Source organism: Ruegeria sp. A4 (assembly GCF_056543025.1).
Genome location: NZ_JBQGAW010000005.1, coordinates 113282 through 170952 on the forward strand (window position 1 = coordinate 113282; position 57671 = coordinate 170952).

General features: G+C 56.7%; 52 protein-coding genes (2 of these 52 running past the window's edge). 29 read left to right on the top strand and 23 right to left on the bottom strand.

Features of this window, described 5'->3' with window-relative positions:
- Positions 1–772: the 5' portion of an L-aspartate--glyoxylate aminotransferase BhcA gene (gene bhcA, locus ACR0E2_RS14965; protein WP_480446950.1), read on the bottom strand. The gene continues 419 nt to the left of window position 1, outside the view; the window shows 772 of its 1191 coding nt (coding positions 1–772); it begins with the start codon at positions 770–772; its stop codon lies beyond the left edge, outside the window.
- Between the two features lie 169 nt (positions 773–941).
- Between bhcA and bhcR the strand changes: the two genes are divergently transcribed.
- On the top strand, positions 942–1790 hold the full coding sequence (gene bhcR / locus ACR0E2_RS14970) for an HTH-type transcriptional regulator BhcR (RefSeq protein ID WP_480446951.1): 849 nt from the start codon (positions 942–944) through the stop codon (positions 1788–1790).
- On the opposite strand, the gene ACR0E2_RS14975 is transcribed toward bhcR, so the two are convergent.
- From ACR0E2_RS14975 to ACR0E2_RS14995, 5 genes are all read right to left on the bottom strand, one after another.
- Positions 1768–2640, bottom strand: coding sequence for a bifunctional allantoicase/(S)-ureidoglycine aminohydrolase (locus ACR0E2_RS14975; protein ID WP_171229411.1), 873 nt, complete (start codon positions 2638–2640; stop codon positions 1768–1770). The two genes, bhcR and ACR0E2_RS14975, sit on opposite strands and share 23 nt — an antisense overlap.
- Before the next feature lie 183 nt (positions 2641–2823).
- Positions 2824–3957, bottom strand: coding sequence for an N-acetylglucosamine-6-phosphate deacetylase (gene nagA, locus ACR0E2_RS14980; protein ID WP_480446952.1), 1134 nt, complete (start codon positions 3955–3957; stop codon positions 2824–2826).
- On the bottom strand, positions 3954–4982 hold the full coding sequence (locus ACR0E2_RS14985) for an SIS domain-containing protein (protein ID WP_480446953.1): 1029 nt from the start codon (positions 4980–4982) through the stop codon (positions 3954–3956). Before ACR0E2_RS14985 ends, nagA begins: the two co-directional genes overlap by 4 nt.
- A gap of 12 nt (positions 4983–4994) precedes the next feature.
- Positions 4995–5750, bottom strand: a complete 756-nt coding sequence (locus ACR0E2_RS14990; protein ID WP_171118052.1) for a GntR family transcriptional regulator — start codon at positions 5748–5750, stop codon at positions 4995–4997.
- On the bottom strand, positions 5737–6624 hold the full coding sequence (locus ACR0E2_RS14995; protein WP_480446954.1) for a glucosamine kinase nucleotide-binding domain-containing protein: 888 nt from the start codon (positions 6622–6624) through the stop codon (positions 5737–5739). The genes ACR0E2_RS14990 and ACR0E2_RS14995 overlap by 14 nt, the downstream gene beginning before the upstream one ends.
- Positions 6625–6782: 158 nt before the next feature.
- Between ACR0E2_RS14995 and ACR0E2_RS15000 the strand changes: the two genes are divergently transcribed.
- From ACR0E2_RS15000 to ACR0E2_RS15025, 6 genes are all read left to right on the top strand, one after another.
- Positions 6783–7706 (top strand): N-acetylmuramic acid 6-phosphate etherase, encoded by a 924-nt coding sequence (locus ACR0E2_RS15000; RefSeq protein ID WP_480446955.1) that lies wholly within the window; start codon positions 6783–6785, stop codon positions 7704–7706.
- Positions 7703–8953 carry an ABC transporter substrate-binding protein gene (locus ACR0E2_RS15005; RefSeq protein WP_480446956.1) on the top strand — a complete coding sequence of 417 codons (1251 nt, stop codon included), beginning with the start codon at positions 7703–7705 and terminating at the stop codon, positions 8951–8953. The genes ACR0E2_RS15000 and ACR0E2_RS15005 overlap by 4 nt, the downstream gene beginning before the upstream one ends.
- A 63-nt stretch (positions 8954–9016) precedes the next feature.
- Positions 9017–9931, top strand: coding sequence for a carbohydrate ABC transporter permease (locus ACR0E2_RS15010; protein WP_171118044.1), 915 nt, complete (start codon positions 9017–9019; stop codon positions 9929–9931).
- Between the two features lie 10 nt (positions 9932–9941).
- Complete coding sequence (locus ACR0E2_RS15015; protein ID WP_480446957.1) at positions 9942–10781, top strand: carbohydrate ABC transporter permease; 840 nt, start codon at positions 9942–9944, stop codon at positions 10779–10781.
- Complete coding sequence (locus tag ACR0E2_RS15020) at positions 10778–11812, top strand: Gfo/Idh/MocA family protein (protein ID WP_480446958.1); 1035 nt, start codon at positions 10778–10780, stop codon at positions 11810–11812. Before ACR0E2_RS15015 ends, ACR0E2_RS15020 begins: the two co-directional genes overlap by 4 nt.
- Positions 11809–12804 carry an ABC transporter ATP-binding protein gene (locus tag ACR0E2_RS15025; protein ID WP_480446959.1) on the top strand — a complete coding sequence of 332 codons (996 nt, stop codon included), beginning with the start codon at positions 11809–11811 and terminating at the stop codon, positions 12802–12804. The genes ACR0E2_RS15020 and ACR0E2_RS15025 overlap by 4 nt, the downstream gene beginning before the upstream one ends.
- 59 nt (positions 12805–12863) lie before the next feature.
- On the opposite strand, the gene ACR0E2_RS15030 is transcribed toward ACR0E2_RS15025, so the two are convergent.
- Both ACR0E2_RS15030 and ACR0E2_RS15035 read right to left on the bottom strand, forming a co-directional pair.
- A complete protein-coding gene (locus ACR0E2_RS15030) occupies positions 12864–15095 on the bottom strand; it encodes a CHASE2 domain-containing protein (protein WP_480446960.1) in 2232 nt (743 codons plus the stop codon).
- A gap of 57 nt (positions 15096–15152) precedes the next feature.
- Positions 15153–15980 (bottom strand): FecR family protein, encoded by an 828-nt coding sequence (locus tag ACR0E2_RS15035; protein WP_480446962.1) that lies wholly within the window; start codon positions 15978–15980, stop codon positions 15153–15155.
- A gap of 653 nt (positions 15981–16633) precedes the next feature.
- On the opposite strand from ACR0E2_RS15035, the gene ACR0E2_RS15040 reads away from it, so the two are divergent.
- The 8 genes from ACR0E2_RS15040 (at position 16634) to ACR0E2_RS15075 (ending at position 23705) form a co-directional block, all read left to right on the top strand.
- Complete coding sequence (locus tag ACR0E2_RS15040; protein ID WP_480446963.1) at positions 16634–17062, top strand: hypothetical protein; 429 nt, start codon at positions 16634–16636, stop codon at positions 17060–17062.
- Positions 17059–17724, top strand: a complete 666-nt coding sequence (locus tag ACR0E2_RS15045) for a MotA/TolQ/ExbB proton channel family protein (protein ID WP_480446964.1) — start codon at positions 17059–17061, stop codon at positions 17722–17724. Before ACR0E2_RS15040 ends, ACR0E2_RS15045 begins: the two co-directional genes overlap by 4 nt.
- Positions 17717–18082 carry an ExbD/TolR family protein gene (locus tag ACR0E2_RS15050; RefSeq protein ID WP_480446965.1) on the top strand — a complete coding sequence of 122 codons (366 nt, stop codon included), beginning with the start codon at positions 17717–17719 and terminating at the stop codon, positions 18080–18082. The genes ACR0E2_RS15045 and ACR0E2_RS15050 overlap by 8 nt, the downstream gene beginning before the upstream one ends.
- A 4-nt stretch (positions 18083–18086) precedes the next feature.
- Positions 18087–18464: an ExbD/TolR family protein gene (locus ACR0E2_RS15055; RefSeq protein ID WP_152460515.1), complete on the top strand. Its 378-nt coding sequence runs from the start codon at positions 18087–18089 to the stop codon at positions 18462–18464.
- A complete protein-coding gene (locus ACR0E2_RS15060; protein WP_480446966.1) occupies positions 18461–19609 on the top strand; it encodes an energy transducer TonB family protein in 1149 nt (382 codons plus the stop codon). Before ACR0E2_RS15055 ends, ACR0E2_RS15060 begins: the two co-directional genes overlap by 4 nt.
- 235 nt (positions 19610–19844) lie before the next feature.
- Positions 19845–21731 (top strand): DUF3604 domain-containing protein, encoded by a 1887-nt coding sequence (locus ACR0E2_RS15065; protein ID WP_480446967.1) that lies wholly within the window; start codon positions 19845–19847, stop codon positions 21729–21731.
- A 289-nt stretch (positions 21732–22020) separates the two neighbouring features.
- Positions 22021–22719, top strand: a complete 699-nt coding sequence (locus ACR0E2_RS15070) for a peptidyl-prolyl cis-trans isomerase (protein ID WP_480446968.1) — start codon at positions 22021–22023, stop codon at positions 22717–22719.
- Positions 22716–23705 carry a HupE/UreJ family protein gene (locus tag ACR0E2_RS15075; RefSeq protein WP_171229426.1) on the top strand — a complete coding sequence of 330 codons (990 nt, stop codon included), beginning with the start codon at positions 22716–22718 and terminating at the stop codon, positions 23703–23705. Before ACR0E2_RS15070 ends, ACR0E2_RS15075 begins: the two co-directional genes overlap by 4 nt.
- Before the next feature lie 162 nt (positions 23706–23867).
- On the opposite strand, the gene ACR0E2_RS15080 is transcribed toward ACR0E2_RS15075, so the two are convergent.
- On the bottom strand, positions 23868–24782 hold the full coding sequence (locus tag ACR0E2_RS15080) for an AraC family transcriptional regulator (protein WP_480446969.1): 915 nt from the start codon (positions 24780–24782) through the stop codon (positions 23868–23870).
- A 90-nt stretch (positions 24783–24872) separates the two neighbouring features.
- On the opposite strand from ACR0E2_RS15080, the gene ACR0E2_RS15085 reads away from it, so the two are divergent.
- The 4 genes from ACR0E2_RS15085 (at position 24873) to ACR0E2_RS15100 (ending at position 28780) form a co-directional block, all read left to right on the top strand.
- A complete protein-coding gene (locus ACR0E2_RS15085) occupies positions 24873–25094 on the top strand; it encodes a hypothetical protein (protein WP_152460509.1) in 222 nt (73 codons plus the stop codon).
- A gap of 4 nt (positions 25095–25098) precedes the next feature.
- Positions 25099–26763, top strand: coding sequence for a sulfatase-like hydrolase/transferase (locus ACR0E2_RS15090; RefSeq protein WP_480446970.1), 1665 nt, complete (start codon positions 25099–25101; stop codon positions 26761–26763).
- Positions 26764–26906: 143 nt separating this feature from the next.
- Positions 26907–28016, top strand: a complete 1110-nt coding sequence (locus ACR0E2_RS15095; protein WP_152460507.1) for an HlyD family secretion protein — start codon at positions 26907–26909, stop codon at positions 28014–28016.
- Positions 28017–28033: 17 nt separating this feature from the next.
- Entirely contained in the window at positions 28034–28780 is a 747-nt protein-coding gene (locus ACR0E2_RS15100) for an outer membrane protein (RefSeq protein ID WP_480446971.1), read from the top strand.
- Positions 28781–29037: 257 nt separating this feature from the next.
- Here ACR0E2_RS15100 and ACR0E2_RS15105 read toward each other — a convergent pair whose 3' ends face one another.
- From ACR0E2_RS15105 to ACR0E2_RS15120, 4 genes are all read right to left on the bottom strand, one after another.
- Positions 29038–30108, bottom strand: a complete 1071-nt coding sequence (locus ACR0E2_RS15105) for a DUF2793 domain-containing protein (RefSeq protein ID WP_480446972.1) — start codon at positions 30106–30108, stop codon at positions 29038–29040.
- 168 nt (positions 30109–30276) lie between these two features.
- Positions 30277–31716: a mannose-1-phosphate guanylyltransferase/mannose-6-phosphate isomerase gene (locus ACR0E2_RS15110; RefSeq protein ID WP_152460505.1), complete on the bottom strand. Its 1440-nt coding sequence runs from the start codon at positions 31714–31716 to the stop codon at positions 30277–30279.
- A gap of 69 nt (positions 31717–31785) precedes the next feature.
- A complete protein-coding gene (galU, locus tag ACR0E2_RS15115) occupies positions 31786–32679 on the bottom strand; it encodes a UTP--glucose-1-phosphate uridylyltransferase GalU (RefSeq protein WP_480446973.1) in 894 nt (297 codons plus the stop codon).
- A 660-nt stretch (positions 32680–33339) separates the two neighbouring features.
- Positions 33340–34575: a lytic murein transglycosylase gene (locus tag ACR0E2_RS15120; RefSeq protein WP_480446974.1), complete on the bottom strand. Its 1236-nt coding sequence runs from the start codon at positions 34573–34575 to the stop codon at positions 33340–33342.
- A gap of 199 nt (positions 34576–34774) precedes the next feature.
- On the opposite strand from ACR0E2_RS15120, the gene ACR0E2_RS15125 reads away from it, so the two are divergent.
- The 6 genes from ACR0E2_RS15125 to ACR0E2_RS15150 are packed head-to-tail and all read left to right on the top strand — an operon-like array spanning position 34775 to position 41292.
- Positions 34775–35719: a cytochrome ubiquinol oxidase subunit II family protein gene (locus ACR0E2_RS15125; RefSeq protein ID WP_480446975.1), complete on the top strand. Its 945-nt coding sequence runs from the start codon at positions 34775–34777 to the stop codon at positions 35717–35719.
- The gene (locus ACR0E2_RS15130) at positions 35716–37806 is read left to right on the top strand and encodes a cbb3-type cytochrome c oxidase subunit I (RefSeq protein ID WP_480446976.1); all 2091 of its coding nucleotides are present in this window, start codon (positions 35716–35718) and stop codon (positions 37804–37806) included. Before ACR0E2_RS15125 ends, ACR0E2_RS15130 begins: the two co-directional genes overlap by 4 nt.
- Positions 37803–38435, top strand: coding sequence for a cytochrome c oxidase subunit 3 (locus ACR0E2_RS15135; RefSeq protein ID WP_171636380.1), 633 nt, complete (start codon positions 37803–37805; stop codon positions 38433–38435). Before ACR0E2_RS15130 ends, ACR0E2_RS15135 begins: the two co-directional genes overlap by 4 nt.
- Positions 38428–38754 (top strand): cytochrome o ubiquinol oxidase subunit IV, encoded by a 327-nt coding sequence (locus ACR0E2_RS15140; RefSeq protein ID WP_224856200.1) that lies wholly within the window; start codon positions 38428–38430, stop codon positions 38752–38754. The genes ACR0E2_RS15135 and ACR0E2_RS15140 overlap by 8 nt, the downstream gene beginning before the upstream one ends.
- 34 nt (positions 38755–38788) lie before the next feature.
- On the top strand, positions 38789–39772 hold the full coding sequence (locus tag ACR0E2_RS15145) for an HlyD family secretion protein (RefSeq protein ID WP_480446977.1): 984 nt from the start codon (positions 38789–38791) through the stop codon (positions 39770–39772).
- Positions 39769–41292: a DHA2 family efflux MFS transporter permease subunit gene (locus tag ACR0E2_RS15150; protein WP_480446978.1), complete on the top strand. Its 1524-nt coding sequence runs from the start codon at positions 39769–39771 to the stop codon at positions 41290–41292. Before ACR0E2_RS15145 ends, ACR0E2_RS15150 begins: the two co-directional genes overlap by 4 nt.
- Here the strand turns inward: ACR0E2_RS15150 and crcB are convergent.
- Both crcB and ACR0E2_RS15160 read right to left on the bottom strand, forming a co-directional pair.
- Positions 41289–41651, bottom strand: a complete 363-nt coding sequence (gene crcB, locus ACR0E2_RS15155; protein WP_152460498.1) for a fluoride efflux transporter CrcB — start codon at positions 41649–41651, stop codon at positions 41289–41291. The two genes, ACR0E2_RS15150 and crcB, sit on opposite strands and share 4 nt — an antisense overlap.
- On the bottom strand, positions 41648–42016 hold the full coding sequence (locus ACR0E2_RS15160; RefSeq protein WP_480446979.1) for a fluoride efflux transporter FluC: 369 nt from the start codon (positions 42014–42016) through the stop codon (positions 41648–41650). Before ACR0E2_RS15160 ends, crcB begins: the two co-directional genes overlap by 4 nt.
- 249 nt (positions 42017–42265) lie before the next feature.
- Between ACR0E2_RS15160 and ACR0E2_RS15165 the strand changes: the two genes are divergently transcribed.
- Positions 42266–43846 carry an FMN-binding glutamate synthase family protein gene (locus ACR0E2_RS15165; RefSeq protein ID WP_480446980.1) on the top strand — a complete coding sequence of 527 codons (1581 nt, stop codon included), beginning with the start codon at positions 42266–42268 and terminating at the stop codon, positions 43844–43846.
- An 86-nt stretch (positions 43847–43932) separates the two neighbouring features.
- On the opposite strand, the gene ACR0E2_RS15170 is transcribed toward ACR0E2_RS15165, so the two are convergent.
- From ACR0E2_RS15170 to ACR0E2_RS15185, 4 genes are read right to left on the bottom strand one after another with little or no spacing between them, the layout of a single operon-like run.
- A complete protein-coding gene (locus ACR0E2_RS15170) occupies positions 43933–44589 on the bottom strand; it encodes an ABC-type transport auxiliary lipoprotein family protein (RefSeq protein WP_152460495.1) in 657 nt (218 codons plus the stop codon).
- Positions 44586–45902 (bottom strand): MlaD family protein, encoded by a 1317-nt coding sequence (locus ACR0E2_RS15175; protein ID WP_480446981.1) that lies wholly within the window; start codon positions 45900–45902, stop codon positions 44586–44588. The genes ACR0E2_RS15170 and ACR0E2_RS15175 overlap by 4 nt, the downstream gene beginning before the upstream one ends.
- Before the next feature lie 5 nt (positions 45903–45907).
- Positions 45908–46723 carry an ABC transporter ATP-binding protein gene (locus ACR0E2_RS15180; protein ID WP_480446982.1) on the bottom strand — a complete coding sequence of 272 codons (816 nt, stop codon included), beginning with the start codon at positions 46721–46723 and terminating at the stop codon, positions 45908–45910.
- Position 46724: 1 nt separating this feature from the next.
- The gene (locus ACR0E2_RS15185; protein ID WP_171229444.1) at positions 46725–47849 is read right to left on the bottom strand and encodes an ABC transporter permease; all 1125 of its coding nucleotides are present in this window, start codon (positions 47847–47849) and stop codon (positions 46725–46727) included.
- Positions 47850–48110: 261 nt separating this feature from the next.
- Between ACR0E2_RS15185 and ACR0E2_RS15190 the strand changes: the two genes are divergently transcribed.
- The 3 genes from ACR0E2_RS15190 (at position 48111) to ACR0E2_RS15200 (ending at position 52368) form a co-directional block, all read left to right on the top strand.
- Entirely contained in the window at positions 48111–49643 is a 1533-nt protein-coding gene (locus tag ACR0E2_RS15190; RefSeq protein WP_480447018.1) for an alkaline phosphatase family protein, read from the top strand.
- A gap of 158 nt (positions 49644–49801) precedes the next feature.
- Entirely contained in the window at positions 49802–51667 is a 1866-nt protein-coding gene (locus tag ACR0E2_RS15195; protein WP_480447019.1) for a PAS-domain containing protein, read from the top strand.
- Positions 51667–52368, top strand: a complete 702-nt coding sequence (locus tag ACR0E2_RS15200) for a response regulator transcription factor (protein WP_152460491.1) — start codon at positions 51667–51669, stop codon at positions 52366–52368. Before ACR0E2_RS15195 ends, ACR0E2_RS15200 begins: the two co-directional genes overlap by 1 nt.
- Positions 52369–52510: 142 nt before the next feature.
- Here ACR0E2_RS15200 and ACR0E2_RS15205 read toward each other — a convergent pair whose 3' ends face one another.
- From ACR0E2_RS15205 to ACR0E2_RS15220, 4 genes are all read right to left on the bottom strand, one after another.
- On the bottom strand, positions 52511–53821 hold the full coding sequence (locus ACR0E2_RS15205; protein WP_171233236.1) for an HlyD family type I secretion periplasmic adaptor subunit: 1311 nt from the start codon (positions 53819–53821) through the stop codon (positions 52511–52513).
- On the bottom strand, positions 53805–55952 hold the full coding sequence (locus tag ACR0E2_RS15210) for a type I secretion system permease/ATPase (RefSeq protein ID WP_480446983.1): 2148 nt from the start codon (positions 55950–55952) through the stop codon (positions 53805–53807). Before ACR0E2_RS15210 ends, ACR0E2_RS15205 begins: the two co-directional genes overlap by 17 nt.
- Positions 55949–57112 (bottom strand): TolC family protein, encoded by a 1164-nt coding sequence (locus ACR0E2_RS15215; RefSeq protein WP_480446984.1) that lies wholly within the window; start codon positions 57110–57112, stop codon positions 55949–55951. The genes ACR0E2_RS15210 and ACR0E2_RS15215 overlap by 4 nt, the downstream gene beginning before the upstream one ends.
- Before the next feature lie 166 nt (positions 57113–57278).
- Positions 57279–57671, bottom strand: partial view of a SapC family protein gene (locus ACR0E2_RS15220; protein ID WP_480446985.1) — the end only. 441 nt of this gene lie beyond the right edge of the window; only the last 393 of its 834 coding nucleotides appear in the window; its start codon lies beyond the right edge, outside the window — the gene reads right to left on this strand; its stop codon occupies positions 57279–57281.

Consider the following 57671-nt stretch of genomic DNA (forward strand, 5'->3'; position numbering starts at 1 on the left):
CACAGGCCTGATTGAGGCCATTCATCAAGCCAACCGCAGGTGTGTAGGGGTATGCGCTGTTGGCATAGCCTTTCGCCATGTCGTGCACGTCAAAGAAGGTGCGGGGCAGGGTCCCTGTGCTGGTCGCGTCCATTGCCCGCTGGCTGAACCCGACGATGGCAAGGCCCGCAGGCAGCATGAACCCTTTCTGCGAACCCGTGACGGCCACATCAACGCCCCATTCGTCAAAACGGAAATCCATGGATCCGATCGATGAAACACCATCGACGAACAGCATTGCGGGGTGCTCGGCAGCATTCAGAGCCTTGCGTACAGCGGCAATATCCGATTTCACACCGGTCGCCGTTTCGTTATGCGTGGCAAGAACAGCCTTGATTTCGTGGCTTGTGTCGGCGGTCAGGATCTCTTCGTAACGATCGGCTGGTAGCCCTTCGCCCCAAGGGGTTTCGACGATCTCGACATTCAGACGGTGGCGCTGGCACATATCGATCCAGCGATGGCTGAACATGCCGTTGCGCGCCGCCAGAACCTTGTCACCGGCCGACAGGGTGTTGGTCAGCGCGGTCTCCCAGCCTCCTGTTCCGGTCGACGGGAAGATGAAGACTTCGGCGCTGTTGCTTTTCAGAACTTTCTGAACACCCGCGCGTGCTGGGTGCAGAATTTGCCCGAACAGCGGCGAGCGGTGATCGATCGTGGGCATGTCGCAAGCCTTGCGCAGGCTTTCGGGGATATTGGTCGGGCCCGGAATGAAAACGGGATTTTGAAAGCTCATGGGTGGTCTCCTTCCGTCGTTGACCACACAATAAGTTCCAGCCGCTCTGCCCGATATATTTTTGAAAAAGACTTTCAAAACACCGCGTCTTGAATTTAATTTATAATTGTCAGTGCCTTATATTTTTCATATGATGAATTAGTCTTTCACGAATGATCAAAGGGTTTTTATGGATTCTCAAGACAATACTCGCGAAGTCCGCAGAAAAGCCCGTGGAAGACCACGGGGATGGGACGACAAGACCGCGCAAAACACGATCAAATCTCTGGACCGTGCGATGGAAGTTTTTGAGTATTTGAGTGAAGCGCAGGGCAAGGCGTTGACCGCGCTGTCCGACGAAATGGGCCAGTCGCCCGCCACAGTTTACCGAATTCTCGTTACGCTTGAGGGCAGGGGACTTGTCGAGTTCGATCATGACGAGCAGGTCTGGCACATCGGTCCTCGTGCGTTCGTAATCGGCTCGCGCTTCCTGCGTCGCACCAGCCTTGTGGACCGGGCCCGACCCGTGATGCGAAAGCTGATGGAGGCCACTGGCGAGACCGCAAACCTGGGGGTCGAAAAAGAAGGAATGGTGCTGTTCCTGAGCCAAGTGGAAACCCATGCCAGCATCCGGGCGTTTTTCCCTCCGGGCACGCTGTCTCCGATGCATGCATCGGGCATCGGGAAAGCTCTGTTGGCATATATGGATGAAGATCGGCTGGATCGGCTGTTGGCTAAGACGGAACTGCGGGCCTTTACGGACCGGTCGATTACCAGCCCGGCCGCGCTGAAAGAAGATCTTGCCAAGGTCAGGGCACAGGGCTTCTCGATAGACAACGAAGAAAAAAACGCGGGTATGCGATGTATCGCTGCGCCGGTTTTCGACATCAACCGAGAGGCCGTAGCCGGGATCTCGGTATCCGGACCGACAAGCCGCGTCAGCGAAGCCGAAATCGCGCGCCTAAGCCGCCCGGTCATCAAGGCGGCGCGTCAGTTAACTCTGGCCATCGGCGGGACTATTTCTGCGCCGCTGTCCTGAGGCGCCGGTGCTGCGGATAAGCCGCTGGCCCCGGCCGCAATGCCATATGACGGTTCACGTCTTTGTACAGCAGGTAACGGAACTTACCCGGCCCGCCTGCATAGCAGGCCTGCGGGCAGAACGCTCGCAACCACATGTAATCGCCGGCCTCGACCTCTACCCAATCATTGTTCAGCCTGTAGACGGCCTTTCCCTCGAGAACATACAGACCATGTTCCATCACATGTGTTTCAAGGAAAGGAATGACGGCGCCGGGCTCGAAAGTCACAAGGGTCACGTGCATATCGTGCCGCAGGTCACTTGGATCGACAAAGCGCGTCGTGGCCCATTTGCCGTCGGTTCCGGGCATCGGCGTCGGCGTGATCTCATTTTCGTTGAGAACCAGAACGTCCGGGCGGTCAAGCCCTTCCACCGCTTCATAAGCCTTTCGAATCCAATGGAAGCGCAGGGTCTCACCACCTCGGTTTCGTAAGGTCCAGTTGCATTCAGCGGGCAGGTAGGCATAGCCGCCGGGAGTCAGCTCGTAGGTCGTGCCGTCGGCCGTCAAGGTCGCTGTGCCTTCGACCACGAACAAAACGCCTTCGGCTTCGGGATCGGTCTCGGGCCGGTCAGAGCCACCGCCGGGCTGAACCTCCATGATGTATTGCGAAAAGGTTTCAGCAAAGCCGCTTAGCGGGCGTGATATCACCCATAAGCGGGTGTCGTCCCAAAACGGCAGAAAACTGGTCACGATATCCCGCATCGTTCCCTTTGGGATCACTGCATAAGCGTCAGTAAATACGGCGCGGTCAGTCAGCAATTGCTCCTGACCAGGATGCCCACCGTGTGGCGAATAATACTTGGCGGTCATGCATGCTCCTGAAAAATGTCATATGCCTGAAATATGCGCCGAAGGATCGGGGCGGACCACCCGCAAAAAGTTGACAGCTCTATTCGTGAAGATTTGAAAAATCAGAAATTGGCCGTCAGTAAGCGCGCGCAGCATCGGCATCATGCGCGCGCTGGGCAGCCGGTCGGATCAACGAGGATTGGGTCAGGGTTGCACCGGTCTGACCCCGGACAGATCCGGGGCAATCCGTATCATGTGCGACAGGTCAGGTATCAGCCCTTTGCTTTTAGCGGAAATCATCCCAAGCGGAACGCTTGTTGCTGCGGCGAGTGCATCCTGAACGGGGATCTCTGCTTGTTCCGTCAGAACCCGCACCGCTTTTGTCAGGCACAAGTCGGCCCCGGCCAGAGTGCCGTCCTCCAAAGTCAGCCTGCCGTTCTCCCGCCGGATGCGGCGTCCCTCCAACCGAAACTCGGTCAGTGACGTTCCGGCGACCGCCATCGCATCGCTGACAAGGAAAATCCGCCCTGGTCCGCGCTTGGCGGCCCAGGCAATCCGCATCGTATCGGGATGTACATGGATGCCATCCGCGATCAAGCCCGCCGATAACGACCCGCAGGATAGCGCCGCGCCGACCAATCCCGGTTCACGACTGCCAAGCTGGCTCATCGCATTGAACAGATGCGTTGCGCACTGCGCCCCGGCCCTTGAAAACGCCAGGCAGGTCTCAAAGGGGGCGTCCGTATGCCCCAGAGAAACGATGGCCCCCGCGCGCTTCAATGCTTCAACCTGTTGCAGAGTTGTGCTTTCGGGCGCCAGCGTGACCATCAATGCAGGCAGGTGTTTTGCAGCGTCGATCAGAATCTCCAGATCGGTTTGCTGCATCGGGCGGATCAGGGCGGCATCATGTGCACCCTTGCGTCGCACAGACAGGTGCGGACCTTCCAGATGCAGGCCCGCAATGCCCGAAACACCCGTCTGAACGGCCTTGATGGCGGCATCAATCGCGGCCCGGGTTTTCTCGGCCGTGTCCGTGATCAGGGTTGGCAGGATGCGAGTGGCACCCAGCGCGCGATGAGCGCTGGCGATTTGGGTCAGCGTGTGAACCGATGGATCGTCGTTGAACATCACGCCCCCGCCGCCGTTCACCTGCAAGTCCGCATAGCCGGGGCTGAGGATGTCGCCATGCAGATCCTCGATCTGGTCATCCTGTGCGATCTGGGCCGCAGGCAGCAACGCATCCAGCACACCGTTTCTGAACCGTGCGGCGTATCCTTCACGCAATTCAGTGCCATCGAAGATTGGGCCGCCCGTAAAGGTAACAGTAGAGCTGGTCATACCGTTTCCGTCACTTTTTTCAGATGGCGTGGTGTGTCCGGGTCGATCCCGCGTTGTGTGGCCACCTTCTCCACCATTCCGTAAAACGCAGCGATTGTCGGTATCGGGTCCGTCATCCAATGCGACGTCCGGACATGGGGCAGTTCTGTGGCGTGTTTCACGCGGCCGGTTGTGGCGAAAACCACAGCGCCTTTGGACGCAAGTGCGTCCGCAACTTCGGCCAGATTGTCCTCTGCTGCATCCCCGGACGACAGGGCAAGCACGGGAAAGCCCTGATCCACGATGGAAACCGGGCCGTGCAGAACCTCGGCCGCCGAATAGCTTTCTGCGTGGATCTGGCAGGTTTCCTTGAATTTCAACGCGGCTTCGTTGGAGATTGCCAAAGACAGGCCCCGGCCCAAGGTAAACAAAGAACGCCCATCCACCGCGTTCGCCACGGCGCTCCAGTCGCAGGCGATTGCGGTCGACAAACTGTCCGGCAGCCCATGGATTGCGCGCAACAGGTGATCATCGCGCTTCACCTGCGCAATCAGCCACAGCCCGGCGACCAGCGACGTCACGAATGTCTTTGTCGCCGCTACGCTCAGTTCGGGGCCCGCGTGAATGGGCAGCGTTGCCGCAGCCGCCTCGGCCAGGGCAGAGGCAGGGTTGTTCGTGATCGCGACCGAGTAAGCCCCGCCGGATGTGAGCGACTGCGTGAGCTGCACGATATCCGGGCTCTGACCGGATTGTGAGACTGAGATGCAGACTGCATCCTCGCACCGCATGTCGACCCCGTAGATGGACTTTACCGACGGTCCGACCGAAGCCATCGGCAATCCAAGCAACAGTTCCGAGGCGTATTTCAGAAAGCTGCACGCATGATCCGAGGATCCGCGCGCCACCGAGATCAGGAACCGCGGGTCGCTGGCCCGGATCTCGTTGGCGGTTTGCGCGATCAAATCTGCACCTTCGGTCAGAAGGCGGTCTACGGCGTCGGGAATCTCATCGATCTCGCGCCGCATCTGAGTGGTTGTGTCAGGCATTTTCCCAGGCTTTCAATTTGACAGGCGCAGCTCGGCCACAAAGTCATAGGCGTCACCGCGGTAGATCGAGCGGGTCAATTCAGCGACCCGTCCGCTTTGCAGATATGAGGTGCGTTGAATCCGAAGCCCGGCCGTACCTTCCGCAACATCCAGAAGCTCTGCCTCGGGCGGTTCGAGGTTGATGGCCGAGATTTTCTGGATCGCGCGCACCGGTCGCAGACCAGATTGTTCAAGAACAGAGTAAAGCGACCCCGTCACTTCGGTGGGGTTCGGCAGGATATCGAGCGGAAGGGCCGCTTTTTCCAACGCCATCGGGCGTCCTCCTGCCTCTCGCAGGCGGTAGATACGCGCGACTTGTTCATTTGCCGACAAGCCCAATGCCATCATTTCTTCCGGGGATGGCAGGAAAACCCCACGTTCCAGCCATGTCGAGGTCGTCTTGAGCCCGCGCCGCTCCATGTCTTCGGTGAACGATGTCAGATGGGACAGCGATTGTTCAACCTTCGCTACGGGTTCGCGAACAAAGGACCCAGACCCCTGACGTTGTTCGATTGCACCTTTGCGCACCAGTTCATGAATGGCCTTGCGCACGGTCACACGGGACAGGTCGGTGATCTCGGCGATTTCTCTTTCAGGGGGCAGCGAACTGTTGGGAGGCAGAATGCCGTCCTTGATCCCTTGTTCAAGGCGTTGACGGAGCTGTACATAGCGCGGGCCCGAGCTGTGCCCCAACCATCCTTCGGGCCGCAGGAAATCAGCTATGTTCATGTTCGATTTCCTCCAGATACGCCTGTGCCAATGCAAGTGCGCCGGACAGTGGATCGCCCGCGGGCTGGACCAGAGCAGATTGCATTTCCGCAGGCAGGTACGGCGCGTAAAGGGGGCCGATTCCGCCGGTCAGACAAACGGGCAGGCCAACGTTCCAGCCCATTTTCTTCATCACGTCGATCAGATAGCCCGCACCATCCCGCAGGATGGATCCGGCCAAATCGTCCCCGCGATTGGAAAGCTCGGTCACAAGCGGGGCGAGGGCACCAAAGTCAGATGGCGTCATGTCAGCGGCGGCCCGTACAATTCCCGCGGCATCGCCAAATCGAGACAGCAGATCCTGCGCCAATGCCGAAGGGCCGGTCGTGCCGTCCGTGTGCTCCAGCGTCTTCGCCAGCGCCCGTTTGCCAACCCATTGCGCGGAAGCCTGATCGCCCAGAACAGAGCCCCATCCGCCGGCAAACTTCATCGTGCCACCCCTTTGCATGGCGACAAAAGAACCGGTACCGCAATGTGCGACAAACCCGTCCTTGGCCCCCAATGCGCCGCGCAAAGCTGCTGCGCGATCATCTTCGATCCGGACGTGCCGAAATGGCAATGCCGTCGCAAGTTTCCGGGCAATCGCGTCACCTGTTATCCCGGCCAGGCCCAGATAGGCGGGCGCTTGCGCAAGCTCCTCGGGCGAACGGCCCGTCTGAACGGCCAGAGCTTCCAGGCCGCGCCGCAGTTCGATGCAGGCGGCCTTGAAATCCGTGGACACGTTTGCCGCGCCGACTTCGACTCTGTGTGTTTTGCCATCGACAAAAGCGGCGACGCGGCAGCGCGTTCCGCCCCCGTCGGCGGCCAGGAACATGGGTTTTGATGACTTTACCATATACAGACCTTTATAATACCTTTTGCGCGTTTTGAAGTCCTAATTGCGACCAAAGTGGCGAATATCATGCTATATCAGCCAAAAATATCGAAAAAAATAAATGGTAGACTAATGGTATTTAAAAGGTATGATATCGAGAGTTCTTGGGGGAGAATCACTTGTTTACGCCGGCGACAGAACAATTGCATCAGGATGCGCATGGGCTTGATACCCGTCCGCTGGCCGAAGTGGCCGGCCTGCTGGCGCGGTCGCAGGTGTCAGCGGCGACGGCAGTGCTTGACGCGCTTGGCCCGATTTGCAGCGGGGCGACCGCCATGGCCCAGACGATCCGGTCGGGCGGCACGCTTCGGTATCTTGCGGCGGGGTCTTCCGGCCTCATGGCGGCCTCGGACGCGCTGGAGCTTGGCGGAACCTTTTCCATCCCGTCGCAGCAGATCCGCATTCATATGGCGGGTGGAATGCCGACCACGGCAGACATGCCGGGGGATGTAGAGGACGCTGTTGATGGGCTGGCGCAAGAGGTGTCGGATATGGTTGCCAATGATACGCTCATCGCGGTCTCGGCCAGCGGCACCACGCCTTATACCGTCGCCGCCGCAAAACTGGCGCGCGACCGGGGGACGCCCGTGATCGGGATTGCAAACAACGCGGGCTCGCAATTGTTGCAACTGGCGGACCATGCGGTTCTGCTTGCGACCCCTCCGGAATTGATCTCGGGCTCAACCCGGATGGGGGCCGGCACTGCGCAGAAAATAGCCCTCAACACGTTGTCGACGCTGATGGCCATCGAGCTTGGGCATATTCAGGACGGCATGATGATCAATCTGCGGGCGGACAATGACAAGCTGCGCGCACGCGCCAACGGAATCGTTTGCCAACTGACCGGCGTATCACCTGAACGTGCTGATGATGCCCTGAGGGCCGCGGATGGGAACCTGAAATGCGCGGCACTTGTCGCCGCAGGTGCCGTATCGGCCGAGGATGCACAAAAGCGACTGGCAGAAACGAATGGCCGTCTGCGTCATGCGATGAACCGGCTGAATGAAGATAACGAACATAGCAACCTGGGAGAAACCAAATGAAACGCAAAGTTCTGAGCCTGGCTCTGATGAGCACGGCGCTGGTCACAAGCGCCTATGCGCAAGACGCCACGCTGACAATCGAAAGCTGGCGCAACGATGATCTCGCCCTGTGGCAGGAAAAGATCATCCCTGCATTCGAGGCGGCCAATCCAGGTATCAAAGTTGTTTTCTCGCCTTCAGCCCCGGCGGAGTACAACGCAGTTCTGAACTCCAAACTGGAAGCCGGATCCGCCGGTGATCTGATCACCTGCCGCCCGTTCGATGCTTCGCTGGCGCTGTACGAAGCGGGCCATCTGACCGACCTGTCCGATCTGGATGCGATGGACAATTTCTCGGACGTAGCCAAATCGGCGTGGCAGACAGACGATGGGTCAGCCAGCTTTTGTGTTCCGATGGCATCGGTGATCCACGGTTTCATCTACAACAAGGATGCGTTCAACGAACTGGGTCTGGAGGTTCCGACCACCGAGGCAGAATTCTTTGAAGTGTTGGACAAGATCAAGGAAGACGGCACCTATATTCCGATGGCAATGGGCACCAATGACCAGTGGGAAGCCGCAACGATGGGCTATAACAATATCGGCCCGAACTACTGGAAAGGTGAAGAAGGCCGCCTGGCTCTGATCAAAGGCGAACAGAAACTGACCGACCCTCAGTGGGTCGCGCCTTTTGCCACTTTGGCGAAATGGGCCGATTATCTGGGTGACGGATATGAGGCGCAGACCTATCCCGACAGCCAGAACCTGTTCACTTTGGGCCGCGCTGCAATTTACCCGGCAGGCAGCTGGGAGATTGCAGGTTTCAACACGCAGGCAGATTTTGAGATGGGCGCCTTCAAGCCGCCGGTCCAAAATGCCGGTGACACCTGCTATATTTCGGACCATACCGATATCGGCATTGGCCTGAACGCTGCCAGTGAAAATCAGGAGGCTGCCCGCACGTTCCTGGCCTGGGTCGCAAGCCCGGAATTCGCCAGTATCTTCGGCAATGCGGTTCCCGGTTTCTTCCCTCTGTCCAATACTCCGGTTGAACTGGAAGATCCGCTTGCCAAGGAAATCGTCGGGTGGCGGGATGAGTGTGAAAGCACCATCCGTTCGACCTATCAGATCCTGTCACGTGGCACGCCCAACCTCGAAAACGAGACCTGGGGTGCATCCGTTGCAGCCATCAAGGGCACCGAAAGCCCCGAGGCTTTGGGCAAGAAACTGCAAGACGGGCTGGCCAGCTGGTACGCACCGCATCAGTAAGACCTGAACCACTCTCACCGGACGCGGCCCGTCGCGTCCGGCACCTTTTCCCCGGAGATCCCCATGCAGACCCGCCGCATACGCTGGCACATCGCCGTTTTCCTTGCACCTGCGGTGCTGGTCTACACGGCGGTGATGATCCTGCCCTTGTTCAACACGCTCCGCCTTGCGCTGTTTACCGAAGTCGATCAGGCGCGTGTGTATGTGGGGTTGGAGAATTTCCGAACCTTGTTCCTTGATCCGCTCTGGTCCGAGCAATTCTGGAATGCGCTGGGCAACAACTTCTGGTTCTTCCTGATCCACATGCTGGTGCAGAATCCCATCGGAATCGCCCTGGCCGCGATCCTGTCACACCCGAGGCTGCGCTTTGCCGCACTCTACCGGTCGGCCATTTTCATTCCGACGATCCTGAGCTTCGTGATTGTGGGTTTTGCCTGGAAACTGATCCTGTCTCCGCTTTGGGGGATTGCGCCCTCGATGCTGGACGCTGTTGGCCTGAAATCCCTGTTTGCTCCGTGGCTGGGCAAGGAAGAATACGCGCTGACAACTCTGGCGCTTGTCTCGGTCTGGCAATTTGTCGGCATCCCGATGATGCTGATCTATGCGGCCCTTCTGTCGATCCCCGAAGAAATTCTTGAAGCCGGAGAGATCGACGGGATCACCGGAGCTTCGGCTTTCTGGAAAATAAAACTGCCGCTGATCCTGCCTTCGATCGGGATCATCTCGATCCTCACATTCGTGGGCAATTTCAACGCGTTTGACCTGATCTATGTCTCTCAGGGCGCGCTGGCGGGGCCGGATTTTTCCACCGACATCCTGGGTACTTTCATGTACCGCACGTTCTTTGGCTTCCAGCTGCAACTGGGTGATCCGTATATGGGGTCAGCCATTGCCGGCGCCATGTTCGCCATCATCCTTGTGGGTGTCTGCATTTACCTTTTCGGCATCCAGACCCGGATGCGCCGGTATCAGCTGTGAGGGCTCTGCAATGAACAAGGCACGCTCGAGTCCACTAAACACCGCCGCAATGCATGGTGCGCTGATCCTTTACACGTTGATCGCGCTGTTCCCGGTTTTCGTGATCATCATCAACAGCTTCAAAACGCGCCGTGCCATCTTTCGCGAGCCGCTTGCCTTGCCTGATGCCGAAAGCTTTTCCCTGATCGGCTACCAGACGGTGATGAAGCAGGGGGATTTCTTTCTCTACTTTCAGAACTCGCTGATCGTCACCGTGGTTTCACTGGCCTTTATCCTTCTGTTCGGCGCCATGGCCGCCTTTGCCCTCAGCGAATACCGGTTCAAGGGCAACATGTTGATGGGGCTCTATCTGGCGCTTGGGATCATGATTCCGATCCGCATCGGCACCGTGGCGATCCTGGAGATGATGGTCGCCACAGGGCTTGTGAACACGCTCTGGGCCCTGATCTTCGTCTATACGGCACAGGGTTTGCCGCTGGCGGTGTTCATCCTGTCCGAGTTCATGCGCCAAGTCAGTGATGACCTGAAGAATGCAGGGCGCATCGATGGGCTTTCGGAATACACGATCTTTTTCCGGTTGGTGCTGCCTCTGGTCCGGCCTGCCATGGCAACCGTCGCCGTGTTCAACATGATCCCGATCTGGAACGATCTCTGGTTCCCCTTGATCCTGGCACCCGCTGAAGAGACCAAAACCCTGACGTTGGGCAGCCAGGTCTTCATTGGCCAGTTCGTCACCGACTGGAACGCGGTTCTGTCCGCGCTCAGCATGGCGATCCTGCCGGTTCTGGTGCTCTACGTCATCTTCTCGCGCCAGCTGATCCGCGGTATCACTTCAGGAGCTGTCAAATGACCCGGGTTCTGATCGCTGGTCTTGGCAACATGGGCCTGAGCCATGCCTTGGCCCATCATCGCCACCCCGACGCACGGATCGTGGGGCTGGTCAACCGCACAGGTCAAGTAGACCATCCAGACCTGTCAGGCTATCTGGCCTATTCGGATTTTCAGGCGGCACTGGCCGAGACAAACCCCGATCTGGTCGTCGTCGCAACCTATTCCGACAGCCACGCAGATTTTGCCTGCGCCGCAATGGAAGCAGGTGCGCATGTCTTTGTTGAAAAACCACTGGCCACGACGGTTGCGGACGCCAGACGCGTGGTCGCAAAAGCAGTGGAAACCGGCCGGAAACTGGTGATCGGATATATTCTGCGGCACCACCCTTCATGGATGCGACTGATCTCGGAGGCGCGCGATCTTGGCGGGCCGTATGTCTTCCGTCTGAACTTGAACCAGCAAAGCAGCGGGGCCGAATGGGAAACCCACAAGGCCTTGATGCAGACGACATCGCCTATCGTCGATTGCGGCGTGCATTACGTCGATGTGATGTGCCAGATCACCGATTCCGATCCCGTCCGCGTGCATGGCATGGGCCTGCGCCTGAGCGATGAGATTGCCGAAGACATGTATAACTACGGCCAGTTCCAAGTGATTTTCCAAGACGGCTCGGTCGGCTGGTACGAGGCCGGCTGGGGCCCGATGATGTCCGAGACCGCCTTTTTCGTGAAAGATATCGTGTCACCCAACGGATCGGTTTCAATCACGGATGGCAACAAGGGCGCATCCGCGGATATCGACGGCCACACCAAGGTTGGCGGCCTTCTGGTCCACCGCCCTGACGGCGACCGGACAATCGAAATGCCGGATGAGCCCGGCCATCAGCAACTCTGCGATGCCGAGCAAGCCTATATGCTGCGCGCCATCGCCGAAGATATCGATCTGACCCGCCACATGAACGATGCCGTGCAATCGCTGGCCATCTGTCTGGCCGCTGATGAAAGCATCCGTACCGGCCAACCCATATCGCTGAAAGAGACACGCACATGACCGCCCTGACGCTGCAAAACGTGAATAAATCCTTCGGCACCGTCGAGGTCCTAAAGGATATCAACATCGACGTTGACGAGGGCGAATTCGTTGTCTTCGTAGGCCCCTCGGGCTGTGGCAAATCCACCCTTCTGCGTGTCATCGCGGGGCTCGAGGATGTGACGTCGGGCGAAGTGCGCATCGGCGGAGAGCTCATGAATCTCACCCCGCCTTCGAAACGCGGTATCGCGATGGTGTTCCAGAGTTACGCTCTCTATCCCCACTTGAACGTGCGCAAGAACATGTCATTGGCGCTGAAACAGGAGGGCCAGAGCAGGCAGATCATCGACGAGCGTGTCGAAAGGGCAAGCAAGATGCTGAACCTTGAACCTTACCTTGACCGGTATCCTTCCGAACTGTCCGGTGGTCAGCGCCAGCGCGTCGCCATCGGTCGTGCCATCGTCCGGGAACCAAAGCTGTTTCTGTTCGACGAGCCTCTGTCCAATCTCGATGCGGCCCTGCGTATGAATACACGGTTGGAAATTGCGAACCTGCACCGGCAGCTTGACGCTTCGATGATCTACGTGACCCATGACCAGACCGAGGCAATGACTCTTGCCGATAAAATCGTCGTTCTGCGCGACGGGCGTGTGGAACAGGTCGGCAGCCCGATGGAGCTTTACAACAATCCCGCGAACCAGTTCGTGGCCGGTTTTCTTGGGGCGCCTTCGATGAATTTCTTTCCTGCCAGCATGATCGGCGAAAGCGCAGACATTACAACGGGTATCCGGCCGGAAGACCTGTTTTTGTCTGACGACGGTCCGGTGGTCGCAAACGTCACCCATGTCGAGCATTTGGGCGGTGATACCAACGTGATTGCCATGATGCAGGATCACCAGATCACCGCGCGCCTGTTCGGGCAGCATCAGGTTGAAGCCGGTCAGAGCATCCGATTTGGATATTCCCCAGGCAGGGTCTATCGCTTCGACGCACAGGGTGCGCGTCTCGCGTGACACGGACTGACGCAGGGCTTTGGGGGCCGTAGTCAGCCGAGTTTTCCATGCAGCGCCGCCTAAACACCACCGGCTATTCTGGTGTTTCGGGTGAACATGACAGGCCCGGATGATGAAACTGCGCGGAAATCGGCCGCGCGACCCGCCAAAGCGCGATAGAACTGGCGCAATCCGGGTTCGATATCTGCGGCAAGTTCTTCGCAATGCTGACACATGCGCAGGATGTCGCCCTGCGGTTTTCGGGTTCTCAATGCTGCGATCAACTTACCGTGCCGTGCAACGAGTTCCTGGAACGCGTCCGTCTTTCGCAAAGCTGAATCTCCAACCAGAACAAAAACGGGCTCTGGGTTGGCTTTGCCTTTCAGGTCAACATGGCCTGCCTGCAAAAACGCCAGGTCATCGCGCCCGGCTTGATACACCGCGTCAGAGACGACAATGTCATACTCGACCGTTCGACAACATTGTTCGATCCGTGCCGAAACATTCACGACATCTCCGATAACCGTATAGTTGAACCGTTTTTGCGATCCGATGTTGCCGACGCAGGCCTGTCCCGTGGCGATTCCGGTTGCCAGCGCTATCGGCTTTCGGTTCCGCATGATCTCGGATGCATTGAACTGTGCCAGAGCACGCCGCATCCTGAGTGCGGCAAGCCCTGCGCGGCATGGATGGTCCGCGACGGGTAAAGGCGCGTTCCAGAAGGCCATGATGGCGTCACCGATGAACTTGTCGATCGTGCCACGCTCATGCAGGATCTGATCTCCAAGCTTGGAAAACAGCGCGTTCAACAAGGATACAAGTTCCGTTGCCGACGCGGACTCGGACAGAGCGGTAAATCCCCGGATATCCGAAAACATCACGGTGATTGCCTGACTTTCTCCGCCCAATTGCAGCTGGTGGCCCGAATTCTCCATTTCATCAAGGATTTCCGGGGCCACGTAATGCGAAAAGACTTTTCGAATCTGGCGCTTTTCACGCTCGGTCGAAACAAAAAGATACCCCGCCAGCAGACCGAAATTTGCGATGCCTCCAATCAGGGGAAAAGTGGCATCGAACAGGATGGATTGGTTTTGAAAAACCAGCCAGCTGATGGCAAGAACGGCTGCGGCGGCTATGCCGCCGGCGATGAAGGATGCGATGGCACCAAAGCTGGACATGACCGCAATCACCACAAGCCCGAGAAACGCAAAGGCAAGCAGTTCCTGTGCTGCGGTTATGTCAGACCGGCTGAGCATTTCCCCGGTCAGAGTCTGCTCGATCATTTGGGCATGAATTGAAACACCGGGGACGCTTTCGCCAAGTGCCGTCTGGTGAATATCGAACAAACCGGCAGCTGAGGTTCCGATCAGGATAATTCTTCCTTCGATTTCGGATCGCAGCCCGGGGTCTTCAGTACCTTCCAGGACATCCTTGGCTGAAATGTAAAGGTCGGGGCTGTCCCGCCGGTACTTCAGCCAAAGCTCGCCATTCTCGGTTGTCGGTAAACGGTATCCGGCGATTTCGACGGCCAGCATGATGCCAGCCTCGTCAGGCGCGCCTTCCACGAAGATGCTGGTCTCACCCAGGGCGACCCTGAGGGCTTCGACGGCAAGGCTTGGCAGCGGACCGTCCGGACCGTTCCAGAGAACCGGCGCCCGTCTTACGATGCCGGTTCCTCCGATGGGCGAGACATTGACCCCGCCGACACCCGCCGCCGCCCGATCCAATGGTGGCGCGATCGGCGTCCAATGCGGAACCGAGATCAGCCCCTCGGTGGGGCTTTCCCCGAATTCAATGATTCCGGCCTTGGCCGCAATGGGCTCACCTTTGGCCGACAATCGCGCGGCCACGCCCAGCACCACGGGCCAGTAGGCCATTTCCATCCCAAGCAAGACATCGTTGTCCAGCTTTTCGGCATGGCGTTCCACAGTCAGTACGCCCGCCAGCGATGGATCATTCAGAAGGCGAGACGGCGAATACCGGTCAGGTTCAGCAAACAGCATGTCGAACGCAATCGTCGCGGCGCCGTAGTCACCCAGATTTTGAACCAACTGCGCAACCAAAGTGCGGGGCCAGGGCCATTGTCCAAAGCTGGCAAGCGAGGCCTCATCGATATCCACGACGCGCACGGGGAGTTCGGGATGGAACTCCCGCGGCGACAGTCTTTGCAAAACGTCGAAATAGATCAGGCGCGTCATTCGAACCGGGTACGGATCCCACGCCCGGATGAAGCAACCCAAAAGGATCAGACCCAGCCCCACGAGGCGGAAGGCCCATCGCCCGTTCCTGGATTTCCGCGCCTTGTCGCTCACACCATCCTCCAGACAAATGGAACTGGAACTGCGTGTTCAACAGCAATTCCCGAGCAATTACGGATCAGTTTCTTCCCGCTCTGGTTCGTCCCGTTCGGGCTCCTCAGGTTCCGGTTCTTCCCGTTCGGGTTCCTCATGTTCAGGTTCTTCCGGTTCAGGTTCTTCCTGCTCCGGTTCTTCTCTGTCGGGCTCTTCCTGCTCTGGTTCTTCGCGTTCGGGTTCTGCATGGTCCGGTTCTTCTCTTGCCGGTTCATTGTTCGCGGAAGGCGAAGGGCCAGAGACCGTATTCTGCGCTTCGCGCTGCTGAGGAGGGTCCCTACGGGCTTCCGACCGGTCCGCCTCGATGCGCCGTATGGGCGCTCCATCACCTGAACACCCTTCAACGCGTACCTGCAAAGGGGGCAGCAGCCCTTCCTGGGACTGAACGAATGGAAACCCGCTTTTCAGCGCTTGTTCGTATTGTGCCTGATCGGCAGGCCGTCCTACTCCTCCGTCTACGCTTGTTGCGAACATGCTACATTGACGCCCCGAAGATCTGCACGCGCCCTGACTGCCGCACATGCGGACCGTACCTTGCAGGACAAGCATCGCGCTTTGTTTTTCCGACACGATCCACATGTCGAAGGTGGTGCCGCGCACGGCCATTGTCGCCGAGGGAGTCCTGATCGAGTAAGCTCTCTTTCGGCTTTTCCCGGAAATAAACCGAAAACTGCCACCCAAAGCCTGAACGGCAAAGCTCTTGGCTTTGCGGTTATTTCGCAACATGGACACATCCAGAACCATGCGTGCGTTGGGGCCAATGGCAATCTTGGTGTCATCCACAAAAACGATTTGGATTACGCCAGTCTGATCAGTGCTGAGCGCGTCGCCCGACGCAACCTCCATTCCTGAATAAACGGGTTGTGCTTTTCCCGCGCGAACAACTTGGGCGCCTTGTTTGACGCTAATAATTTTTCCGATGTTGGCGATGGTCTGCGACGGTATGGCCACGACAACGCAAAGAACCATTACAATCTTTAACAACGACAAACTCGAACCCCTTCCCCCAATGGGCTTTAAAGCACGGAAACCGCGCTGTGCTCGACGCTTGCCTCTCAAAAAGCATGTTATTATCATTCATATGCATTAAAAATGTAGACAAATATGCATTTTTTTTCGCGCTTTTAGCAAGAATTAAGTGAAAACGACGTTCAAAAACCGCTTTGAGTGATTTTCTGTGAAGACTGGATCGAGCGCAGTTTCGCGCCTTTTGTTGCGGCTTAAGCACCTGTTTGGAAAAAGTGCGACTTTTCAAATTAGATCCGACATCAACTTGCTGGTTGTCCAGATGCGCTGAGCAGCTTTGTGCGCAGTTGAAATTCTGATTGCGCACCGTATGTCTTGCCGTGAACGTACGTATATCAACACGCGCTGACGACCCTTTTACTTTGCCACCCTTCGCGGCTCTTTAATGTGACATGTCCCTCTGGTAGAAACGCAGATGGGCAAGCTGACGGTCGCTGCCCGATTGTTCCAGCGCTGCAACACGGAGTCTGTTCATGCTGTTTCGTCGCATTATGGTCGCGGCCATGTTTTCTGGCTGTTTGCTGTCCACAGCGTCTGCACAATCCGATTCCGCTGCACGGCTCTTTGTGGAGCTGAACTCGGCCGAGGATGTCGCCAGCGCGTGCAGGTTGACGTTTCTGGTCAAGAATGAAACCGGGCAGCCGATCGACGGTGCCGTGTTCGAAACCGTCATTTTCGACACCGAAGGTGGTGTGTTGAACCTTTCACTTTTCGATTTTCGCGATCTGCCCGCCGACCGGCCCCGGGTGCGCCAGTTCGACCTTCCCAACAGAACATGTGACGCAGTTGGACAAGCCTTGATCAACGGCGCGAACTCCTGCGTCGTGGATGGTACCGAAAGTGACATATGCGACAGCACCCTCACGCTGAGCAGCAGGGTGGAAATGGAGTTGTTGGGATGAGCCCTGTAGCCGCACTTCGTGAGATTTTTGACCTCGGCGGGCCGGTGGTGGCGATATTGATCGCCATGTCGGTTTTGACGCTGGCGGTCACCCTCTACAAACTTTGGCAATTTGCAGCCTGCGGTGTCGGGCGGCACAAGGTGCTGTCTGAAGCTCTGGCGGCCTGGGACGCAGGAGATCACAGTGCCGCGCGCGCCAGGCTGGCGGACAGCAGCAGCTATCTTGCCCCTATTGTGGGCGCGGCGATGAATGCATCTGGTGTTCCGGGGGCCGATGACCGGCTGGATGCCGAAGCGGGTTTGGCGCTTGCCGGGCTGGAACGTGGTTTTCGTTTGCTGGACACCGTGGCGCAGTTGGCGCCTTTGCTGGGTCTTTTTGGTACGGTTTTGGGTATGATCAGTGCATTCCAAAGCTTGCAATCCGCTGGATCATCGGTTGATCCGTCACTTTTGGCCGGCGGCATCTGGGTGGCCCTGATCACCACGGCCGTTGGTCTGGCCGTTGCGATGCCAACTTCGATGGTTTTGTCCTGGCTTGAAAGCCGAACCGCACGCGAGCGTGTTTTTGCGGACAAGGCACTGCGTACGGTTCTGGTTCCCGGTCATTCCATCCAAAGCACAGAGGCGGCGGCACAGGTCCCGGTCGCCCCAGAACATGCGTAACACTGCACCTTTTGTGCGGCGGCGCATGTCGATGACGCCGCTTATCGACGTGATCTTTCTGCTTTTGCTGTTTTTCATGCTGTCCTCAACGTTTTCGCGGTTCAGCGAGATCGAGTTGAGCAGCGCCGCCACAGGCGGGAATGCCGACGCTACGCCGCCCGAACGCCTTTTCGTGCAACTTGGCCCCACACGTGTTGTCCTGAACGGCCAACCCCTGTCGCTTGAGGAATTGTTCGATCAGGCCCAGGCCGGTCAGGTGCTGGTAAGCCTTGATACCGGGACAACCGCGCAACGTCTTGTGGACCTGCTTGTCCCGTTGCGCGGGCGCGAAGGTTTAACAGTCAGGGTGTTGGAGTGAGGCAATGATCCGTTACATCCGACCCGGTCGAAATCGCGATTCCACAATTCCGCTGATCAACGTCGTCTTTCTGATCCTGATCTTTTTTCTGATTACGGGTACGATTGCACCGCCATTGGATCCCGATCTGGATCTGGTGAATACTGCGGATCTTGACGGTCGCGAGCCGCCGGATGCGCTTGTTCTTCATCGGGACGGGACATTGAGTTTTCGCGGCAATCCGATCGAGGCAGAAGCTTTCATGGCCGCGCATGACTCGGGGCCCGTGCGGATCGTTCCAGACAGGAATGCGTCGGCCTCTCGATTGATGGAGATCACCAGCAGTTTGCGCCGGTTGGGTGCGCCAACCGTTTTTCTGGTGACCGAACAGGCCCTCGAATGATCAGGCGGTCCGTTTTTGTTGCAATCATTGCAATTTCGATTTCCGTACTGGTGCATCTGATCGGCCTGATTGTCACTGTACCAGATTTGTCAGACCCGGCTTCCGGGGAAACCGGTACCGACACGATCGAACTCAGCAACGCGTTCGAAGAGTTGGCCGATACCACGATCGAACCCGTACCGCCTGCGCCGGATGAACCGCCAACCTCTCCGGTGGAACCGCCAACCCAGCCGCAGGAGGCAGAAGTTCCGACAAGTGATGCCCGCGTGGCCTCGCCGAATCCGCAAGAGACGTTCACGCCCGATACCGGGGATTCAACGATTATCCAGCCGAGGGCGCCGGATGAGGTTGTCGTGGACCCTGTAGACCAGAACCTGAAGGACGAAGGCGAAGCCGCCGAAGCTGAAGGCGCTGTGTCGGCAAGGCCCGAAGCGTTGGCCGAAACACCCGAGGTGCCGATTGAAGAGGCGGTTGCTCCGGTTGAGCCTTCTTCTGCCGAAGAACCGGTGTCCGAGGAACAGCAACAGATTGCCGCGTTACCGGTCGAGGTGGCTCCTATTGTTCCGGAAAACACGTCCCCACTTGAACCTGTAATACCAGAAGAAGCGTCGGAACCTCTGGATGACGACGCCGAACTGACCGTACCCGATGCAAGCGTGGACGGATCCGAACAGGCCGTGGCCACGTCATTGCGGCCTCGCCTTCCAGACCGACGCCCGCAACCCACTCTGCGGGGTGCGTTGGATCCGTCAAGCAACTTTGATGCTCTGAGATTTCCGGAACAGACGATTGAATCACCTCTGGCGACGTATCAAAGAGAGGGTGTCGACGCCTTCCGACAAAACCGGGGCGGCACCCGTTCAGGCGGGCGGGGGCCGGGAAATTCGGACACCACGAACTATGCGGGTCAGGTTCTTGTTCATCTGAACAGGGCGCCAATCGTTTACGTTGCCGGTCGTGGCTATGCGCGGGTGTTTTTCCAGATTGACCCGGATGGTTCATTGGCTTGGGTTGATGTCGTCGAAAGCTCTGGCTCGCCGGAAATAGAGCGCGCAGCCAAAGAACAGGTTCGAACCGCCGCACCTTTCCCGCGCCCGCCTGGGGGCGTCAGCCGGAAGCTTTCATTTTACTATCAGATAAGATGATCCGACGAGTCTTGTCAGGTGAACACGATTAGCGATCTCCCTAAGGGCTTTCGCCGAATTCCCTGATTGCGCGGGTTTGCAGCTCTCAGATTAAAAAAACCCTTTGGCCAATAGAATGTGATATAAGAAAATGGGAATATAATAATGGCGCGATGAAATTCGCCCTCACAGCTAAGTATTCCTGAACTGGGAGGTCACTTTGTTTCGGAAATCTGCTTGCATAATCTCACTCGTATTGGTCCCTGCTGTTGTTGGTGCCGACGCCGTACCCAGCGAAGATGCTGCCGAGGGATTGTTTTCTGATCAGCCCTATTCCCCTTACGCCCAACGCACATTTCCTGAACGCCCATTATGGGGAGACACTCACCTTCACACCGGGCTTTCGCTGGATGCGGGTGCTTTCGGGAACACCTTGCTGCCGGATGAGGCGTGGCGTTTCGCCAAGGGTGAGCAGGTCATTTCTTCGACGGGTCAGCCTGTAAGACTGTCACGACCCTTGGATTGGATGGTTCTCACGGATCACACGGACCTGATGGGGTTCGCGCCGGATTTGCAGGCTGGCAAGCCGGGCGTTCTTTCTGATCCCAAAGGACTGGAGTGGTACGAGGGGTACAAGGCCGGCGGGGAAGAAGCCGGTAAAGCGGCTTTCGACATCATCACCAATTTTTCGCAAATGACACTGCCGGAAATCCTGTTGGAATCCTACAGCCCTGGCGCCGATGCATTTGCCTTTACCTGGGAAAACATCGTTCTGGCAGCAGAGCGGCACAATGACCCCGGCACCTTTACCGCTTTCATCGGCTTTGAATGGACCTCGGTACCGAAAGGGTTCAACTTGCACCGCAATGTCATGCTGCGCGATGGGCCAATCAGGGCGCTTCAAATGGTGCCGCCGGTCACGCAACCGCCCTACGGTGATACGGATCCAAAGGCGCTTTATGCCTGGCTTGAAGAGTACCAGGAAAAAACGGGGGGGCGTGCAGTTGCCTTTGCCCATAACGGGAACCTGTCGAATGGGTGGATGTTCCCAACCGAAGACACGTATCACGGCGGCAAGGTTGACGAGGAATATGTCGCGGACCGCGCAAAATGGGAGCCCCATTACGAAGTCACCCAGATAAAGGGCGACGGTGAAGCGCATCCTTTCCTGAGCCCGGATGACGAATTTGCCGATTACGAGAACTGGGACGTCGGCAATCTGGACATAACCGAGTTGAAAACCGATGACATGCTGGCCGGAGAATACGCCCGAGAGGCATTGAAACGCGGCTTGATGCTGGAAGAAAAGTTTGGCGTGAACCCCTATAAATTCGGCATGGGGGGTGCGACGGACAGCCATACCTCTCTGGCTACGGCCGAAGAAGACAACTTCTTTGGAAAATCCGTCAGCGTCGAGCCCTCAGCCTCGCGTATCAAACATCCGTTCATAGCCAATGACCTTGGTGAAATTCCCGGCGATTTGCTTGTCGCCTCCGGATACACGGCCGTCTGGGCCACCGAGAATACGCGCGCGGCGATCTTTGACGCGTTCAAGCGCCGCGAAACCTATGCAACGACCGGGCCAAGGATCGGTCTACGGTTCTTTGGCGGATGGGATTTCAGTGAAGCAGACGTTGAAACTCGTTTCCTTGCCAATGTTGGCTATACCAAAGGCGTGCCAATGGGTTCGGACCTGCGCCCGCGCGAGGGCGAGGCTGCGCCAAGCTTTCTGATCGCCGCTTTGCGCGACCCGGTTGGTGCCAATCTGGACCGTGTTCAAGTGATAAAGGGATGGCTCGACTCCGAAGGTGCCTTGCAGGAAAAGGTCTACGACGTCGCATGGTCGGATAACCGCGAGGTCGATCAAAACGGCAAAGTCCCTGCGGTTGGAAACACTGTGGACGTGGAGACTGCCAGCTGGACCAACACAATCGGAACGGCCGAACTTGTCACCGTATGGTCAGACCCGGATTTCGATCCGAATGCACGCGCGTTTTACTACGTCCGCGCCATCGAAATTCCAACGCCGCGTTGGATCCTGTACGACAAGTTGAGATACGGTATCGAATTGCCCGAGGATGCAGTGCTTACGCATCAGGAACGCGCCTATTCGTCCCCGATCTGGTACACCCCGGCAGAGTGATCCGTTCTGCGATTGGAACACAAGCCGAGTTAATGACCTTACCTCGGTGCGTCCTCCGCGTTACTGTAACACGCGGAGGGCATCATCATGCAAAACCCGACCCGATGACGCCAACATCTGAACAAACAATCTGGCCACGTTTCACGCAGGAGGCTTGATGCGAGTACTTAAAGAACCTCTGCTCCATTTTTTTTTGATTGGAGCGGCAATTTTTGTTTGGTTCCATATTGTAGCACCGGAAAGCGAGAGCGTTGAAGATCTTGAGAAAATAACACTCGACGAGGATGACGTGGCGCTTTTGTCCGCTCGTTTCGAAGCGCAGTGGAAACGCCCTCCAAGCGATTCGGAACTGAAGGCTTTGGTCGACGCATCCATTCGTGAAGAGGTTCTGGTCAGGGAGGCAAGACAACTTGGTCTGGATCGCGGAGATCCCTTGATAAGGACCCGGCTGAGCCAAAAAATGGATTATCTGACCGAAGCCATTGCCACTTCCATCGTTCCGAATGACGAAGATCTGGAGGTTTTTCTTCAGGAAAACGCGGAACGCTATGCAACGCCTGTCATGGTGGCCTTTAATCAGGTCTTTCTTGGAGAGGAGCCCGGAGAGGCCGAAATCGAGAAAGCACTGGCCACCGTGCGCGCCAAGCAGGAAATCTCCGAACTGGGCGGTTCGACCTTGCTGCCGGCGTCAATGCCTTTGTCCGCGACGCGGGTTGTCGAGTCGGTCTTTGGAGGAGGGTTTTCGCAAAGCATCACAGAGGTCGAAACAGGTCAGTGGACGGGTCCGATCCGGTCAGGTTACGGTATCCATCTTGTCGAGGTCGTTGCTGTCGAGCCCAGCCGAACACCTCCTTTGGCTGAAATCCACGACGCGGTGCTGCGGGATTGGCGCCGCGCGATGAGTGAAGACTTGGCGCAAGCGCAATATCAGTCTCTGGCCGAAAAATACGAGATTGTGGCCCCCGATCTTTCAGGCCCAGCCAAATGAGAGCTTTGATCTGCTTCCTGCTTGCGCTGCTGTTTGTGTGGCCTGCAAATTTCGCTGCTGCGCACGCGCTTGATCCGGGATTTCTGGAAATTCGTCAAATTGCCTCTGACACCTGGAGCGTTCATTGGCGAAAGCCCGACGTGAATGGCCAACCGATGGCGATTGACGCAATTTTGCCAGATGGCTGCACTCCGGCGCGTGGCCCGGATCCCATATCCGACGGTCGAGGGTGGGTTTCGTCCTGGGTCGTCGAATGCCAGGCGGGTATCGCGGGCCAACCCATTGCCATCGAGGGCCTTGAGACTCAAAGAAACGATGTGCTGGCGCGTGTGCATCCCGTTGATGCTCAACCTTCTACCCTTCGTTTTACACCGGATATCAATGCCCAAATCATACCTTCTGAACAGTCGACATGGTCAGTGTTTGCCGCATATTCCCGGTTGGGTTTTGAACACATATTGGAAGGTTGGGATCACCTTCTGTTTGTCTTCGCGCTGTTTGTTTTGGTCCGCGATCCATGGAAACTTGTCGGAGCCGTAACAGCGTTCACACTTGCGCATTCAATAACCTTGGCGCTGGCAACGATGGGCGTTTTGAATGTTCCCGGACCACCGGTCGAGGCCGTTATCGCACTGTCCATCGTTTTTCTGGCGATGGAGATCGTCAAAGGCGGCGAAGAACGGTTCCGGCTTTCAAAGCAGAAACCCTGGATCGTATGCTTCGGGTTTGGGCTTTTGCACGGCCTTGGTTTTGCAGGGGCATTGGCAGATATCGGGTTGCCCCCTGACGATATTCCCGCGGCATTGCTGGCCTTCAACCTCGGTGTCGAAGCCGGGCAACTGAGTTTTATTGCGGCTTTGGCTCTTCTGATGGCGACCTGGCGGCTGATCGCGCTTCCGGTTGGCAAACATGCCACGGTTTTGACCGCCTATGGCATCGGGTCAGTGTCAATGTACTGGCTGATAGAACGCGTAAGCGGTTTTTGAACCGGAGCGAAGTCGCGAGAGTTGAGCAAGATTTTGTGGATCATGACGGCGCATGACCCTGAAAAGTAATACGGCCCGGGCCTGACCTGCTGAGCTTTCGCGCGGTTTCGGATTTGCTTCGATGAAAGGCCATGGTCACAAACAGCACAAAGCCCAGTGTTTTCAATCGACAGTTGCTGATGGCAATTCGCCGAAACACTTTTTGTAATCTTGTGAGAACTGCCCGATATGCCAAAAGCCGTATCGGTTTGCGGCGTCAGAAATCGACAGATCTTTGCCTTGTTCTGCAAGCAGGCTTCGAACCCTGTTAAGGCGGAGCCTTGTGTAATAGGCCTTTGGGCCGATACCGAATTTTTCGTTGAACGCGCGTTCCAATGTGCGCAATGACACGCTGATATCCCCGCAGATCTCGCTGATGGGGACGTTTTCGTCCGGGGTCGCCGTCATCCGATCAATGGCCGCAGCAAGTGCCAGCGCTTTTCGGTTTATCCGCGGTTCCCTGCGATCCGCCCCGCCCCCCAAAGCGATCCGCAGTATCTCTTCGATCAAATGGGTTTCGCCCTGTTCTGACGAATTTGGGTTCGCCAACAAAGTCTGAATGTCGTTCAAAAGCGCAGCCGAGCGATCAGGTGGCGTTGCAGGCAACAAAAATGCCCCGAATTCGGTATCAGAGACTGCGATCCCCAGCTTCTCGCTTATTTTCATCGCATTCTCAGATTCAACGGTCATCGTATATCCGCCGAACCCGCTGTCGCTGATACAGTCGAACTCATCGCCGCTGCCGAAGGACAAAAACGGTGGCGTTTCGATGCTGGTACCGTTCCAGTCCGTCAGTCTTGAATGGGTAGGGATGCCAAATGTGATGTGCCCCTTCGGAGACGCGCCGATCTGGTGCACACGCCGCGAGAAACCAAACTTCATAACGGAAATAAGCGGGCCGGATCTGACCTTGAAATCCGCCTGCATTTCGCCGTCTTCGATCTGACGGAAATCCATATCCCATTTGGATATTGCGGCGATTTGGTTCGGATCACGGAAAGTGGCCGCAAAAAACCGGAGCGCTTCGGGCGGGGCCAAGTCTAGTTTTGTCGATTTTTTGATGCGGTGCAAAATATCTCCCCTGTAGTTTGCATGAAAAGCTTAGTCGAAACATAGGAATATGTTCAAATGAAATTGCCAGATCCGCTTGCCGCGCCCAAACGTGGTCGCCCTCCGCTTCCGAAAGCAGAAGTGCGGTCGGAACGGATCGTGACCCTTCTTACACCCTCACAGCGTCACAGGCTTACGCGTCTTGCGGATTTGACCGGTCAGACGCTTTCCAGTGTCGCCCACGATCTTATCGCACAGGGTCTGGAGCGAGAAGAAAACCCAAGGAAAAAGGAAACCTAAAGAAATGGATCTCAAGTTGTTTTTGCTGGGTTCTCTGGCGATCAGCGCACCTGCCTACGCGCAGGATGCACCCATTGCGCATGATTCCGAGTTTTATATCCTTCAGGCCCAGAACAAGGATGCCTGGGAACAGGACGATACAGCCGTTGATCAGGCTCTCGCGGCATTTCGAGAGGAAAACGGTGGCAACCCCCCGAACATCATCAGTATTCTGGTCGATGACATCGGTTTTGGGGATATGGGTATCCCAGAATTGAACGCGGTACGCGGCATCAGTACCCCGAACATCAACGATTTTTCTGACGAAGCGATGCGCATGGTGCGCATGTATACCGAGCCATCCTGCACCCCGACACGTGTGGCCCAGACAACCGGTCGTCTGCCGGTTCGGATCGGAATGGGTGATACGACCGTCGACATCGCCGGTTTCGGTCTGCCCGGAGAGGAAGTGACGCTTGCCGAGGTTCTGAAGGCCGAAGGATATGCAACCTCGCATGTCGGCAAGTGGCACATGGGCGACATTGCCGAGAGCTGGGCAATGAACCAGGGGTTCGACTATGCGCAGCACGCCGTTCATCAACAGGGTCAGTTGACGATTTTCAATGACGATGCAATCCGCGAGCAGGTTTCGGTTGGTATCGCAGATTTCGACGACGACTACACGATCGACGACTGGTTCCGCCCCGATGCATCGGCCATGGCCACGGTGATCGAAGGAAATGCCGGCGGACCTGTTCGTGAGATCCGAATGGAGCCGGGTGAGCGTTGGAACGCAGCCAAATATGATGAGATGAACCAAGCATTTCAGGACAAAACCCTGAGTGAACTGGAACGCTTGGCCGGCGGTACAGAGCCGTTCTTCCTTCAGTATTGGCCGATGATCCCGCTGGACAACACGCGGGCCGGGCGTGACGGACCGGAAAGCGTCAATGGAGGTCTGTACGCCGACAAACTGCAAGAGCTGGATACGTATTTGGGCGCAATCTTCACGCGCATGGACGAGCTTGGCGTGGCGGATAATACGATTGTCGTGTTGATGGGCGACAACGGCCATTTCACCAAATATTCACCGGCCTCCGGTTTTACGCCAATGGTCTTTCGCGGAGGCAAAGGCGATACGACCGAAGGCGGGGTTCGCGTGGACGCTTTCATAAGGTGGCCGGGTCTGATTGAACCAGACAGCATGATCAACAACATTATTCATGTGTCTGATCTTTATACGACGCTGGCTCGATTCGGCGGTGCGGTTCAGCATATTCCCCGGGACCGGTTGATTGATGGCGTGGATCAATCAGCCTCGATCCTGTTTCAAGATGAAAGCAAAGGTCGGCGTGATCACGTGATCATCTATTCGGTGAGTACCCCAAAGGCGATCGTCAAGGACAAGCTGAAGCTCAACCTTCCCGGGCCGGGTCAAAACGCGATCATTGCTGATTTCTTTGATGTGATGCGCGACACGCATGAAAAGTACCCGGTTTCGACCGAAGTTGGTGCTTGGGGCGGGCAGGAGTTCGTCCGCATATTGGGACGCCACATGGCGAGAAAAGAGCTGTTCCCCGATACTGGCCCCGCCACAGGTATGCCTTATGAAGGAATAGAAAACCTGCGGCCGGAAACGCAACAGGCAGTCGAGGCTTTCATGGTCAAAAGATCTGCGGCGCAACAATGAAACAAGGCCGCGCGCGTCAACAGAAATGCGCGGCCGCGAAATCGACACGCAAATAGGGCAAGCGTTGGCGTACTTCTTGGCCGCATCCGAAACAAATATTGCGCCCCGCTGGTATCAGCAGCTCTGCGCAATGGAGTAAACATATGCTTATTGTCTTAGGTCTCTATTTCGGAGTGATCTGGGTGGTGTTTTCCAAGCTGGGGCTGCTTCCATGGAACCGGTTCTGGAAATCTGTCGTCTATGGGGGTGCCGCAATCATTGCTCTGGTTGTAATCGGTGCCCTCAACCACACTACACCGACAGGGCCTGTTTCGGTGCAGGGCGTTGCCACCAACATTGCCCCCAATGTGTCAGGTACTGTCGTTGACGTTTCGGTCCGCCCCAACGAACGGGTCGCGAAAGGGGATCCGCTGTTCCGGATTGACGATACACCCTTTCGGATCGAAGTCGCCCGGCTGACAGCCAGTCTTGAAACCGCGCGTTCTGCGGCAGATCAGTTACAGTCCGACCTGGCAGCGGCGGAAGCCGACATTGAATCCCTCACCGCGCAATTGACCTTTGGCGTCCAGCGCCGTGACGACATTGTCGATCTTGAAAAGCGGGGGGCATCGACGACCTTCCAGTTGCAGGAAGCCGTGTCTGCCATCGATCAATTGTCCGCAAGCCTGCGCGCGGCCGAGGCGCGCAAAGCCGGTCTGGAGCGGCGGATTGCCGCCAAGATCGACGGCATTGATGCCGGTGTGGTCGAGGCTGAGCAGGCTTTGGCGCAGGCGCTTTGGAATCTGGAACAAACAGTCGTGCGCGCGCCGGAAGACGGCTTTGTCACCGCCGTTTCTCTGCGTCCCGGAAATCGTGTATCTATCGCACAGGGGGCGATCTCTTTTGTTGTCCCCGATGACCGCCATCTGATCGCAAGTTTGCCCCAATCAAGTCGCATGAACGTTTCCGTCGGCGACCAGATCCGCCTTGCGCTGCGAATCGAGCCGGGCGGTGAAATACATGGGACCGTCATATCGTTGCCCGTAGGAACGGCAGAGGGCGTTGTTGACTCGCGCACGGGCCTTCCTTCACTGCGCGATCTGGCTGGCGTGTCCAGTTATCCGGTGCTGATCGAAGTTCCGGACCAGATCAATATCGAAGATTTTCCATTCGGGACTTCCGGCACGGCGCTGGTAATTACGGACAAGGCGGGCGCAATCAGTGTGTTGGCGGAAATCCTGTTCTGGATCACCAAAAAGCTGAATTACATCTGAAATATTGGAGGGACGAGATGAAAACAGAACTGGCAATGAAAGGCGCGGGTTTGGCCTTGGTTGCGGCGTTTGGCACACCCGCTTCCGCGCAGCAAAGCGATTGGTCCTATGAAGCGACGATTTACCTTTTCATGCCTGAAACGGAAACGTCTATCGAAACCCCGTCTGGGACATTGGACGGCACGTTGAGTTTCTCTGACGCTCTGAGCAACCTGGATTTCGCCTTTATGGGCGCGTTTGCGGCATCCAATGGGCGTTGGAGCCTGCTGGCTGACTACAATTATACAAATTTATCCTTCAGCAACAGTGGTGCCGGTCCGTCTGGATCCACTCTCGATACATCATTCACCACCCAGTTCCTCAGTGGGTACGTGGCCTATCGGGTCTATGAAGATCCTTCCGTTCAACTGGACATTGCCGGTGGTTTCAGATGGTTCAGCACCGAAACCAATTTCACACTAACGTCCGGTTCGGCACCTGGGCGCACGACCGTTGTTGACGACGATTGGGTAGACCCGGTCATTGGCGCAAGAATACGTTACGTTTTTTCCGACAAATGGACGGGAACCGGGTTCATTGATTATGGTGGCTTCCGCAGTGACAGCGAAACGTGGCAGGTTCTGTTGACGGCAGATTATGCCATCAATGACAGATGGGTGATCCGTGGCGGATATCGCTATATCGCCTTCGACCATGAGATCAGCGGCAATGATTTCGAGTTCCATCAATCCGGGCCGGTGATCGGGGCGACCTACCGATTCTGATTGATTGTAAACGAATATTGTCTTCGGCTTCGACTTGGTACGAGACGTCAGTCGGGGAGGCGTGCATGTTTGGTCGGTGCAAACTTCCTTTTTACAAATTGTTTGCTGCGTTCCGCGAGCAGGAGTTCCAGCAACCATCCTGCTTTTCGGCGTGATGAAGGGCTGCAAATCTGGTGGCGCGGGTAAAAGCGGAACGGGTCGCAACCGATCTGCTGCCGGATTGGCCGCCTGATCCGGTATCCAGGCGGCCCTGCCTGTCAGAACCAGCGACCAATGGCTGTGACGGATGGCGCCAAGGCTGCCGCATCCGAGATCACCGAGAAGACAATGAATGTCGATTGGGACGACGAAGGTGTATCAAACCCGGTAAAACGGGTTGCAACGCCTCCGGTACCGTTCAGGTTCGGGGGCGTCGAAAAGTCAGCCGGAAAATCCCAGGTTATTGGGCCGCTTTTGAAAAGAGCACCCTCAGCAGTCGTGCAGGCCAAGGGCGCAAGCATGGCCGTACAGATCTGAGTGCCGTCGGCAAACCGCACGTAATCTCCGTTGGCGTTGCTGCCGCGCTCAATGACAGCGCCGGTCGGAACACCTGCGTTTTCCGCCACTGTTCCAAGAAGGTTTCCAGGGCCGTATCCGTAGTCGGCGCGCATCAGTCGGCCCGAAGTCGTATCGCTGGCATCGGCCTGAACAGCTGCCCCCGACACGGTTCCGGCTACGGGATCAAAGGTCATCGCTTCAGTCCAGTTGCCGCCGTCAGGAGACACTTTGATGGAAAATTCGGTTGAGCCAGACAGTCCCATTTCCGCGTGACCTGTCCAGTTCGATTGGAACAACAGCGACGCGGTATCATCTGCGCTGGCTTTGTTGATCTTCAGTTGATGCCCGCCGCCTTCGTGGCTCAGCAAGGTCGCCGGGCTGCGAACGGACAAACGGTTTGTACTGTCTGAATTGGCCGCAACCCCGACTCCGTCCAGGTTCTGAGTACTGACAGGCAGGGGGGCCCAGGCTGTTCCTGTCCAGTATTTCAGATCTCCGGCCGCTTCATCCCAGGCGCGCCAGCCAATGTCGGGGGTCACGAAATGCCAGGCGTTGTCCAGCCAGGCGGCAAGTTCACCGGCATGTCCTGTCCAGTCCCCGGTCGGGTTGGCTCCAAGGGCATGAACTTCGCCTTGCTCGGGGACAACAGGAGGTGTCCCGGAATCTGTTGACCGTACCGAGAGTTGCACGACCAGATCGAGCTGTCTCAGGGCTTCGTTGTGGGTAACGTGTTTTTGCGCTTGTGCCGGTTGCAGCAAAGGCAGGTTCAATCGGGGGGATGTTTGTGACACGGGGGGTCCTCCTGTGGCGTCGGTCCGAAGCTTCGGTTGCGCGCTACCCTGCCGCAAAGCGCGTCAATCCTGTCTGACCGGGCCGACCGCCCAGGGAAGATTTTGGTAAGATTCTGATGTCTGCGGGAACCCGCCGATGGGTGTTCCCGTGCAGACAATGCCCGAGAATCAATCTCGGGCGTAGATGTCGTCGTATCGGATTATGTCGTCTTCACCCAGATAGGTGCCAGTCTGAACTTCGATCAAAACCATGGGAACTTTCCCGGGGTTTTCCATTCGGTGTGTCGCTCCCAGTGGGATATAGACGGATTGGTTTTCGGTTACCAAACGTTCCTGATCATCGATGGTGACCTTGGCCGTGCCTTCAACCACGATCCAATGCTCGGAACGATGATGGTGAGATTGCAGGCTGAGCGACGCGCCAGGATGCACATGGATGCGTTTGACCTGAAACCTGTCTCCGATCACAAGGCTTTCGAACCAGCCCCACGGACGATGATCCACCGGCAGGGATTCTGCCTGCTTCGCCCCCTTGGCCTTTAGCGCTGCAACGGCCTGTTTCACGTCCTGGGCCTTGTCCATGCTCGCGACCAGAACCGCATCGGGCATCGCAATGGCGATTACGTTTTCAAGACCCATTGCCACGACTTCCTGCGCCGGCGACTCGGACCGTATCAGCGCATTGCGGCAGTCGATTGCTGTTACTTCTCCGTTGGTCGCCACACCGTCTTCATCGGGGTTCGACAGCTCTTGAACCGCGGTCCAGCTTCCGACATCGGACCAGCCAGCGGAATAAGGCACCACGCTCAGGTTCAGGGCTTTTTCCATCACTGCGTAGTCTATTGAAATGTCTTCCACACCCGCCCATGCCGCTGGGTCCAGTCGAAGAAATCCCAAATCCGTTTTTGCCTCGGCAACGGCCTTTTGAACCAGCGGGATCAGTTCGCTCGCGTGCTGTTCAAAAGCTGCCAGGATATCGCGAACTGCAAACAGGAAGATCCCCGAGTTCCAAAGATAGCTGCCATCTGACAACATCGCCTCGGCCGTTTTGCGGTCAGGTTTTTCCACAAAACGATCCAATGGGACAGCCTCATGGGTCGTATCCGGCGGATGGCGGAGTTTGAGATAGCCGTATCCGGTTTCCGGGTGCGTCGGAGTGATGCCGAAAGTTACCAGATCGCGCCGTTCACTTATTGCCCGTACGCCTTCGGCAACGGCTTGATGAAAGGCGTCCATGTCCGGAACCACGTGATCAGACGGCGCCACCAGCATGATGCCATCGGGATCTCGCGCCGCCAGATACAAGGCTGCGGCAAGAACAGCGGGGGCGGTGTTTCGACCTTCGGGCTCGATCAGAATTGGCCCGGGGTCAATTCCGACGGCCATCAATTGTTCCGGGACAATAAAGCGAAAAGCCTCGTTGGTCAGAACAAGTGGCTTTGCATACGGGGCCTGCGAAGGGCCGAGCATCCGTTCCGCGCAATTCTGCAACAGGCTTGTTTCGCCGACCAGAGGAACGAATTGCTTGGGATAGCTTTTGCGTGACAGGGGCCACAAACGTGTTCCCGAACCTCCGCAAAGAATGACGGGGTAGACTGTATTGGTCATGCACGTGCCTTCGAATTGCGGGTGACTGACAGTATTGCCATGTTTTTAGTCAAGTAAAACAATCTGTGGCTACTGAGCAGCTTTCCCCGTGGCGACAATGTCATTCAGATATTGGCTCAGATCATCGCGCAGGTCTTCGCGGGCAAGAGCAAAAGCAACGGTGGCTTGCAGAAAGCCTGATTTTGAACCGCAATCAAAACGCTGACCGTCGAATTTATAGCCGTAAGCCGGCACTCCCGCGGCAATGTCCTGGGCGATGGCGTCGGTCAGCTGGATTTCGCCGCCGCTTCCGGTTTTTTTTGCGTTGAGGTTGTTCAAAACGGACGGCCGAAGCACATACCGGCCGATGACCGCCAGATTGGATGGTGCCTCTGATGGGTCAGGCTTTTCAACCATGCCTCTGGTGGGGACGACAGACCCGATATTGTCGCCAACATCGAGCACGCCGTAAGAGCTTGTCTTTTCCTTCGGAACTTCCATCGCTGCGACCATATTGCCACCGGTTTCTTCGTAGGCCTCGATCATCTGTTGCAGACAGGGTTTGTCGGCGGCGATGACATCGTCAGGCAGCATGACGGCAAATGGTTCGTCGCCGATCAGCCGCCGGGCGCACCAGACCGCGTGTCCCAGCCCCAGAGCTTTGTGCTGGCGGATATAAGCTATCGCGCCGCTTTCCATATTCGTTTTGTTCAGCACATCCAGAAGTTTGTTTTTGCCTTTGGCTTTCAGCTCCTGCTCCAGCACCAGGTTGTGGTCGAAATAATCTTCCAGCGCGGATTTGCCGCGTGACGTTACAAAAATAAACTCCTTGATCCCGGCGGCACGGGCCTCGTCAATTGCGTATTGCACCAATGGACGATCCACCAGCGTCATGATCTCTTTCGGAACGGATTTGGTTGCTGGCAAAAAACGCGTTCCCATGCCCGCTACTGGAAAAACCGCTTTGGTAACTTTGCGTGTCATGGTGCCTCTCAATTATCAAGTTTTGCCAGCAGAGCAGGAAATGTCCGGAATGTCCTCATAGGCTGCAATACCCTGTCAATCAATGATGCCTGATGGATCAGGCTGCTATCAGTCAAATCGTGCCACCTTGCCAAGGAGGAGTCAAAAGCCCGGTCTGATGCGGTATCAATACAATACTTGTGCACAAGGTGCTTGGATCATTGGCTGACTGCACGGCGTAGAGCGGGACACATCACCGCCGGTCCATTACGAAAAATTCATAGGCTTGTTCTTCGCGGCTTGTCTTGCAGCTCATGGCGTTCCCTGAACCGACCCGACCGGGTTGCCGCGCCGCGTATCATGTTATTTTTGCGTGGTTTTCCGACGCGGAAAACCGCAACCCGCCCAAAGTCGCCCACAACCCTCTTTTCGGAAGCAAACGGCTTGAAGGACAAGCCGCGTCAAAGGGTGCAGACGGACAGAGTATCTTCCTTGGCAAAAGGGCGGCTGACCGCCTTGTTCAACGCATCCGAGTTTTTGATTTGCCCTTTCAAATTCTGTTCTCGAATGGGCAACAATTGTCACGCGGTTCCATAGATAGGTTCTGGGAACGCCTGATTGTTGCACATTGGATCGATGAGCAGGCCGGATGTCAGAGTCGGCTGGACACCTTGGTTTGCCTCACGGGGCCAGGCTTGTTTTCATCAGCGCATCCGGAAAGCAGGTCTGTTCGATGCCCACGGTCTCTTGCCATCGACCTATCGAACGACGCGTTTTGAACCCCGGCAGTCCATCGACTCCTCCGACATCATGCCCTTTTTGTTCCAACGCCTGCTGCATCTTGGCAATATCGGATCTGTACAGCCCGCCGACCCTTGCCCAAGCGCCATTGAAATCGCCGATTCCGTATTGAATACGGTCGCCAACATGGCCGACAAACAAGGCATACAGGTCGCTTTTGTTGTATTCCTTTAGAACGTAGAAGTTTGGCGTAACCAGAAAAGCCGGACCATGTCGTCCTGCGGGCATCATCAAATACCCGTCACCACGCAGCTCATGGGCCGGAAAGGGGTTGCCCGAGACGCGACGTACCCCCATCTCAACCCAGTCCTGAATAGGTCGCCCCTGATCAGGGCCTTCCAAAGCGCAAGAGACATTTTGGGGTACGAAAACTTCGAATCCCCAGTCCCGTGCAGGAACCCAGCCGTGCTTCATGAGGTAGTTTCCGATTGAAGCAATCGTATCTTCGGGTGACCCCCAAATATCAGCCGCCCCGTCGCCGTTGCCGTCGACAGCATAAGACAAGTAGTTGGACGGCATGAATTGAGGCTGACCCAAAGCGCCAGCCCAACTGCTTTTCATTTGCCGGGCGGGCTGGTGCCCTGCCTCTGCGATTTGCAGGGCGGCAACAAGTTCGGTTGAGAAATAGTCTGCACGGGTGCTCATGAAGGCCTTGGTCGACAGTACCCTGAAAGCATCATGCCGGATCGGAACCTGTCCGTATCCGCTCTCTCTTCCCCAGATCGCCAGAATAATGCGGGCAGGAACGCCGGTTTCGGCTTCGACCGCCGCCAGAGTTGCGGCATGGCGCCGTGCCATTTTACGTCCTGCTGATGTTGCGCCTTGCACCGACCCCGGATTGAAATAGCGACCGGGTGAGCCAAACTCGGCCTGTTTCTGGACCTTGGGAGTTATGCGCGTGCTTCCCGGTGGCACCAGATCCGGCAATTTCCAGTCAAGGGTCACGTCAGAGAGGGCTTGTTGCATCGTCTCTCGTGTCACACCTTTGGCCTTTGCCCGGGGCCAAACGGTTTCCTGCAACCACGACTGAAACTGGCGTTCGATCGCCGCACGATCCTGCGCCAACGAGGGCTGAAAGAGCAGGATCAACCCGAAGGAGAATACCAGAATACGCATCTTCATTTTGTCTGTCCCGGTTGGGATTGCAAGTCAATGGGAAGATACCGCGCATCCTTGGTTCTATATACCCGAAGTTGAATCGGGTTAGACTTGGGCAATTTGTGGTTTGAAAAACTCTTGAGAAAATTCACGCACTTGTCGATAGTCGAATAAAATTTGTTTGAGGAAAGGGCAGTCAGTTGTGGCACAAGTAAAAATGCCCAATCAAGTTCCTCGGCTCGCGATGGCGTTGATCCTGTTTGTGTCGATGCCGCAAATGGTTGCCGCCAGCGACAGTTTTATGGATCCGCAAGGACCTATTGCCGCCATCCAGAAAACGCATCTGCTGCGAGCGACCGCTTTGATCATGGTGGCTGTTATCCCTGTCCTGATACTGGTGCCGTTGATCGCGTTTCGATATCGCCGCCGAAGGAACAGTCACGCAGCTTACCGACCGGATTGGGATTTTTCAGCGAAACTGGAATTCCTCATGTGGGGTGTGCCTGTTGTGATTGTGGCGCTCCTGTCGTTCTACCTATGGAAGGCCACCCATCGGCTTGATCCGTACGCGTCGACGTTTGGCGAAGACCCGGCCTTGCGCGTGCAGGTTGTCGGGCTGGATTGGAAGTGGCTGTTCATCTATCCCGATCTTGGTATCGCCAGTGTGGGCGAGTTCGGCATTCCCACCAAAAGGCAAGTGGCCATGACGCTGACCACCGATACCGTCATGCAATCCTTCATGATCCCTGCGCTGGCGGGCCAGATTTACGCGATGCCGGGAATGACCACGCAACTGCATCTGGTCGCGGACGTCCCCGAGGTCATGCAAGGCGAGAACACGCAGTACAACGGGCGGGGTTTTACCAAACAGAAATTTCGAACCGTTGCCATGCACAGTGATGAATTTGAAAGCTGGGCCCGGAAAGTCCGCGAAAATGGTATCCGACTGGACCCGGAAACGTATCAGATGCTCGCGATGCGGACAGACAGGGATGAGGTGCAGGCGGCGCTGGGCACCGACAAGATGCCAAAGGACGCGCTGTACTTCACGATGGAACAAGATTTGTTTCAAACAATCCTGCACCGCTATCACAGCGGCAAAGCACTGCCGGTGGATCAACAGCCAGGAACGGCATCCTTCGGGCAGGAGGTGCAGCAATGACGCCGTCCTATTCAGGATTCCTCGGCCGCCTCGACTGGGATGCGCTTCCGATCACAGGGTTGATCCAGAACCCGAACGCGAATGAGATCGTTGCCAACGCCGCCGCCGCGATCGTCTTGGTTGGCGTTGTCGTCGTGGTCGGCCTGCTCAGCTGGTTTCGGTTGTGGACGCCCCTTTGGCGCGATTGGTTGACCAGTGTTGATCACAAGAAGATAGGGATCATGTATGTCGTCTTTGCCATCGTCATGCTGGCGCGCGGCGTGTTGGAAGGCGTTGTCATGCGCGCGCAGCAGGCCGCCGGCCCGGGCGACGGGTTCCTGGAAGCCGAACATTTCGCCGAGCTGTTCAGTACCCATGGCACGATCATGATTTTTTTTGTCGCGGTGCCCTTTGTCTTTGGCATCGCGAACTATGTCGTCCCGCTGATGATCGGGGCGCGGGATGTGGCGTTCCCGCGCTTGAACCAGATCAGTCTGGGCCTGACGGTGTCCTCGGGCATGATGCTTATGGTTTCGCTGGTCGTGGGGCGGTTCTCGACCGGTGGCTGGACGGCCTACCCACCGTATACCGGCGCCGCCTTCAATCCGGGCGTTGGGCCGGACTATTGGATCTGGGCGATCGTTGTTTCGGGTGTCGGCACGACGCTTACCGGTATCAATTTTGCCGTTACGATCTACAAGATGCGCGCGCCGGGCATGACCTTCATGCGGTTGCCGATGTATTGCTGGACCATCATATGCAGTTCGATCCTGATCGTCTTTGCCATGCCGCCGTTGGGCGTCGCGGCGCTTTTGCTGGCCGCAGACCGCTATTTGGACTTCCACTTTTTCACCAATGACCTCGGCGGCAACATGATGAACTACGCCAATCTGTTCTGGCTGTTCGGCCACCCCGAGGTTTACCTGCTGGTTCTGCCCGCTTACGGCATCTACTCCGAAGTTTTTGCGACTTTTTCGGCCAAGAGGCTCTACGGCTACAACTCGCTCGTTATCGCTACGATGTCGATCGCGGTTTTGTCGTTTACCGTTTGGCTGCACCACTTCTTCACCATGGGGCAGAGCGCCCTGATAAACGCCGTTTTTGGTATCGCAACCATGCTGATCGCCATTCCCACCGGTGTAAAAGTCTATGACTGGATGGCGACTTTGTGGCGGGGGCGCATCCGATTCTCGGTGCCGATGCTGTATGGATTGGCATTTTTGATGTTGTTCGTGATTGGTGGCCTGAGCGGGGTGATCCTGGCCAATCCGACCGTGGATTATCAGGTACACAATACGCTGTTCCTGGTGGCCCACTTCCACAACGTACTGTTGCCGGGTGTGCTGTTTGGACTTTTGGCCGCCTATAACTACTGGTTCCCCAAGGCATTCGGCTTTCGCCTGAACGAATTCTGGGGCCGCGTCACGGTTGCCCTCTGGACCATAGGGTTTTTGCTGACCTTCATGCCGCTTTATTTCGTCGGGCTGATGGGGATGCCGCGCCGTTCTTTCAGCTATGATGACCCATCTTTCCATCCCTTCATGATGGTGGCGATCGTCGGGGCGCTGGTGATTACCTGCGCTTTGCTCTCGGTTCTGATCCAACTTTGGGTCAGCATCCGCGACCGCGAAAAGACCCGCGTTCCCGTTGGAGATCCATGGGATGGGCGGACGTTGGAATGGTCTATACCGTCGCCGCCGCCGCCGTACAACTTTGCGATCATCCCAACCGTTACGGACCGGGATGATTTTGCGGCAGCAAAGGAAAAGGAGGCAGCCTACCCAAAACCTGACGCCTATGAAGATATCGATTTGCCGCGCAATACAGGCATTGGCTTCGTTCTGTGTGTCATGAGTGGTATCTGGATGTTCGCGCTGGTCTGGTGGATCTGGTGGTTGGCTGCATTGATGACGGTTCTGATGATCCTGGCGGTAATCGTCTGGACGTTCGACGACAGTACCGAGCTGACCATACCGGCGGAAGAAGTGCGCAAGGATCACGAAGCCTGGCTCGCACTGGTTCACGGTGAAAAGGCGGTGGATCGCGATTTCGAGACGTCTCCGGAAAATCGCGGCCTCGCCCGCCCTGATCTGGAGGCGGTGACATGAAGCGCGCGCCCACCCACAGCTACCCGGGTATCAACCTGGGGGAACGTCACGCGAGTGCTGACAAGGCGACCGAGGTCGTCACCTTCGGGTTCTGGGTCTTCTTGATGAGCGACCTGGTCTATTTCGGCCTGATGTTTGCGATATACATCACGATGATCGATGCACAGGCCGGTGGTCCAGGCCCGCACGAGCTGTTTGATCTCAAAAGCGTCTTTGCGCAGACGCTCATCCTGTTGACAAGCAGCCTGACGGTTGGCCTTGCCATGCTGGCGCTGAAATACAATCTGCCGCGCGCTCGCATTGTCTTGTGGTTTGGCGTCACGCTTTTTCTGGGCATCAGTTTCCTGGTGCTGGAGGTGCGTGATTTCATGGCCATGGCGGAACAAGGTGGCATTCCGCAGCGCAGCGGTTTCTTGTCGGCCTTCTTCGGACTTGTTCCGCTGCATGGTCTGCATGTCGCCGCGGGGTGCCTGTGGCTGATCGTTCTGGGTATTCAGCTGCGCGTGAAAGGGATGACGGACGTCATTATCTCGCGTGTGGTGCGGTTGGCGCTGTTCTGGCATTTTCTGGACCTGATCTGGATCGGGATCATTACCATCGTTTATTTCGGAGGTCTGACCTATGGATAAACGCTCTGAAATGCACCGTCGCGAGCGTCGGCGCTATGTGATCGGATACGGTGGTTCGCTGCTGTTGACTTTTGCGACCTTCGGCGTGGCCCATCTGTTTGGGATCGAAACCCCCGGTGTTTACCTGACAATTGGATTGTTGGGTCTGGCCCAACTTGTTCTGCAACTTGTTTATTTCCTGCACATCGATCGCCGGCGCAGCAGCCGCGAAGACCTGCATCTGGTTCTGTTTTCCACGATGGTTCTGTTGATCATGATTTTTGGAACGGTCTGGGTGCTGGGCAATCTGGCAATTCGAATGCACATGCATGTGATGTGATGCGCATGGGTCGTGCGCAGAAAGGGATACGAAAATGAAGCCACTCAAAATCGCAGCCGTGGCTTTGATACTTGCAGCAATTGCAGTCGGTCTTGTTCTGTTCTGGAGGCACGAAGAGCGCTACCCGTCCACTCAGGATGCATATCTGGGCGCGAACATCATCTATGTCGCTGCGCAGGTGACAGGGCAGGTGGACGATGTACATGTGATCGAAAACCAGCCCGTGAAAAACGGCGATCTGCTTTTCACGATCGACGACACTCAATTCAAGGCTTCGGTGGATGCAGCCAAAGCCAATCTGGACAGTGCGATACAACAGGCCAAATCCTATTCCACACAGATTGCCGCGGCTGAGGCTTCGGTGGACAGCTCCCAATCGGCCTACGATACTGCATTGAAGAGTTTTGAACGTGCGAAAGCCCTGTTTGCATCAGGCGATGTCGCACAGGCATCGCTGGATCAGACGGCCTCGGATTTCGCCCAAGCGTCTGCAAGGTTGACGACCAGCCAGTCCAGCCTTTTGGCACTGAAAAGTGGGTTGCAGGCGAAACAGGATGATATCCTGTCTGCGCGGGCACAGCTTGAAATAGCAGAAACCAACCTTGCCTGGACCAAGATCCATGCCGCAGCCGACGGATGGATCGCCAATCTGACCCTTCGCCCCGGATCCTCGGTGTCCGCCAATGCCCCACAATTTTCGATTGTCGAATCGTCCGATTGGTGGGTGGACGCGAACTTCAAAGAGACCGCATTGGCGCGCATTCGTCCGGGTCAGCCGGTCACGATACGTGTCGATATGCTCCCTGGGACGACGCTCACAGGTAAGGTGGCGTCGATCGGGCGAGGGTCCGGGGACACGTTTTCCTTGTTGCCCTCGGAAAACGCGAGCGGGAATTGGGTCAAGGTCACCCGGCGATTTCCAGTTCGGATCGAGCTTGACCCGACCGATGCGCCCTTGCGTGTCGGAGGCAGCAGCAAAGTTGTCGTAGATACAACAGGCCCGGTGGACGGCAAATGACCCCTGCGGCGTCCGGCCATGTGAACATGGTGATCGTGATCGCCGTTGTTCTCAGCGCCATTCTGGAAGTCCTGGACAGTACGATCGTCAATGTGGCGTTGCCGCATATCCAGGCCGCATTCGGGGCGACCACGGATCAGGCGACATGGATTCTGACCAGCTATATCGTTTCCGCGGTGGTCATCATGCCGTTGACAGGGTTCGTCGCCCGACGCGTGGGCCGACGACGGTTGATCCTGACGGCGGTGACTGGTTTTGCCGTCATGTCGATGATGTGCGGCATGTCCTGGAGCCTTGAGGTCATCGTTGCCTTTCGGCTGGCTCAGGGCATGTTCGGCGCCTTCCTGATCCCCTTGTCCCAGTCCATTCTGTTTGATGCCTTCCCGCGGGAAAAGCGCGGACAGGCAATGGCCATCTTCGGTCTGGGCGTCGTGGTGGCGCCGGTTCTGGGGCCAACGGTCGGTGCGATCCTGACCGAATATTTTTCCTGGCGGATGGTCTTCTTCGTCAATCTTCCCGTGGCGGCCCTTGCACTGCTTCTGCTGGCCGGAGAATTGCCGGGGGACAAAACCGAGGAGGTTCAGATCGACTGGAAAGGCCTTGCTCTGCTGGCTCTTGGAATCGGGTGCCTGCAATTCGTTCTGGATCAAGGCGAGACACTGGATTGGATGTCATCCCGCGTCATCCAGGTGGCCGTGATCGCAGCAGTTATTGGGGCGTTTGGTTTCATTTTTCACGCGTTGACTTCGCGCAATTCGGTTGTGGACCTGCGTCTGTTCGCAGACCGAAACTTTGCCTTGTGCAATCTGATCATCGCGGGTTTTGCCGTGTCTCTGTTCGGGGGCATCGCGATTTTGCCGACGCTTGTTCAAAGCCTGCTGGATTTCCCTGTCATCGCGTCGGGCCATCTGTTCATTCCGCGTGGCCTGACCGCAGGGCTGTCCATGGTTCTGACCGGCGCAGTTCTGGTAAACCGCTTTGATCCGCGCCTGCTGGCGGGCATCGGTCTGTTGCTGACGGCGATCGGGAATTTCATGATGGGGGCCATCAACCTCAATGCCGGTTTTTGGGAGCTCGCATGGCCGGGGGCCATCAGCGGCCTCGGTATGGGTCTTGTGTTCGTGCCCATGTCGATACTGGCTTTCGAGAGCATCAGCAAAGGCCGGCAGGATGAAGCCTCTGGTCTGTTCAACGTGACAAGGCAATTGGGATCGTCGGTTGGCATCTCGCTGGTCGGCACCTGGGTTGTACGCGGGTTGCAGACCAATACGGCGGTGCTCAGCCAGAATGTGACGCCCTACAACCCCGCGGCCCAGGCGTATCTGAGCCCGCTTGGCCTTGCGCCGGACAGCGCTGAAGGTGCTGCCATTCTGGGCCAGGAAATCATGAAGCAGGCCGAGATGATTTCCTATTTGACCGTATTCAACAATCTGGGTCTGCTTGCCTTGGCGACAATTCCATTGCTTTTCTTTTGTCGTGCTCCGAAGCCCGGGTCACATGTTGCCGCTCATGTGCATTAGCGCGTCAAGGTCAGCCCAAGCCACAGGGCGAACCAGCACAGCGCCAGGCTGATCAGGATATTGCCAGCTGCCAGAACCAGAGTGCGCTCGCGCCGAAGTTCAAGAGATTGATAGGCAAAGCTGGAAAACGTGGTGAACCCGCCGCAGAATCCAAAGACCAGCCGTCTTTGATCCTCGGGGATGTCGACAGGGCCGCCCAGATAGCCGATCCAGATCCCCAGCAGCAGGCTGCCCAATACATTGACGATCAACGTCGAAAAGGGCAAATCGTGCCGCACTTTCAAAGCCAGCCAATGACGTAGGACCGCCCCCAGGCCTCCGCCCAGTCCGAACATCGCATGAAGATAGAGGTCATTCATGACGGTGGCCTCTCGGAATGAAAATGGTTGCCCAGTTTCTCTCCGACCAGCGCAGCGCCAATGCCGAAAGCGATTTCCAACCCGACGGCAAGCGGCACGGCCCAAAGATCACTTTCGGCAATACGTTCCAGATCAGCTACGAAAGACGAAAAGGTGGACAACCCACCACAAAACCCGACCGCGCCCAGATGCAGCACATGCGCGTGCAACTTGTGACGTATTGAATACAGCCACCCCAAGACGAAACAGGCCGCCACGTTGATGCCCAAGGTCGACGTGAGGAAACTGAGGCCGGGGATTTCCAGCGCGAAAACTTCGCGCAACAACGATCCCAGCGCCCCTCCGGCAAAGACGGCGAGAAACATAAGGCTCTTTCGGTCGCGCCGGTGTTGGGAATGCGTCTTTGTCAAGTGAATGCCTGTCGCCTTCTGGTATACGTGGCATATCCACTGGCGACACCCTGTTCAACTGTTGAGCCACCGTAACGCGTTTTCACGTTTTCGTCTTCGGGCGGATAAATTCCCGCGAAAGCTTGCAATTAAAAATCAATCTGTTTCACGTTGAGTGCTGTTGGAACCCGCAACCGCCGGTCGGAACCACGAGGAGACAGGAACATGATTGTACGCAGGATCTACTATTTTCTGAGCTATGTCTGCCTGCCGCTCGTGTTGCTGTTGGGGTTCTTCTGGCCGCCCGTACATTGGCTTTTGGTCATCTTGGTGCCCTACGCGGTCATCGGCCTTTATGATGTTTTGACTACCAAGCACAATGTTCTGAACAACTATCCGGTTCTGGGGCATTTCCGGTACATGCTTGAATTCGTCAGCCCGGAAATTCGACAGTATTTCGTTGAAACCAACGAAAGCGGCCGACCTTACAACCGGATCGTACGCGGGCTGGTCTATTCCCGCGCCAAGGGCCAGATGGATACGCAGGCCTTCGGAACGCAATACGACATAAACGAGGTTGGATATCACCGCGCAAATCATTCGCTTGCGCCCAAACATGTGGACAAAAGCGAAGATCGCATCATGTTGGGCGGGCCACAATGCACGAAGCCGTACAGTGCCTCGCGTCTCAATGTTTCGGCCATGAGCTTCGGCGCGCTGAGTGCCAACGCCATCCGCGCGCTGAACGGCGGGGCAAAAGACGGAGGCTTTGCCCACAATACCGGTGAAGGCGGGTTGTCTCCTCACCATCTGGCCGAAGGCGGCGACATCATCTGGCAGATTGGGACGGGCTATTTTGGATGTCGAACGCCGGAAGGCGGGTTTGACAAGGACAAGTTTGCCGAAAGGGCCACAAAGGATGTGGTCAAGGCAATCGAAATCAAATTGTCCCAAGGTGCCAAACCTGCGCATGGGGGCGTTCTTCCCGCTGCCAAGGTCGATGCCGAAATTGCCGAAATCCGCGGGGTGCCCGAGCATCAGGATGTGATTTCCCCCCCAACTCACAGTGCCTTTGACGGGCCCTCGGGGTTGATGCACTTCGTTCAACATCTGCGCGAAATGTCCGGCGGCAAACCTGTCGGCTTCAAATTGTGTATTGGCAACCCGTCCGAGTTCATGTCGATCTGCAAGGCCATGCTCGAGACAGGAATTTTGCCGGACTTCATCACCATTGACGGATCAGAAGGGGGTACGGGCGCGGCCCCGGTCGAATTCACCAACCGCCTGGGCATGCCCCTGAACGAGGCGCTGATTTTCGTAAACAATTGCCTGCGTGGCGTTGGGCTGCGCGACAAGATCCGTATCATTTGTGCGGGCAAAGTGGCGACCGGATACGACATGGTCGAGAAATTCGCGCTTGGTGCGGATATGTGCAATGCGGCACGGGCGATGATGTTTGCGGTGGGCTGCATTCAGGCCTTGCATTGCAACACCAACCGTTGTCCGTCCGGGGTCGCCACCCAGGATCCGGTTCGTGGGCGCGCGGTGAACATCCCGCAAAAGCGGCGGCGTGTTCACCGGTATCACGACGCAACACTGGAAAGTTTCCGCGAACTCTTGGGTGCGATGGGAAAGGAAAAAGTGTCCGAGCTGCATCCGCGCGACATTTTGCGGCGCACGGCGGACGAGCATGAGCGCACCTATGGCGAGCTTTACACCTATCTGGAGGATGGTGCGTTGCTGGCAGATGTGGTTCCCGAGGAATTCGCGGCGGATTGGGAACGCGCTTCGGCATCTCGTTTCTGAGACCCGATCCGTCACAAACAACCGTTTACCCAGAACAGGCGTGAGCGAACTGCGCCCGCGCTCACCGTTTTGTCATGTGGATCAACTCAACTGGGGTTCGATCTGGGATTGTTGGCCACATGCGTGTTGATCCTGCGAATGCTCCATTCAACGGAATCCCGCATCGCGCGTCCCAAGGCCAAATCAAACGCTTTGATCAGATCTGATGTCTGGTCGCTTGCGGCAACGACATTTTCCTGAAACGAATTCGAAGCGATGATCTTGTCGTCGTATTCATCGATGACCTTGATGTTCATGCGCACTTCGATACGGATTTTGTCTCCGTTCTCGGGATCCGCGACAACGATGCCCTGAAACTCGCGCAGGTCCGGTGCGATCACGTAATCAGCGCGCAGACCAACCGTTGACCGTCCGACGGCAGCGACTTTGCCAGAGTTCTCAAAGCTTTCGATCAACAGCGTCTGAACGATCAGGGGTGCGCGATCCACCCATCGCGCCCGTGGCAAATACTGAACCTGAAACGGGGTGGGCTGAATGGCGATCTGATCCGTGTTCACTGCGGCGGTTGCCGTTGGTTCTTCAACAACGATCTGTTTCTGTATTCGCGGCAGCGCCGACGAAAACGTGCTTTTGGGTGTCAACAGATATAAATCGTTGGGTTTCGCGGCTTGTTTCAAAGTGCCCAACCCGGCACATCCACCGACCAATGCAAACGTCAGAATTGCAATTGCAGGCTTGATCATTGACGGAACTCCGATGCTTGGGTGCCCAGCAGAAACCGCGCAGGATCACGTTCGACCTTGTCCACCAGACGGTCGAGGCTGATTACCAGGCGTTGGGATTCTTCGACGAAGCGGATAAATTGCGGCAGACCCACGCGCAGGAAGTCTGACACCTGCCGGCGGTTGGTCTGCACGATGCCGTCAATTGTCCCCAACAGCTCTGAGGCAGAGTTCGACGCGCTCAGGACATCGTCTGAAATCTGATCGATCTTACCGGTGATGTTCGAGACTGTTTCGGTGACCTGGTTGGCCGCCTTCCGGATATCTTCCGCAACGGGCGCCACGTCTTCTTTCATGACGCGGTTGGCTGATTCAAAGGCCGTTTCCGCCGAAGACAGCGCACCTTTGGCCGTGTCCATTGCAGATGTGATCGAACCAAGTGTCGTGTTGGCGTTCAACACGGTCTCGTTCACGATCCCCAAAGTGACGCTGCCTTCATCCGACAAGAGGGTCAACCGTTCGGCCAGTTGCGACCCGCGTTCGATGAAAGGTCGAACGTCTTGCTGCAAAATGCGGTCTGCCGTTTCGATCGTCGTTTTCACTTCGTCCAGCGCAGCCCTGGCTGACTCGGACGCGGACTTGACCGAATTGAGCGTGTCCGTGCCGGTCTTGAGGGTCGTATCCGCCGTTTCGATCAAAGGGTCCAGACGTTTTGAAAATTCACCAATATCCTTGGCTGCACTGCCAATGTCGCTGGCCACGGATTCAAAGCTTGTCAATGTTTTGTCCAGCCGGCCGGTTGCCGAGGCAAGGTTGTCCAGAATGCTGCTCACGGCTTGCCGGTTCTTGTCGTCGACGACCTTGTTCAGGCTTTCCAGAAGTGTAACGGCCTCGTCCAGCACTTTTGGTGCGCCTTCAAACAATGACTGGATGGTGCTGCGCTTGCTTTTGATCACGCTGTCTTGCGGCAGCCTTTTGGCAGTCGGTGACCCGCCGGTAAGTTCAACGTAACCGACGCCGGTAACACCCAGCGATTGAAGCTGGGCGATCGTTTCTTCGGTGATCGGAATATCTGCATCCACTTCTATTCGCACCCGAACCTTGGAGGGATCGTCCTCATCCAGGTTCAGAGAGATCACCTGCCCAACAGGAAGGCCGTTGAAATTCACCCCGCCCGCCGCCGAAAGCCCCGAGACGTTATCGAACAATACATCGTAATAAGCGTATTGGCGGGTCACTTCGAATTTCGCCAACCACAGGAAAAAGCCGAAAACGCCCAACAGCCCCGCAAGGGTGAACGCGCCGATCAGGATGTAATTTGCTCTGGTTTCCATCGCCTTTACCTGTCCTGACCCTTCTGTTGCGCCGCGCGGGCGCGGGGGCCTGTGAAATATTCCTGCACCCAAGGATGATCCACTTTGGTCATATCCTCAATCGGACCTTCAACCAGCACGCGTTTTTCTGCAAGCACTGCAATTCGGTCACAGATGGCGTATAGGCTGTCCAGATCATGGGTGACCATGAAAACCGTCAACCCAAGTGCCTGCTGCAACTCGCCGATCAGTTCATCATATGCAGCCGCGCCAATCGGGTCCAATCCGGCGGTTGGCTCATCCAGAAAAACGATTTCGGGATCAAGCGCCAGTGCCCGTGCCAGGGCGGCGCGTTTTCGCATGCCGCCTGACAGTTCCGATGGAAACTTGCCGCAACTCAGCTGGGGCAGACCCACAAGGCTGATCTTCAACGCCCCCAGCGATTCCATCAGTTTTTCACTGATGCCCGTATGTTCTCGAAGTGGGGCCATCACGTTTTGCAATACGGTCAGCGATGAAAACAGCGCACCGTCCTGAAAGGCCACGCCCCAGTGGCGTTCGATCCTGCGGCGTTCCTCCTCGGGGCCGTTCAGGACATCCACTCCCAGCACTTCTATACTGCCGGCAGCAGGTTTGTTCAGACCCACGATTGTACGAAGCAAGACGGATTTTCCGGTTCCGGACCCGCCAACAATGCCCAGAACCTCGCCGCGCCAGACATCAAGGTTCAGATCGTCATGAACCACCTGTGTTCCGAATTGGTTCCTGAGACCGCGAACGCGGATCACGGCGTCACGCTGCGCTGCGGTCTGTTCCGTTTCGTGTTGCGTGCCATCATTCATGTCAGATTCCGATTTCGGAAAAGAAAATCGAAAACAATGCGTCGATTGCAATCACCATGAAAATGGATTGCACAACCGATGCGGTTGTACGCTGCCCCACACTCTGGGCCGACCCTTTGACCTGCAAGGCCTGCCAGCATGCGATGACCCCGATGACCAGCGCAAAGAACGGTGCCTTGATCAACCCAACCGCAAGTTGCCAGACGTCGGTGTTTTCCTTCAAACGGGTGACAAACATGCCCGGGCTTACGCCCAGATCGATCCAGCTCATCAGCGCGCCGCCGAACAGGCCGGCCATATCTGCGACAAACCCAAGAATGGGCAGCATGATGAGCAACGCCAAAACACGTGGAATGACAAGAACCTCGATCGGGTCAAGGCCCAGCGTCCGCATGGCGTCGATCTCTTCCTGTACTTTCATCGAACCGATCGAGGCCGTGAATGCCGAACCCGAGCGACCGGCAACAATAATCGCGGTCAGCAAAATTCCCAGCTCTCGCAGAATCGAGATCGAAATCAGTTCGACCACAAAGATCTCGGCCCCGAACTGTTTCAATTGTGTCGCACCCTGAAAGGCCAGCACGACACCGATCAGAAAACCCATCAGGGCCACGATGGGAAGGGCTTTGACCCCGGTCTCCTCCATATGAGTGACAAGGGCCGCTTTGCGCAGGCGCCACGGCATGACCAGGGTCCGAAACAAGCGGTGCAGGGTAAGGCCCAGAAATTCGAGGATCGACAGGGTATCCTTCCAGGCTCCGAATGTGCCCTGACCCACATGAGCGACCCAGTCCAGAAAACCGCGAGGGTCCTCGAGCTTGCCGGGTTTGTCCGGGATGCTGCGTGTCACCGTGTCTATCAGTGTCGCATGTGCGGGTTTCACGCCTTGAAACTCCAGCGTGGCACCGTTTGACGTGAACCTCCGGCCTAGGTCCGCAACCAGCCAGGCCCCGCCCGTATCCAGTGCTTCTATGCCGGACAGATCAAAAACGACCTTGCCCCCACAAGGTTGGACCGCAGCAAAATCATGCTCCACGGTTTGCAGGGATTGCGTGAGCAACTCACCAGATATGCGCACTTGATTGCCGCTGGCGTCGCGCTCTGATGTGATCGTTGGCTGCGTCATGGTGCCATGTGAAGTAAAACATTCAATGCCTGCAATGACTTTGTGCCCATTGACCCGGTTTTTGCCGCAAAGGATGGCCTTGGCGTCACGCCGGACCATGAGCAGGAGCTAGCATAACTAGAGACATTTCCGTTACTTTTCGCGGCTCAAGTCAGGCCGGAAAAGAAAACGCAGGGCTGTTCGACTAATCGGTTGCGCGAAAAACGGAAGCGGGACACATTCCGCTGCGGAACCCTGGGTGCGGAATTCGGAGAAGTCGGTATGCATCACGCCAAGAACGTTCTGTTCATCATCATCGATCAATTGAGGGCAGATTGCCTGAACGGCGCTCTGGCCGAGCACGTGCAGCTACCGAACCTACGGGCTTTCATGGACGAGGCGGTAAGTTTTACGCGCCACTTCTCTGTCACCAATCCCTGTGGGCCATCCCGCGCATCGATTTTGACCGGCCAGTACGCGATGAACCATCGTTCCGTGCGAAATGGTACCCCACTGCGTCATGATACGCCGAACATCGCCACGGAAATGCGAAAGGCGGGTTATATGCCGATGCTGTTCGGGTACACCGATACGTCTGCCGATCCCCGAGTCCATGATCCCAACGACCCCGTGCTCAAATCTTACGAGCAATCGATGAACGGGTTTCTTGAAGTTGTCGAAATGCGCCTGGAAGAGTCATACCCCTGGCGATCATATTTGATGAAAAATGGCTATACGTTCGATACATATTGGGATGTCTACAAGCCTGTCTCACCGGATGGTCAAACGCCCAAGCTGAACGACCCGGCCATGTATCGGGCAGAACACAGCGACACAGCCTTCCTGACCGATGCGTTTCTGGACGGGATTGCACCTCATCAAGGCAAGGGATGGTTTGCTCATCTGACTTACATCCGTCCTCATCCACCATTGGTTGCGCCTTCCCCGTATAACGACATGTACGATCCGGCGGAAATCCCTCTGCCGAAACGCCTGCCGAGCGAAGCCGCTGAGAAGGTGCTGCATCCGTTTTTCGGGCCAAAGCTGGACGCCTACACGGCAGAAAAGTTTGTTTATGGCTTTGCTGACGTTGAGCCAACGGATGAAAATATCCGCACTTTGCGCGCCGTTTATCTGGGATTGGCGACCGAGGTCGATCACCATATCGGGCGCGTTGTTCAGTATCTCAAGGACAGTGGGCAATACGACGATACCATGCTGGTCATAACGGCTGATCATGGCGAAATGCTGGGCGACAGGCACAGCTGGGGCAAAATGACTGTGTACGACGCGGCCTATCACACACCGTTGATGATACGCCTTCCGGGGAACGAGGCCATGGCCGGCGCGAAAGTGACCGTTCCAACCGAGTCGATTGATGTCACGCCGACCATCCTTGATTGGATTGGGCAGACTGTTCCAAACGCCATGGATGGCAGGTCCTTGCTGCCCTTGTTGCACGGCGACGTTCCCGATGACTGGCGCAGCTATTCCTTCAGCGAGCTGGATTTCTCGGAACCCGAAGAACCGACCCTCTGGCAACGGCGGTTGGGAACGGGCAACAGTGATTCCTGTCTGGGAATATTGCGGGACGAACGATTCACGTTGATCGAATTTGCAGCTGACCTGCCGCCGATCCTGTTTGATCATCAGGGACAGGGAGAATTCGAAAACCTTGCGGAAAACCCCGCGTTTGCGGCTGATCTTGCCCGGTTGGGCAGACAGATGCTGCGCCATCGGATGCGAAACATGGATCATACCTTGTCGTTGCACTCCATTACTTCCGAAGGCGCAAAGTCCCGTTCCAGATATTAGGATCACTGCACGCTTTCGCGCTCTTTTCAGTTGGATCATGGAAGTTGCATGAGACGTTTTGTCGTTCATCAATTCCACTACCGGCGCATCAATTCTGATGGTACCCATGGGGCGTGGAGAAGACGAACCTGGACATCACCGAACAGCGCATAAAGGCGATGACGACTGCCGGACTGAATCTCATCGGTCAGGCGCTTTCGATCTATGACAGCAACCTGAAACTGGTGCTGAGCAATCGTCGGTTCAAAGAAATGTTCGACCTGCCGGACGAGCTGGTCGAACGCGGAGCCTTGTTTCGGGATACCATCCATTTTCTCGCCAGCCGTGGCGAATACGGTGACGACGAAAGTGTGGACGAAATGGTCAACCTGCGCGTCGAGCAGGCTTTGGCTTTCGAGCCCCATTACATGGAACGCGTAAGGCCCAACGGGCAGGTTATCTCGATAGAGGGCGCGCCGTTGCCACAGGGCGGATGGGTCGCGGTCTACACTGACATTACCGGCACCCGGCGTGCCGAAAACCTGCTGCGGGCGCGATCAGAAGAGCTGTCGGAACAATTGCTTGGCCACGCCGAAGAACTGTCTGCAACCAACCGAAAGCTTGCGGCCACGATCAAGGCATTGGAAGAGGCCAAACGCGAGCTGACCGAAATCGAAGCCCGCACACGCATGATGACCGAAATGATGCCGGCTCATATCGCGCATTTGGATCGCACTGGTCGATATGACTACTCCAACCGCCGTTTGAGCGCGGTCCTGCCCGGACGTCCGTCGGAGATTCTTGGGCTTCACATATCCGAAGCGCTTGGTGCCGCCGCGTATCGGCGGGTCAAAACGCATCTGGCAAAAGCCTATGACGGAGAAACCTCCGTATTCGAGTTCAACGAGGATCAGGATTCCCGCCGCATCCGCGTTTCATTCACGCCGGATGACGCCGGTGGCGTCTATGTAATGTCGGTTGATATCACCGAAGAAACGCAGGCGCGCGTCGTTTTGCAGCAAACGCGCCGCCGAGCTATGGCCGCCCAGATGACCAGTGGATTGGCTCATGACTTCTCCAACTTGCTGACGATCATCCTTGGGATGCAGTCCAAACTGAACAAAATGGACCTGTCGGATGAAGCACATGAGCTGGTTGCCGCGACACAGCAAACGGCGCGTCGGGGTGGGCAATTGCTGAACCGGATTGCGGACATGACCGGGAACCGAACGCCACATCCTCAGGCCACGGACATGAAGGCGCTGCTGGAAGACCTGAGAATATTGGCCTCGCCTTCCTTGCCGCGCGGCGTCGGTTTGTCGGTGGTCAACACTTTGCCCGACCGGGCTTTGATGCTGGACCCGGGAATGGTGCAGGATGCGTTGCTGAACCTGGTGCTGAATGCGCGGGATGCCTGCGGCAGTTCGGGCCAGATTACAATCAGCGCGCATACCATCGGAGAAATCTGGGTTGAAATCACCGTATCGGACACCGGCCCGGGCTTTACACCTGAGGCGCTGGAAAAGGCGCTGAACCCGTTCTTTACCACCAAGGGAAGCGACGGGTCGGGGCTTGGACTGCCCATGGTGTATGACACTGTCAAGCTAGCCGGGGGCGATCTGAACCTCAAGAACACGCCATCGGGCGCATCCGTCGTTTTGCGGTTGCCCTATCGGCCAGCTCCGCCCGTGCAAGGCGGTTTGGTGCTTCTGGTCGAAGACAGCGAAGATTTGCGGGGGCAGTTTCGGGATATGCTGGTAGAGCTGGGCTTCGCCGTCATCGAGGCCAATTCGGTAGATGAGGCGCTGGCGTTGATAGACAGCGTTGAAGACATTTCTCTTGTCCTGTCCGATATCCGTCTCGAAGGAAGTGGTACAGGTCTGGATATTTTGCGGCAGGTGAAGCCGGGATTGCCATGTATCCTTATGACATCGCTGCCCAGTTCGGACCCGTTGTACCAGCGCGCCCTTGCGTTGGCCCCGGTGTTGCGTAAACCGTTTTCGCAGGCTCAATTGTCAGCCCTGATCCAAACCGAGGCCGCCTGATGACGCAACCGCTGGTTACCATCCTCGACGACGAACCCGAAATCCGGCGTATCCTGACGGACGCTCTGGAGGATGCCGGTTTCCGTACGCAGAGTTTTTCCCGCGCGCGAGAATTCGAGGCTGCGCTCAACCGTGTGACGCCCGATGTCTGTCTGGTCGACCTGTCATTGCCAGATACGGATGGGCTGGCGTTGGTTCATCGTCTGGCGTTGGAACAAGGCGCGGCCGTGATCATCATTTCGGGGCGCGCGCAGGTGCAGGACCGTGTTACGGGGCTGGAACTTGGGGCAGACGATTATATTACAAAACCGTTTGACCCTGCGGAAGTCGTGGCGCGGATCAGGGCAAGATTAAGAACACCTCGCACTCAGACCTCTCATTCGGATACGGCGGAATTCAACGGCTGGACCGCACATTTTGACCGATACGTGCTTGAAAGTGAATCAGGTGACGAAACGCCGTTCAGCCATGCAGAGGGGGAAGTCCTGCGGCTGTTTCTGGAAAGCCCCAAGCGGCTGATCAGCAGGGGACAAATGCAGGAGTCCCTGGGCGGCGCAGCCGGAGACAGTTTTGACAGGGCGATGGATGTTCGGATTTCCAGGTTGCGTACCAAGCTGGGAGAGGATCCCAAGAACCCGCGGTTGATCAAGACGATCTACGGGGCGGGGTATATATTTTTGGGTGATGTCGGTTGGAAGTAGACGCAGATCCAACCGGCCGAGACTTGGTCAGATGAGTTGTTTTCCATGTCTGTTTGACCCTTTCGAGCCTTCCGTGCTGAAGCTGCTGACACCGAGATTTCCGTATCGGAAGTGACACGTCTGCCCCCAATTACCCCATCGCTCATTCGCGCAATGCCTGATCCTTTATCTTCACAACCGGTTGCAGAATATAATCCAGCACTGTTTTGCGACCAGATAGAATGTCCACTTCGGCGATCATTCCAGGTATGATTTCGACCGCTATGCCATTCCCATCAAGCATGGTGCTTTTGGTTCGGATCTCGACCACAAAGACCTCTTCGTCATTCCGCTCTGATCGTGTGACCGTGTCTGCACCGATGCGGATGATTTCACCATCCAGCGCCCCGTATCGTGCGAAATCATAAGCCGTGATTTTGACCTTCACAGGCTGACCAGCGTGCAAAAACGCGATATCCTCAGGCTTTACATAGGCTTCAACCAGCAATGTGTCGTCCAGCGGCACGATTTCAACAAGGTCCTCTCCACTGCGGGCGAGACCGCCGATGGTGGAGCGATGAATCCGGTTTACAATGCCGCGTACCGGAGACCGAACCTGTGCCCTTGACGCCCGGTCGCGCAAAGCGGGCAGGGCGGGTTGCAAGGCAGCCAGCTCGGCAGTAGCAAGCGCCAGATCCGTCAGCGCGGCGCTGCGAAACCGGCTTCGCACCGCTTGAATCCGATCATCGATTTCGTCCAAGCCCGTTTGCAACCTGTTGGTCACAGCTTCTGCCCGCACCTTGCGACCGCGCCATTCGGCTTCACTCCGCCGCAACGCAAGCAATGTTGTTGCAGGCTCCATTTGACGCTCGACCAGCGGCGCCATGATGGCCCTCTCTTCGGCCAGGACCACCAGGGTTTCTTCTGCCGTCACTTGATCGACCAGGCCTTCCTCAAACTCTCGCTGTTTTTGCTGACGCTGACGCTCCAGGATGGCTATTTCTGCCTCCAACTCAGCCTGCCGGCCTTGGTACAGTGCAGTTTCGGATTGCACGACGGTAGGCGCGCCGTTGATCAGTTGAACATCGAAATCCAGTTGTGTCCCATCAATTTCGGACCGAAGACGTTGGATGCGCGCCATCAGCCCGAACGCGCGTTGCTGTTCCTGACTGAGCTGACTGTCAATTTGGGTTGTTTCCAGTTCCATCAGCAGTGAACCTTTTTCGACCAGTTGGCCTTCGCGCGCATGCAACGACTGCAATACGCCGGGCTCGGTGGCTTCGATCAGCTGGATGTCTCCGGAAGGCACGATCCGGCCGTCCACGCGCGTGACATCGTCCAGTTCGGTCAGATGCGCCCACAATAGCGCGGCGATCAGGCAGAGCAGAATCACCAAAAGCAGCAAGGAACTCCGAACAGGAGAGCGTCCCTGCATCTCGCGCGCCAGGGTGGCCAGATCAGGATGCTGCGACATTCAAGCGCCTCCCTGTCCGACGAACATGTTGCGTCAACATGCTTTTGGGGCCATCCGCCGCGATTTTCCCGTGTTCAAGGATGATGACTCTGTCAACAAGCTCCAACAGGCTGGTTCTGTGTGTAATGACAACCATGGTGGACTCTGCCGTGCATTCTTTCAGACGTTGGATAACCTGGGCTTCGGTTTTGACATCCATCGCGCTTGTTGGTTCATCCAGCAGGAGAACCGGCGGACGGCCTATGAGTGCCCTTGCCAGGGCAATGGCTTGCCGCTGTCCGCCAGAGAGGCCTTCGCCGCGTTCCGCGAGTTGAAGATCGTAACCCCCGGGATGGTTGGCCACGAAATCCTCAACCCCGGCGGCGCGGCCTGCTTCGATCAGTTCGTGATCTTTTGGCCGGATTGTGCCGCTTGCGATATTGTCCCGGACTGATCCGGAAAAGAGCCATATATCCTGCAGGACGGATCCGATATTGCGTCGCAGATTACCAGGATCGATCTGGCGGATATCAAGGCCTTCGAATGTGACAGATCCTACACGCGGCGCGTACAATCCAAGCAAAAGACGTGCGATGGTGCTTTTCCCGCAGCCAATCTGACCCAGGATCGCCACCTTTTCACCCGGTTTGATCGTGAATGAAACGCCTTGCAGGGTATCTTCCCCCTGATCAGGGTAGGAAAAATACACGTTGTTGAAGGCGATCGCCCCTTTGAAATGGGGCCGGTTCACCCATGTTCGGCCTTGTGGGCGTTCGCTTTCCGCCATCATCAGCGCGTTGAGGTTTCGGTATGCGCTTCGGGCTTGGTTAAGCCTTGTCAACGTCTGCGCCAACTGCCCCAAAGGTGCCAGTGCCCGCCCTGTCAGCATCACCGAGGCAACCAAAGCGCCCATGCTGGTCTGACCGTCTGTGATCAGAAAAACACCATAAAATACGATCAACACCTGTGCCGCTTGTTGCGTAAAACCGGTGAGGTTGAGAGCAAATTGTGTAACGGCCCGGCTCTGAGCACCGTGCGAGGATTGCCGTTCTATCGCCTGCTCCCATCGGGAACGCATTTGCCGGCCCGCGGCCGTTGTCTTTATCGTTTCAAGGCCCGAGACAGCTTCCACGAGGATCGATTGTTTGGATTGCCCGTCAGACAGGTTCTTTTCTGCCATGCGGGACAGAAGCGGCTGTACGGCCAAACCTGTCAGCAGAACCACAGGCACGGCCAGAGCCGGGACCAATGCCAGTTGTCCGCCGACCAGGTAAATCACAAATACGAACAACCCGATGAACGGCAGATCCACGACGGCAACAAGCGTTGCGGACGTGAAGAACTCGCGCAGGGTCTCGAACTCACGGATGGTACTTGTCATGGCGCCGGTGGAACCCGCGCGTGACTTCATCTGGATGTTCAGAACGTGGTCAAAAATTCGCCGCCCCATGAGCAAGTCGGCTTTTTGCCCGGCCCTGTCGATGAATGCTGCCCGCAGCAATTTCAGCGCGAAGTCGAATAGCAGCGCCAGGGCCACGCCCGCCGTCAAGGCAATAAGCGATTCGGTTGCCTCATTGGGCAACACGCGATCATAGACAACCATGATAAAAACAGAGGTCGACAAGCCAAGAAGGTTTGCCAGTGCCGCGGCGAGAGCAACCTGTATGTAAGTCCATCGATTGGCGGACAGCGCCGCACGAAACCAATGACCTCGGTAAGCCGTGTGACCGGTGTCCAGTTCATCTGTATGATTTCGCCGAAACAAGACCGCGAAACCGGTGTAGGACTTGGCCAGCTGTCCTTCTGAAACTTCACCGATTCCTTCGCCAAGTTCCGGGTCATAGACCAGCAAGGCACCGTTTTTTGCGCGGCCATGGTACACAACAGCCTTGTTTTCGGTCATCAGCAACAAGGCCGGAGCCAATGCTTCGTCAAAACTCGCGATGCGCCGCGCGCCATAGCCCGCCTGTAGACCTGTGTTTTCCGCCACCGAGAGGATGTCACGAACAGTCAGATCCCCGTCTGAACCGGTCTGCGACGCCTGGATCGTTGCAAGGGTCAGAGGGCGTTCAAGCGTCGCGGCGATATTCAGAATGCAGGCTTCGTAGCATGTCAAACGGGCGCGATCCGGCATTGATTTCAACGTGCTCATTTCACCTCGTTCCAATTGCCAAGCGAAAGTCCGAGCAGGTCCAGAATGTCTCCGGTAAGGCTCAGTGCCGCGTAGTTGGTCAGAAAATAACTCTGTTCGGCCAGAATCAGGCGTTCCTGCGCATTTACGTAATCGCGTTGAGCGTCCAGAATTTCGATCAGGCTGCGACGCCCAATCGAGAACTGTGCGCGGGATGCAGCAACATTGTCGGCATTGGCACTTGCTGCAATACGGGCCGCGCGCAGCCGTTCTGCGCCTGCTTTTTGATCGGATCGAATAAAGCCCAGTTCCCGCATGATTTCGCGAACCAATTGCTCTCTGGCGAACTCCGCTTCTTTCACTTTGGCTTCTGCTGCTGCGATGGCGGCGCGGCGTTGGCCGGTGCTGTCAAGCTCGTAGTTGAAAGAAAGATCCACGCCAAAATTCGCATCCCGAGTGTCATCCTGGTTGGCAAATGCGGCGACCCGAACGTTCGGTTTGCGCCGTGCCTGCGCGGCCGACCATTCGGCTTTGGCTGCCAGCAAGCCGGCATCCGCCCTGCGGATCTGAGGGCTGTTCATCACGATCTGGGCATCACTTCTGTTCAGCGGTGGAGCTGGTACAGGAGGGGGCAATGATCCGGGAAAAGTCCCGAACACTTCTCGAAACCGCGCTTCGGCCCGATCAGTTCGTGCTCGTGTGTCAGCCAGTCTTGTGCGCGCATCTGCCATTCTGGACTGGGCGGTCAGGACATCTGCATTTGAACCGGCGCCGCCCGCTGTGCGATCCGAAATCTGACGCACCAGTTCTTCATGAACCGAAACATTGTCAGCCGCGATGCGGAGCAACTTTCTTTGATCAATGACAAGCACATAGGTCTCGATGGCGGCCAGCGCCGTGGCTGATGCCGTCTGAATTTGATCGCCCCGTGTTTCCAGAACACGTGCCCGGGCTGCTGTCAGATCCCCCGAGGCAGCCCCACCGTCATAAACCAATTGTGAAACTCTCAGATAGGGTGAAACATCTGCAGTATCCGATTCGACCCGTTCGGACCGTGCATTTATTCCCAACGAGATCTGCGGAAGAAAGGCGCCTTCCGCTGCATCTTGATTGGCTGATGCGATATCCATCCTGGTATTGCTTTGCGCCAATGTCGGGCTTGTCTCTACCGCCTGGCGCACGCGTTGTCCAAATGCACTACTGCTGAGCTTTGCCGATGGCTTTGCTGCCCCGGCACCGGTGGTCCCGGGTGCAAAGGACTCTGCCACTGGGGTCAAATCAGGAAGCGGCGTGCAGGCGGACAACGGTATTGCGAGCAGAGCGAACGCAGCCCAGGACAAAACTGCTTTACAAGAACGCATGATGACCCTCCTGCCTGCTATGGTCCATGGCTTCTTCTTTCTGTTGCGCCGCAACCAACGCGTCCAAGAACCCTGAAACACCGGTGGTCTGTTGTGTCAGAGAAGTATCAGCTTCCCGATGCGCGCGGGCATGTGCATGTGTCAGCCAGATACTGTGGGTCAGCGAAATCTGATGAGCGTGAATCAGTCGCAAACCCCCATTCGAAGTAAGCAGTGACAAGTGCGCGCGCGGAATTTTCTCCAGGGCGTTCTGCGTGACGCCAAAATGCCCGCTCGGAAACTCAACTCCCTGAAAAGTGGTGAGCGGACCAAACAATCCCATGTCAGCAAGAACACGACACAGATGAGTTGTGTATTTCATCGACACTTTCAGGGCGCG

What these genes read in the sequence shown, in the direction of transcription:
- bhcR (WP_480446951.1), top strand. Translation starts at nt 942, where the DNA reads ATGGATTCTCAAGACAATACTCGCGAAGTCCGCAGAAAAGCCCGTGGA.
- ACR0E2_RS14975 (WP_171229411.1), bottom strand. Translation starts at nt 2,640, where the DNA reads ATGACCGCCAAGTATTATTCGCCACACGGTGGGCATCCTGGTCAGGAG.
- nagA (WP_480446952.1), bottom strand. Translation starts at nt 3,957, where the DNA reads ATGACCAGCTCTACTGTTACCTTTACGGGCGGCCCAATCTTCGATGGC.
- ACR0E2_RS14985 (WP_480446953.1), bottom strand. Translation starts at nt 4,982, where the DNA reads ATGCCTGACACAACCACTCAGATGCGGCGCGAGATCGATGAGATTCCC.
- ACR0E2_RS14990 (WP_171118052.1), bottom strand. Translation starts at nt 5,750, where the DNA reads ATGAACATAGCTGATTTCCTGCGGCCCGAAGGATGGTTGGGGCACAGC.
- ACR0E2_RS14995 (WP_480446954.1), bottom strand. Translation starts at nt 6,624, where the DNA reads ATGGTAAAGTCATCAAAACCCATGTTCCTGGCCGCCGACGGGGGCGGA.
- ACR0E2_RS15005 (WP_480446956.1), top strand. Translation starts at nt 7,703, where the DNA reads ATGAAACGCAAAGTTCTGAGCCTGGCTCTGATGAGCACGGCGCTGGTC.
- ACR0E2_RS15010 (WP_171118044.1), top strand. Translation starts at nt 9,017, where the DNA reads ATGCAGACCCGCCGCATACGCTGGCACATCGCCGTTTTCCTTGCACCT.
- ACR0E2_RS15015 (WP_480446957.1), top strand. Translation starts at nt 9,942, where the DNA reads ATGAACAAGGCACGCTCGAGTCCACTAAACACCGCCGCAATGCATGGT.
- ACR0E2_RS15020 (WP_480446958.1), top strand. Translation starts at nt 10,778, where the DNA reads ATGACCCGGGTTCTGATCGCTGGTCTTGGCAACATGGGCCTGAGCCAT.
- ACR0E2_RS15025 (WP_480446959.1), top strand. Translation starts at nt 11,809, where the DNA reads ATGACCGCCCTGACGCTGCAAAACGTGAATAAATCCTTCGGCACCGTC.
- ACR0E2_RS15035 (WP_480446962.1), bottom strand. Translation starts at nt 15,980, where the DNA reads ATGGAGGTTGCGTCGGGCGACGCGCTCAGCACTGATCAGACTGGCGTA.
- ACR0E2_RS15040 (WP_480446963.1), top strand. Translation starts at nt 16,634, where the DNA reads ATGCTGTTTCGTCGCATTATGGTCGCGGCCATGTTTTCTGGCTGTTTG.
- ACR0E2_RS15045 (WP_480446964.1), top strand. Translation starts at nt 17,059, where the DNA reads ATGAGCCCTGTAGCCGCACTTCGTGAGATTTTTGACCTCGGCGGGCCG.
- ACR0E2_RS15050 (WP_480446965.1), top strand. Translation starts at nt 17,717, where the DNA reads ATGCGTAACACTGCACCTTTTGTGCGGCGGCGCATGTCGATGACGCCG.
- ACR0E2_RS15055 (WP_152460515.1), top strand. Translation starts at nt 18,087, where the DNA reads ATGATCCGTTACATCCGACCCGGTCGAAATCGCGATTCCACAATTCCG.
- ACR0E2_RS15060 (WP_480446966.1), top strand. Translation starts at nt 18,461, where the DNA reads ATGATCAGGCGGTCCGTTTTTGTTGCAATCATTGCAATTTCGATTTCC.
- ACR0E2_RS15075 (WP_171229426.1), top strand. Translation starts at nt 22,716, where the DNA reads ATGAGAGCTTTGATCTGCTTCCTGCTTGCGCTGCTGTTTGTGTGGCCT.
- ACR0E2_RS15085 (WP_152460509.1), top strand. Translation starts at nt 24,873, where the DNA reads ATGAAATTGCCAGATCCGCTTGCCGCGCCCAAACGTGGTCGCCCTCCG.
- ACR0E2_RS15090 (WP_480446970.1), top strand. Translation starts at nt 25,099, where the DNA reads ATGGATCTCAAGTTGTTTTTGCTGGGTTCTCTGGCGATCAGCGCACCT.
- ACR0E2_RS15095 (WP_152460507.1), top strand. Translation starts at nt 26,907, where the DNA reads ATGCTTATTGTCTTAGGTCTCTATTTCGGAGTGATCTGGGTGGTGTTT.
- ACR0E2_RS15100 (WP_480446971.1), top strand. Translation starts at nt 28,034, where the DNA reads ATGAAAACAGAACTGGCAATGAAAGGCGCGGGTTTGGCCTTGGTTGCG.
- ACR0E2_RS15110 (WP_152460505.1), bottom strand. Translation starts at nt 31,716, where the DNA reads ATGACCAATACAGTCTACCCCGTCATTCTTTGCGGAGGTTCGGGAACA.
- galU (WP_480446973.1), bottom strand. Translation starts at nt 32,679, where the DNA reads ATGACACGCAAAGTTACCAAAGCGGTTTTTCCAGTAGCGGGCATGGGA.
- ACR0E2_RS15120 (WP_480446974.1), bottom strand. Translation starts at nt 34,575, where the DNA reads ATGCGTATTCTGGTATTCTCCTTCGGGTTGATCCTGCTCTTTCAGCCC.
- ACR0E2_RS15125 (WP_480446975.1), top strand. Translation starts at nt 34,775, where the DNA reads ATGCCCAATCAAGTTCCTCGGCTCGCGATGGCGTTGATCCTGTTTGTG.
- ACR0E2_RS15130 (WP_480446976.1), top strand. Translation starts at nt 35,716, where the DNA reads ATGACGCCGTCCTATTCAGGATTCCTCGGCCGCCTCGACTGGGATGCG.
- ACR0E2_RS15135 (WP_171636380.1), top strand. Translation starts at nt 37,803, where the DNA reads ATGAAGCGCGCGCCCACCCACAGCTACCCGGGTATCAACCTGGGGGAA.
- ACR0E2_RS15140 (WP_224856200.1), top strand. Translation starts at nt 38,428, where the DNA reads ATGGATAAACGCTCTGAAATGCACCGTCGCGAGCGTCGGCGCTATGTG.
- ACR0E2_RS15145 (WP_480446977.1), top strand. Translation starts at nt 38,789, where the DNA reads ATGAAGCCACTCAAAATCGCAGCCGTGGCTTTGATACTTGCAGCAATT.
- ACR0E2_RS15150 (WP_480446978.1), top strand. Translation starts at nt 39,769, where the DNA reads ATGACCCCTGCGGCGTCCGGCCATGTGAACATGGTGATCGTGATCGCC.
- crcB (WP_152460498.1), bottom strand. Translation starts at nt 41,651, where the DNA reads ATGAATGACCTCTATCTTCATGCGATGTTCGGACTGGGCGGAGGCCTG.
- ACR0E2_RS15160 (WP_480446979.1), bottom strand. Translation starts at nt 42,016, where the DNA reads ATGTTTCTCGCCGTCTTTGCCGGAGGGGCGCTGGGATCGTTGTTGCGC.
- ACR0E2_RS15165 (WP_480446980.1), top strand. Translation starts at nt 42,266, where the DNA reads ATGATTGTACGCAGGATCTACTATTTTCTGAGCTATGTCTGCCTGCCG.
- ACR0E2_RS15170 (WP_152460495.1), bottom strand. Translation starts at nt 44,589, where the DNA reads ATGATCAAGCCTGCAATTGCAATTCTGACGTTTGCATTGGTCGGTGGA.
- ACR0E2_RS15175 (WP_480446981.1), bottom strand. Translation starts at nt 45,902, where the DNA reads ATGGAAACCAGAGCAAATTACATCCTGATCGGCGCGTTCACCCTTGCG.
- ACR0E2_RS15180 (WP_480446982.1), bottom strand. Translation starts at nt 46,723, where the DNA reads ATGAATGATGGCACGCAACACGAAACGGAACAGACCGCAGCGCAGCGT.
- ACR0E2_RS15185 (WP_171229444.1), bottom strand. Translation starts at nt 47,849, where the DNA reads ATGACGCAGCCAACGATCACATCAGAGCGCGACGCCAGCGGCAATCAA.
- ACR0E2_RS15190 (WP_480447018.1), top strand. Translation starts at nt 48,111, where the DNA reads ATGCATCACGCCAAGAACGTTCTGTTCATCATCATCGATCAATTGAGG.
- ACR0E2_RS15195 (WP_480447019.1), top strand. Translation starts at nt 49,802, where the DNA reads ATGACGACTGCCGGACTGAATCTCATCGGTCAGGCGCTTTCGATCTAT.
- ACR0E2_RS15200 (WP_152460491.1), top strand. Translation starts at nt 51,667, where the DNA reads ATGACGCAACCGCTGGTTACCATCCTCGACGACGAACCCGAAATCCGG.
- ACR0E2_RS15205 (WP_171233236.1), bottom strand. Translation starts at nt 53,821, where the DNA reads ATGTCGCAGCATCCTGATCTGGCCACCCTGGCGCGCGAGATGCAGGGA.
- ACR0E2_RS15210 (WP_480446983.1), bottom strand. Translation starts at nt 55,952, where the DNA reads ATGAGCACGTTGAAATCAATGCCGGATCGCGCCCGTTTGACATGCTAC.